This is a genomic window from Bacteroides bouchesdurhonensis (assembly GCF_900155865.1).
GTDB lineage: Bacteria > Bacteroidota > Bacteroidia > Bacteroidales > Bacteroidaceae > Bacteroides > Bacteroides bouchesdurhonensis.
Window position 1 is genome coordinate 115,343 of sequence record NZ_LT707006.1, and the last position, 57,671, is coordinate 173,013.

At 37.8% G+C, this 57,671-nt stretch carries 54 protein-coding genes and 1 pseudogene (2 of these 55 running past the window's edge); 11 read left to right on the top strand and 44 right to left on the bottom strand.

Annotated features, from left to right (window positions below; translation table 11 throughout):
• A protein-coding gene (locus tag CZ225_RS00410; protein ID WP_077152575.1) for a DUF3828 domain-containing protein crosses the window boundary here: on the top strand, positions 1 to 546 show its 3' portion. 507 nt of this gene lie to the left of the window's left edge; only the last 546 of its 1,053 coding nucleotides appear in the window; its start codon lies beyond the left edge, outside the window; it ends in the stop codon at positions 544 to 546.
• 190 nt (positions 547 to 736) lie between these two features.
• Here the strand turns inward: CZ225_RS00410 and CZ225_RS00415 are convergent, their stop codons facing one another.
• From CZ225_RS00415 to rimP, 8 genes are all read right to left on the bottom strand, one after another.
• Complete coding sequence (locus tag CZ225_RS00415) at positions 737 to 1,948, bottom strand: aminotransferase class V-fold PLP-dependent enzyme (protein ID WP_077152576.1); 1,212 nt, start codon at positions 1,946 to 1,948, stop codon at positions 737 to 739.
• A 38-nt stretch (positions 1,949 to 1,986) separates the two neighbouring features.
• Positions 1,987 to 3,330: a Fe-S cluster assembly protein SufD gene (gene sufD, locus CZ225_RS00420; RefSeq protein WP_077152577.1), complete on the bottom strand. Its 1,344-nt coding sequence runs from the start codon at positions 3,328 to 3,330 to the stop codon at positions 1,987 to 1,989.
• 2 nt (positions 3,331 to 3,332) lie between these two features.
• On the bottom strand, positions 3,333 to 4,085 hold the full coding sequence (gene sufC / locus CZ225_RS00425) for a Fe-S cluster assembly ATPase SufC (RefSeq protein ID WP_077152578.1): 753 nt from the start codon (positions 4,083 to 4,085) through the stop codon (positions 3,333 to 3,335).
• 20 nt (positions 4,086 to 4,105) lie between these two features.
• The gene (gene sufB / locus CZ225_RS00430; protein WP_077152579.1) at positions 4,106 to 5,608 is read right to left on the bottom strand and encodes a Fe-S cluster assembly protein SufB; all 1,503 of its coding nucleotides are present in this window, start codon (positions 5,606 to 5,608) and stop codon (positions 4,106 to 4,108) included.
• Positions 5,589 to 6,116 carry a CvpA family protein gene (locus CZ225_RS00435; protein WP_077152580.1) on the bottom strand — a complete coding sequence of 176 codons (528 nt, stop codon included), beginning with the start codon at positions 6,114 to 6,116 and terminating at the stop codon, positions 5,589 to 5,591. Before CZ225_RS00435 ends, sufB begins: the two co-directional genes overlap by 20 nt.
• Before the next feature lie 165 nt (positions 6,117 to 6,281).
• Positions 6,282 to 9,362 carry a translation initiation factor IF-2 gene (gene infB, locus CZ225_RS00440; RefSeq protein ID WP_077152581.1) on the bottom strand — a complete coding sequence of 1,027 codons (3,081 nt, stop codon included), beginning with the start codon at positions 9,360 to 9,362 and terminating at the stop codon, positions 6,282 to 6,284.
• A 58-nt stretch (positions 9,363 to 9,420) separates the two neighbouring features.
• Entirely contained in the window at positions 9,421 to 10,695 is a 1,275-nt protein-coding gene (gene nusA / locus CZ225_RS00445; RefSeq protein ID WP_077152582.1) for a transcription termination factor NusA, read from the bottom strand.
• A gap of 2 nt (positions 10,696 to 10,697) precedes the next feature.
• Positions 10,698 to 11,165 (bottom strand): ribosome assembly cofactor RimP, encoded by a 468-nt coding sequence (gene rimP / locus CZ225_RS00450; protein WP_077152583.1) that lies wholly within the window; start codon positions 11,163 to 11,165, stop codon positions 10,698 to 10,700.
• 173 nt (positions 11,166 to 11,338) lie between these two features.
• Here rimP and CZ225_RS00455 point away from each other — a divergent pair, with 173 nt between their 5' ends.
• Positions 11,339 to 11,734: a hypothetical protein gene (locus CZ225_RS00455; RefSeq protein WP_077152584.1), complete on the top strand. Its 396-nt coding sequence runs from the start codon at positions 11,339 to 11,341 to the stop codon at positions 11,732 to 11,734.
• Between the two features lie 116 nt (positions 11,735 to 11,850).
• On the opposite strand, the gene CZ225_RS00460 is transcribed toward CZ225_RS00455, so the two are convergent.
• The 6 genes and pseudogenes from CZ225_RS00460 to CZ225_RS00495 all read right to left on the bottom strand — a co-directional run bounded on the left by CZ225_RS00460 (position 11,851) and on the right by CZ225_RS00495 (position 16,997).
• Positions 11,851 to 12,753 carry a HEPN domain-containing protein gene (locus CZ225_RS00460; protein WP_077152585.1) on the bottom strand — a complete coding sequence of 301 codons (903 nt, stop codon included), beginning with the start codon at positions 12,751 to 12,753 and terminating at the stop codon, positions 11,851 to 11,853.
• Between the two features lie 150 nt (positions 12,754 to 12,903).
• Positions 12,904 to 13,602 (bottom strand): YgjP family zinc-dependent metalloprotease, encoded by a 699-nt coding sequence (locus CZ225_RS00465; RefSeq protein ID WP_077155620.1) that lies wholly within the window; start codon positions 13,600 to 13,602, stop codon positions 12,904 to 12,906.
• A gap of 722 nt (positions 13,603 to 14,324) precedes the next feature.
• The gene (locus tag CZ225_RS23995) at positions 14,325 to 14,645 is read right to left on the bottom strand and encodes a hypothetical protein (RefSeq protein WP_077152586.1); all 321 of its coding nucleotides are present in this window, start codon (positions 14,643 to 14,645) and stop codon (positions 14,325 to 14,327) included.
• A 26-nt stretch (positions 14,646 to 14,671) separates the two neighbouring features.
• A complete protein-coding gene (locus tag CZ225_RS00475) occupies positions 14,672 to 15,652 on the bottom strand; it encodes a virulence RhuM family protein (RefSeq protein ID WP_077152587.1) in 981 nt (326 codons plus the stop codon).
• A 184-nt stretch (positions 15,653 to 15,836) separates the two neighbouring features.
• A pseudogene (locus tag CZ225_RS24760) lies at positions 15,837 to 15,932 on the bottom strand (helix-turn-helix domain-containing protein); the annotation flags it as partial.
• A gap of 471 nt (positions 15,933 to 16,403) precedes the next feature.
• Positions 16,404 to 16,997: an ISAs1 family transposase gene (locus CZ225_RS00495; RefSeq protein WP_234982966.1), complete on the bottom strand. Its 594-nt coding sequence runs from the start codon at positions 16,995 to 16,997 to the stop codon at positions 16,404 to 16,406.
• A gap of 5 nt (positions 16,998 to 17,002) precedes the next feature.
• On the opposite strand from CZ225_RS00495, the gene CZ225_RS00500 reads away from it, so the two are divergent.
• Positions 17,003 to 17,659 carry a GIN domain-containing protein gene (locus CZ225_RS00500; RefSeq protein ID WP_077152590.1) on the top strand — a complete coding sequence of 219 codons (657 nt, stop codon included), beginning with the start codon at positions 17,003 to 17,005 and terminating at the stop codon, positions 17,657 to 17,659.
• A gap of 162 nt (positions 17,660 to 17,821) precedes the next feature.
• Here the strand turns inward: CZ225_RS00500 and CZ225_RS00505 are convergent, their stop codons facing one another.
• The 7 genes from CZ225_RS00505 to CZ225_RS00530 form a co-directional block, all read right to left on the bottom strand.
• Positions 17,822 to 18,298, bottom strand: coding sequence for a hypothetical protein (locus CZ225_RS00505; protein WP_077152591.1), 477 nt, complete (start codon positions 18,296 to 18,298; stop codon positions 17,822 to 17,824).
• Positions 18,288 to 18,797: an RNA polymerase sigma factor gene (locus CZ225_RS00510; protein ID WP_025074700.1), complete on the bottom strand. Its 510-nt coding sequence runs from the start codon at positions 18,795 to 18,797 to the stop codon at positions 18,288 to 18,290. Before CZ225_RS00510 ends, CZ225_RS00505 begins: the two co-directional genes overlap by 11 nt.
• 61 nt (positions 18,798 to 18,858) lie before the next feature.
• Entirely contained in the window at positions 18,859 to 19,632 is a 774-nt protein-coding gene (gene argB, locus CZ225_RS00515; RefSeq protein ID WP_077152592.1) for an acetylglutamate kinase, read from the bottom strand.
• A 12-nt stretch (positions 19,633 to 19,644) separates the two neighbouring features.
• On the bottom strand, positions 19,645 to 21,537 hold the full coding sequence (gene speA / locus CZ225_RS00520) for a biosynthetic arginine decarboxylase (RefSeq protein ID WP_077152593.1): 1,893 nt from the start codon (positions 21,535 to 21,537) through the stop codon (positions 19,645 to 19,647).
• A gap of 70 nt (positions 21,538 to 21,607) precedes the next feature.
• A complete protein-coding gene (locus tag CZ225_RS23555; protein WP_159441738.1) occupies positions 21,608 to 21,748 on the bottom strand; it encodes a hypothetical protein in 141 nt (46 codons plus the stop codon).
• Between the two features lie 155 nt (positions 21,749 to 21,903).
• On the bottom strand, positions 21,904 to 22,431 hold the full coding sequence (locus CZ225_RS00525; protein WP_077152594.1) for a shikimate kinase: 528 nt from the start codon (positions 22,429 to 22,431) through the stop codon (positions 21,904 to 21,906).
• A gap of 846 nt (positions 22,432 to 23,277) precedes the next feature.
• Positions 23,278 to 23,880 (bottom strand): nitroreductase family protein, encoded by a 603-nt coding sequence (locus tag CZ225_RS00530; protein WP_077155622.1) that lies wholly within the window; start codon positions 23,878 to 23,880, stop codon positions 23,278 to 23,280.
• A 143-nt stretch (positions 23,881 to 24,023) separates the two neighbouring features.
• Here CZ225_RS00530 and CZ225_RS00535 point away from each other — a divergent pair, with 143 nt between their 5' ends.
• Entirely contained in the window at positions 24,024 to 24,659 is a 636-nt protein-coding gene (locus tag CZ225_RS00535; protein WP_077155623.1) for a ribonuclease H1 domain-containing protein, read from the top strand.
• Positions 24,660 to 24,661: 2 nt separating this feature from the next.
• On the opposite strand, the gene CZ225_RS00540 is transcribed toward CZ225_RS00535, so the two are convergent.
• The 10 genes from CZ225_RS00540 to CZ225_RS00585 all read right to left on the bottom strand — a co-directional run bounded on the left by CZ225_RS00540 (position 24,662) and on the right by CZ225_RS00585 (position 36,490).
• Positions 24,662 to 25,072: a GtrA family protein gene (locus CZ225_RS00540; protein WP_077152595.1), complete on the bottom strand. Its 411-nt coding sequence runs from the start codon at positions 25,070 to 25,072 to the stop codon at positions 24,662 to 24,664.
• A 3-nt stretch (positions 25,073 to 25,075) separates the two neighbouring features.
• Positions 25,076 to 26,269 carry a glycosyltransferase family 87 protein gene (locus CZ225_RS00545; protein WP_077152596.1) on the bottom strand — a complete coding sequence of 398 codons (1,194 nt, stop codon included), beginning with the start codon at positions 26,267 to 26,269 and terminating at the stop codon, positions 25,076 to 25,078.
• Positions 26,254 to 28,155 (bottom strand): glycosyltransferase 87 family protein, encoded by a 1,902-nt coding sequence (locus CZ225_RS00550; RefSeq protein ID WP_083714530.1) that lies wholly within the window; start codon positions 28,153 to 28,155, stop codon positions 26,254 to 26,256. Before CZ225_RS00550 ends, CZ225_RS00545 begins: the two co-directional genes overlap by 16 nt.
• Entirely contained in the window at positions 28,152 to 28,943 is a 792-nt protein-coding gene (locus tag CZ225_RS00555; RefSeq protein ID WP_077152597.1) for a polysaccharide deacetylase family protein, read from the bottom strand. Before CZ225_RS00555 ends, CZ225_RS00550 begins: the two co-directional genes overlap by 4 nt.
• A 76-nt stretch (positions 28,944 to 29,019) precedes the next feature.
• Entirely contained in the window at positions 29,020 to 30,855 is a 1,836-nt protein-coding gene (locus tag CZ225_RS00560) for an ABC transporter ATP-binding protein (protein WP_077152598.1), read from the bottom strand.
• Positions 30,856 to 30,941: 86 nt separating this feature from the next.
• Positions 30,942 to 31,892 (bottom strand): glycosyltransferase family 10 domain-containing protein, encoded by a 951-nt coding sequence (locus CZ225_RS00565; protein ID WP_077152599.1) that lies wholly within the window; start codon positions 31,890 to 31,892, stop codon positions 30,942 to 30,944.
• Between the two features lie 95 nt (positions 31,893 to 31,987).
• Positions 31,988 to 33,301: a hypothetical protein gene (locus CZ225_RS00570; RefSeq protein ID WP_077152600.1), complete on the bottom strand. Its 1,314-nt coding sequence runs from the start codon at positions 33,299 to 33,301 to the stop codon at positions 31,988 to 31,990.
• A complete protein-coding gene (locus CZ225_RS00575) occupies positions 33,288 to 34,859 on the bottom strand; it encodes an NAD(P)/FAD-dependent oxidoreductase (RefSeq protein ID WP_077152601.1) in 1,572 nt (523 codons plus the stop codon). The genes CZ225_RS00570 and CZ225_RS00575 overlap by 14 nt, the downstream gene beginning before the upstream one ends.
• Positions 34,859 to 35,287 carry a GtrA family protein gene (locus tag CZ225_RS00580; RefSeq protein WP_077152602.1) on the bottom strand — a complete coding sequence of 143 codons (429 nt, stop codon included), beginning with the start codon at positions 35,285 to 35,287 and terminating at the stop codon, positions 34,859 to 34,861. The genes CZ225_RS00575 and CZ225_RS00580 overlap by 1 nt, the downstream gene beginning before the upstream one ends.
• Before the next feature lie 228 nt (positions 35,288 to 35,515).
• Positions 35,516 to 36,490: a polysaccharide pyruvyl transferase family protein gene (locus tag CZ225_RS00585; protein WP_077152603.1), complete on the bottom strand. Its 975-nt coding sequence runs from the start codon at positions 36,488 to 36,490 to the stop codon at positions 35,516 to 35,518.
• Between the two features lie 224 nt (positions 36,491 to 36,714).
• Here CZ225_RS00585 and CZ225_RS00590 point away from each other — a divergent pair, with 224 nt between their 5' ends.
• Positions 36,715 to 37,716: a glycosyltransferase family 2 protein gene (locus CZ225_RS00590; protein ID WP_077152604.1), complete on the top strand. Its 1,002-nt coding sequence runs from the start codon at positions 36,715 to 36,717 to the stop codon at positions 37,714 to 37,716.
• A gap of 50 nt (positions 37,717 to 37,766) precedes the next feature.
• Here the strand turns inward: CZ225_RS00590 and CZ225_RS00595 are convergent, their stop codons facing one another.
• The 4 genes from CZ225_RS00595 to CZ225_RS00610 all read right to left on the bottom strand — a co-directional run bounded on the left by CZ225_RS00595 (position 37,767) and on the right by CZ225_RS00610 (position 41,985).
• Positions 37,767 to 38,744 carry a glycosyltransferase family 2 protein gene (locus CZ225_RS00595; RefSeq protein WP_077152605.1) on the bottom strand — a complete coding sequence of 326 codons (978 nt, stop codon included), beginning with the start codon at positions 38,742 to 38,744 and terminating at the stop codon, positions 37,767 to 37,769.
• Positions 38,745 to 38,823: 79 nt separating this feature from the next.
• Positions 38,824 to 39,756, bottom strand: a complete 933-nt coding sequence (locus tag CZ225_RS00600; RefSeq protein ID WP_077152606.1) for a glycosyltransferase family 2 protein — start codon at positions 39,754 to 39,756, stop codon at positions 38,824 to 38,826.
• Between the two features lie 10 nt (positions 39,757 to 39,766).
• Positions 39,767 to 40,897, bottom strand: a complete 1,131-nt coding sequence (locus CZ225_RS00605; protein WP_083714532.1) for a glycosyltransferase — start codon at positions 40,895 to 40,897, stop codon at positions 39,767 to 39,769.
• A gap of 92 nt (positions 40,898 to 40,989) precedes the next feature.
• Positions 40,990 to 41,985: a glycosyltransferase family 2 protein gene (locus CZ225_RS00610; protein ID WP_077152607.1), complete on the bottom strand. Its 996-nt coding sequence runs from the start codon at positions 41,983 to 41,985 to the stop codon at positions 40,990 to 40,992.
• 146 nt (positions 41,986 to 42,131) lie between these two features.
• Here CZ225_RS00610 and CZ225_RS00615 point away from each other — a divergent pair, with 146 nt between their 5' ends.
• Complete coding sequence (locus tag CZ225_RS00615) at positions 42,132 to 43,373, top strand: glycosyltransferase family 4 protein (RefSeq protein WP_077155626.1); 1,242 nt, start codon at positions 42,132 to 42,134, stop codon at positions 43,371 to 43,373.
• Positions 43,374 to 43,384: 11 nt separating this feature from the next.
• Here CZ225_RS00615 and CZ225_RS00620 read toward each other — a convergent pair whose 3' ends face one another.
• From CZ225_RS00620 to CZ225_RS00650, 7 genes are all read right to left on the bottom strand, one after another.
• Positions 43,385 to 44,347: a glycosyltransferase gene (locus CZ225_RS00620; RefSeq protein WP_083714533.1), complete on the bottom strand. Its 963-nt coding sequence runs from the start codon at positions 44,345 to 44,347 to the stop codon at positions 43,385 to 43,387.
• A gap of 5 nt (positions 44,348 to 44,352) precedes the next feature.
• A complete protein-coding gene (locus CZ225_RS00625) occupies positions 44,353 to 45,363 on the bottom strand; it encodes a glycosyltransferase family 2 protein (RefSeq protein ID WP_077152608.1) in 1,011 nt (336 codons plus the stop codon).
• Between the two features lie 160 nt (positions 45,364 to 45,523).
• A complete protein-coding gene (locus tag CZ225_RS00630; protein WP_234982967.1) occupies positions 45,524 to 47,569 on the bottom strand; it encodes a glycosyltransferase family 2 protein in 2,046 nt (681 codons plus the stop codon).
• A 16-nt stretch (positions 47,570 to 47,585) separates the two neighbouring features.
• Positions 47,586 to 48,329 (bottom strand): lipopolysaccharide kinase InaA family protein, encoded by a 744-nt coding sequence (locus tag CZ225_RS00635; RefSeq protein WP_077152610.1) that lies wholly within the window; start codon positions 48,327 to 48,329, stop codon positions 47,586 to 47,588.
• 40 nt (positions 48,330 to 48,369) lie between these two features.
• The gene (locus tag CZ225_RS00640; RefSeq protein ID WP_077152611.1) at positions 48,370 to 49,350 is read right to left on the bottom strand and encodes a glycosyl transferase family 90; all 981 of its coding nucleotides are present in this window, start codon (positions 49,348 to 49,350) and stop codon (positions 48,370 to 48,372) included.
• Positions 49,351 to 49,378: 28 nt separating this feature from the next.
• On the bottom strand, positions 49,379 to 50,410 hold the full coding sequence (locus CZ225_RS00645; protein ID WP_077152612.1) for a glycosyltransferase family 9 protein: 1,032 nt from the start codon (positions 50,408 to 50,410) through the stop codon (positions 49,379 to 49,381).
• Positions 50,411 to 50,413: 3 nt separating this feature from the next.
• Positions 50,414 to 51,019 (bottom strand): DUF4254 domain-containing protein, encoded by a 606-nt coding sequence (locus CZ225_RS00650; protein WP_077152613.1) that lies wholly within the window; start codon positions 51,017 to 51,019, stop codon positions 50,414 to 50,416.
• A gap of 117 nt (positions 51,020 to 51,136) precedes the next feature.
• On the opposite strand from CZ225_RS00650, the gene pdxB reads away from it, so the two are divergent.
• Entirely contained in the window at positions 51,137 to 52,183 is a 1,047-nt protein-coding gene (gene pdxB / locus CZ225_RS00655) for a 4-phosphoerythronate dehydrogenase PdxB (protein ID WP_077152614.1), read from the top strand.
• 206 nt (positions 52,184 to 52,389) lie between these two features.
• On the opposite strand, the gene purN is transcribed toward pdxB, so the two are convergent.
• Positions 52,390 to 52,959: a phosphoribosylglycinamide formyltransferase gene (gene purN / locus CZ225_RS00660; RefSeq protein ID WP_077152615.1), complete on the bottom strand. Its 570-nt coding sequence runs from the start codon at positions 52,957 to 52,959 to the stop codon at positions 52,390 to 52,392.
• 149 nt (positions 52,960 to 53,108) lie between these two features.
• Here purN and CZ225_RS00665 point away from each other — a divergent pair, with 149 nt between their 5' ends.
• Genes CZ225_RS00665 through rnc form a run of 3 tightly spaced genes read left to right on the top strand, consistent with a single transcriptional unit; the run spans position 53,109 to position 55,547 of the window.
• A complete protein-coding gene (locus tag CZ225_RS00665; protein WP_025074670.1) occupies positions 53,109 to 53,345 on the top strand; it encodes an acyl carrier protein in 237 nt (78 codons plus the stop codon).
• An 18-nt stretch (positions 53,346 to 53,363) separates the two neighbouring features.
• On the top strand, positions 53,364 to 54,626 hold the full coding sequence (fabF, locus tag CZ225_RS00670) for a beta-ketoacyl-ACP synthase II (RefSeq protein WP_077152616.1): 1,263 nt from the start codon (positions 53,364 to 53,366) through the stop codon (positions 54,624 to 54,626).
• A gap of 3 nt (positions 54,627 to 54,629) precedes the next feature.
• The gene (gene rnc, locus CZ225_RS00675) at positions 54,630 to 55,547 is read left to right on the top strand and encodes a ribonuclease III (protein ID WP_077152617.1); all 918 of its coding nucleotides are present in this window, start codon (positions 54,630 to 54,632) and stop codon (positions 55,545 to 55,547) included.
• On the opposite strand, the gene CZ225_RS00680 is transcribed toward rnc, so the two are convergent.
• On the bottom strand, positions 55,489 to 56,499 hold the full coding sequence (locus tag CZ225_RS00680; protein ID WP_077152618.1) for an ATP-dependent 6-phosphofructokinase: 1,011 nt from the start codon (positions 56,497 to 56,499) through the stop codon (positions 55,489 to 55,491). The genes rnc and CZ225_RS00680 overlap by 59 nt on opposite strands.
• 136 nt (positions 56,500 to 56,635) lie before the next feature.
• Between CZ225_RS00680 and CZ225_RS00685 the strand changes: the two genes are divergently transcribed.
• On the top strand, positions 56,636 to 57,671 hold the 5' portion of the coding sequence (locus tag CZ225_RS00685) for a GH3 auxin-responsive promoter family protein (protein ID WP_077152619.1). The gene runs 476 nt beyond the window's last position; only the first 1,036 of its 1,512 coding nucleotides appear in the window; it begins with the start codon at positions 56,636 to 56,638; its stop codon lies off the right edge, out of view.

Below are 57,671 nucleotides of genomic sequence, written 5' to 3' on the forward strand. Positions count from 1 at the left end.
GGGAAAGGTGGACCATATGAGCATCGATATAATATTCCTGTGAAGGTGGTCGAGGAGAATGGCCGATGCCTGATAGCTTATATCACGCCACAAGATGAAGGTCAAATATACGGCGACAGTCTATGGTGTCATACAGATACCTTTCCGACAGTGGACCGTACCGAGCCTCTCGCTTTCGTGAAGAGTTTCTACGAACTTTACACGACCAAGTACGGTTGCCTGATTCCGAATCTGCAACAGGAGCTGGCAAGTATACGCAGAGAGAACCTTACTCTGAAAGCCCAAGAGCAATTTAACAAAGCGGAAGAGTCGAATAGGCTGGACGGATACAAAGAGTATGATCTGTTGATAAGAGGCTTTGATTTTGAATATCTATGGCGTCCATCTCTCAAGGTGACGCCTGCGGATAAAGCAAATACGTATCGTATCAGTTACAAGACTTCTCAATATTCGAAAATGAGAGAAATAGCGGTTGAAGTTATCGAAAAAGACGGAAAATACTACATTGACGACATACAAAATGAGGATAGCAAATATTTTCCTTAAAGAGCCATCAATATATATATATATATATATATTTACGGTGTAAAATATATATAGCTAAAAGAGGATATTCAGCAAATGTTCTAAAATAGAAGATGGCATGTATAAATGAGGATTGGTATCTCATTTGTATATGCCATCTTTTAGTGATTATTCTAAAGAATTCGTATAAAACCTCTTCTTACAAATATTCTTAAAACATCCTACGGACACGATCGATACTTGCCACCAATGCATCTATCTCACTTTTTGTATTATATAAAGCAAAAGAAGCCCGCACTGTTCCTTCAATACCAAGACGTTGCATCAACGGTTGTGCACAATGGTGTCCTGTACGAACAGCAATCCCCAAACGATCCAATAGAGTTCCCAAATCGAAATGGTGAATATCACCTACAAGGAATGAAATAACAGCTCCTCTATCAGCAGCTTCCCCCAAAATACGCATATCAGGAATCTCTTTCAATCGTTTCAGAGCATACGTAGTCAATTCATGCTCATGAGCTGCAATCTGCTCGATACCGATACCATTTACATAGTCTAGTGCTTTCGCCAATCCGGTAGTACCGATATAATCCGGAGTACCGGCTTCAAACTTAAAAGGAAGTTCATTGAAAGTCGTCTTTTCAAAGGAGACATGCTGAATCATCTCTCCTCCTCCTTGATATGGCGGTAAACGGTCTAACCACTGCTCTTTCCCATAGAGTACTCCCACTCCCGTCGGACCATAGATTTTATGACCGGAGAACACAAGAAAATCTGCATCCAGTTCCTGTACGTCTACCTTCATATGAGGGATAGATTGAGCAGCGTCCACCAAGAATGGTACACCATGCTCATGTGCTATCTTAATCATCTCCTTCACCGGATTTACAGTGCCAAGTACATTTGAGACTTGCATCACACTGACAATCTTAGTACGCTCAGAGAATAGCTTTTCATATTCATCCAGCAACAATTCACCCTTATCATTCATTGGGATTACTTTAATAGCAATTCCCTTGCGAGCAGCCAATAACTGCCAAGGTACAATATTACTATGATGTTCCATCACCGAGAGAATCACTTCATCTCCTTCTTGCATAAACTCGTCACCAAAACTAGAGACCAACAAGTTAATGCTTTCTGTCGTTCCCCGTGTAAAAATGACCTCATTCGTACTATGCGCATTGATAAATTGACGTACAGTTTCGCGGGAAGATTCATGTAATTCCGTAGCCTGTTGGGATAAGTAATGCACACCGCGATGTACATTAGCATTAACGGAATAATATTCATCCACCAACGAGTCAATCACCAAGCGAGGCTTCTGAGTAGTCGCAGCATTATCTAAGTAGACCAACGGCTTACCATAAATTGTACGACTCAATATCGGAAAGTCTTCGCGTATCTTTTGAATATCCATGAATTTCAATTATTAAAGATTAGTGTTCCGTACAAGCTCTATTTACAGATCGCACAGCCCTGACACTTATTCAGTTCACCCCGGAAGCGTTTCTCAACTAACATATGCAAACGATCTTTAAGTGCATCCAAGCGAATTGTATCAATGACCTCATTGACAAATGCAAACATTAATAACAACCGCGCTTCTTTCTCGGCAATTCCACGTGTACGCATATAGAACAAAGCGTTCTCATCCAACTGCCCAACCGTCGCACCATGTGAACACTTTACATCATCTGCATAAATTTCAAGTTGCGGCTGAGTGTACATGCGCGCATTACGCGTAGCACACAAATTACGGTTGGTTTGCTGTGAATTTGTATGCTGAGCATCCGGACGTACTAGTACCAATCCTGCAAAAGCACCGACTGCCTGATCATCTAATACATATTTAAATAGCTCATTGCTGGTACAATTAGGTACAGCATGATCGATAGATGTATTATTATCCACCTGTTGATTCTTATCAGCGATTGCCATGCCGCAAAGATTGATTTCAGCACCTTCACCTGCTAATATTACTTCAGTTGTATTACGGGTAGTCCCGTTGTGAAGAGTCATTCCATTCAGCAAAACATTACTATTTGCCTCTTGTTTTACATATAAATTACTGATACGAACCGTACTTGTATGCGTCTCTTCCAACTCATACAGATCAAATACCGAATTTTCTCCGGCAAACACCTCAATTACCTGAGTTGCCAGGAAGTTTACATTATCCATCGCATGGTCACAGATCAACAAACGAGCTTGTGCACCCTCTTCCAAGATAATTAGTACCCGGCGATTTACCATAAAGTTCACATCCGCACGAAGGATATTTACGAGTTGGATAGGCTTCTCCACCACTACATTCTTAGGCACATAGAGAACAGCACCATCTTGTGCAAAAGTAGTATTGAATGCAGTTACACCATCTTTGGAAGTATCTGCCAACTTACCATAATATTTCCTTATCAGATCAGGCTGTTGTTCTGCTATTTCTTTCAAACTACCGAATATTACACCTTCAGGCAAATTTATTTTAGGAAGAGCCTTATTATAGAACGCGTCGTTCACCACAAAATACAAAGCAGTACTCATGTTAGGCACATCGCACTTAAACACTTCATACGGATTTACCGGAATAGACAAACGATTTAGGTTCAAACCGAAATCCGGTTCAAAATACTTGCTTACATCCGTATATTTATATTTCTCTACCTTACGGTTCGGAAATCCGAGTCGCTCAAAGTCTGCAAAAGCTCCAGCACGAGGTGCATTTAGCACTTCAGCACTATGTTTGCAAATCATCGCTTCCGTTTGTGAGAATAGATCTATGTATTGTTGTTCAGCATTCATCATTATTCTCCTAATTCTTTCTTAATCCAATCATACCCCTTGTCTTCCAATTCCAGTGCAAGTTCCGGTCCGGCGGTTTTTACGATACGGCCTTTATAAAGCACATGGACAACATCAGGTTTAATGTAATCAAGCAAACGTTGATAGTGGGTAATGACGATAGTACTAGTTTCGGGAGTCTTCAGTTTATTTACTCCTTCTGCTACGATACGGAGAGCATCAATATCCAATCCGGAATCTGTTTCATCGAGAATACTCAAACGCGGTTCCAGCATTGCCATTTGAAATATCTCATTCCGTTTCTTTTCTCCACCCGAGAAACCTTCATTCACTGAACGGTTAGCCAATTTATTATCCAATTCCACTACAGCACGTTTCTCACGCATCAGTTTCAAGAACTCGCTGGCAGTCAATGCCGGCAGCCCTTTATATTTACGCTGTTCATTTACAGCCGCACGCATAAAGTTTACCATACTTACCCCCGGGATCTCTACGGGATATTGGAAACTAAGAAAAATACCCTCATGACTACGGTCTTCCGGACTCAACTCCAGCAGATTCTTACCATCAAAAGTAATGGAACCTTTCGTCACCTCAAAAGCGGGATTTCCTACCAAAACGGAAGAAAGAGTACTTTTACCTGAACCATTCGGTCCCATAATTGCATGTATCTCGCCCGGTCTTACCGTCAAGTTAATGCCTTTCAATATTTCTTTGCCATTAATGCTGGCATGCAGGTCTTTTATCTCTAACATAATCTTTAAAATTAACTCATTTACCCTACACTTCCTTCCAACGAAATAGTAAGCAACTTCTGTGCTTCTACAGCAAACTCCATCGGAAGCTTATTCAATACTTCTTTCGCATATCCGTTTACAATCAGCCCTATCGCATCTTCAGTCGGAATACCGCGTTGATTGCAATAGAATATCTGGTCTTCACTAATTTTGCTGGTAGTAGCTTCGTGCTCTACCACAGCAGTTTCATTATGAATATCCATATACGGAAATGTATGTGCTCCACACTTATCGCCCAATAATAAAGAGTCGCACTGACTATAATTACGGGCATTATCAGCTTTTTCCGCCACTCGGACCAAGCCACGGTAAGAGTTCTCACTCCGTCCCGCAGAGATTCCCTTACTTACTATTGTACTACGGGTATTCTTACCCAAATGAATCATCTTCGTACCGGTATCAGCCTGTTGGTAGTTATTGGTCACCGCTACAGAATAGAATTCTGCAGTCGAATTATCACCCGTCAGAATGCATGAGGGATATTTCCAAGTGATTGCCGAACCGGTTTCCACTTGTGTCCAGGATAATTTACTGTCCACTCCTTTACAGTTTCCACGTTTAGTCACAAAGTTATAAACGCCACCCTTACCTTGTGCATCTCCCGGATACCAGTTTTGAACAGTACTATACTTCACTTCAGCACGGTCGTGCACTACAATTTCGACAATAGCAGCATGCAGTTGATTCTCATCTCTCATTGGTGCTGTACAGCCTTCCAGATAAGAAACATACGAATCATCATCCGCCACGATCAGTGTACGTTCAAACTGTCCGGTATTGGCAGCATTGATACGGAAATAAGTAGAAAGCTCCATCGGGCAACGAACCCCTTTGGGAATATAAACAAACGATCCGTCTGAGAATACGGCAGAATTTAATGCCGCAAAGAAATTATCCCGATAGCCAACTACCGAGCCAAGGTATTTCTTTACCAAATCGGGGTGTTCGCGTACAGCCTCACTGAAAGAACAGAAGATAATTCCTTTTTCCATCAGGGTTTCCTTAAATGTAGTCTTTACGGAAACTGAGTCCATCACAGCATCCACTGCCATTCCACTCAACGCCATCTGTTCTTCCAAAGGAATTCCGAGCTTATTGAATGTCTTTACCAGTTCAGGATCCACCTCATCCATACTCTTCGGTCCGTCTTTTTTCTTTGTCGGATCCGCATAATAAGAGATAGCCTGATAATCAATTTCAGGAATACGGAGATGTGCCCATGTAGGCATCTCCAGTGTCAGCCAATGCTGATATGCTTTCAGCCGGAATTCCAGCAACCACTCCGGTTCATTCTTCTTCGATGAAATCAGACGAATCACATCCTCATTGAGTCCACGCTCAATAATGTCTGTGTGCACCTCCGTGGTGAAACCATATTTGTACTTTTCTTCCGCAAACTTACGAACAAACTCATTATCGGTTTTATTCTTTTCGAGTTCGTCCTTTTCTTTGGGGTTTTTCTTATTGGATTCTTGTTGCATCTTTATTCTCTAATATATATTGTTGCGTCATATTCTTAGCAGCAGGAAAAAAAATTCCTGCAAACGTTTCCATTGGATAATATAACAACGATTCTCTCTTTTTTGTTGCACTAATTAACTTATTATCGCTATCGATAAACTCTATCACACAGATCACCAAACTTGTCAGCAACAGAAACTTAATTGCTCCTAAGCCGCTTCCTAACCAACGGTTCAGCCAACCTAATGATATTGCCTCCATTGCCTTGGTCAGCAAAGTTGCTACCAATGTAAATATCAATGGGACCGCAATCCATATCATTATAAAAGCCAACACCTGTGCAACTGTCATCGAGTCTGTCAGTGACGGACAAAGCTTTTCCGCCAACGTTGTATACAACGCTTTAGCAGCCAACAAACCAACAATCAATCCCAAGATAGAAGCCAATTGACGGATAAAGCCTTTCATAAAGCCAGCCACTACACCAGCACCCATTATAATAAGGATAATAATATCAATTGTTGTCACGTCTATAAAAATTAAAAGTGAAAAATTATAAGCCTGTAAACAATGGAATGATAACCGCTAATAAAGTAATAAGGTGGTAAGGTGGTGTCCTACAAACAGTACCACATTACCACCTTTTTTATTTTCACAGCGTCTGTTATATTATAACATTCACTTATAACATTCTTACAGTGTCTGTTTCACTTCTATTTCTTCAAATGTTTCGATCATATCACCCACTTTCATGTCATTGCAATTCACTAGGCTAATACCACACTCAAAGTTTGTACCTACTTCTTTCACATCGTCTTTGAAACGTTTCAGCGCATTGATATTTCCGGTAAAGATAACAATACCATCGCGAATCAAACGAGCCTTGTCGCTTCTCTTCACCTTTCCGGTCTTCACCATCGCACCGGCAACCAATCCCACTTTCGTGATATTGAACACCTCGCGGATTTCGATCGTAGCAGTTATTTGTTCTTTCAATTCCGGAGCTAACATACCTTCCATAGCCGACTTCACTTCTTCGATTGCATCGTAGATGACAGAATACTTACGGATATCAACCCCTTCCTGTTCAGCCATCTTAGCTGCAGCACCTGAAGGACGTACCTGGAATCCGACAATAATCGCATCTGAAGCAGCAGCTAATGATACATCCGATTCGGAGATTGCTCCCACACCTTTATGGATTACATTTACCTGGATCTGTTCGGTAGACAATTTAATCAATGAGTCGCTCAATGCTTCCACTGAACCGTCCACATCACCCTTAACGATGATATTCAATTCCTGGAAGTTACCCAGAGCAATACGGCGACCCAACTCATCCAAAGTAAGAATCTTCTGAGTACGCAAACCTTGTTCACGTGCCAATTGTTCACGCTTATTCGTAATCTCACGAGCTTCCTGGTCAGTATTGACTACATGGAATGTATCACCAGCTGCAGGAGCACCGTTTAATCCCAAAATCAATGCCGGTTCAGAAGGTCCTGCTTCTTTAATACGTTGATTACGCTCGTTGAACATAGCCTTCACACGACCGTAGCTAGTTCCTGCCAACACAATATCACCAACTTTCAATGTACCGTTGGATACCAAGACTGTAGCTACATAACCACGTCCCTTATCCAATGAAGATTCGATGATAGAACCTGTAGCATTCCGGTTCGGGTTTGCCTTCAAATCAAGCATTTCAGCTTCCAGCAATACTTTCTCCATCAGATCTTCCACACCTATACCTTTCTTGGCTGAGATATCCTGAGACTGGTATTTACCTCCCCATTCTTCCACAAGGTAGTTCATAGCAGCCAGTTCTTCTTTAATCTTATCCGGATTTGCAGTAGGTTTATCCACCTTATTGATTGCAAATACAATCGGTACACCTGCAGCCATCGCATGATTGATTGCCTCTTTTGTTTGTGGCATCACATTATCGTCGGCAGCTACAATGATGATTGCAATATCCGTTACTTTCGCACCACGTGCACGCATTGCAGTAAATGCCTCGTGCCCCGGAGTATCCAGGAACGTGATACGGCGTCCGTCTTCTAATTTCACATTATATGCACCGATATGCTGTGTAATACCTCCGGCTTCACCGGCAATTACATTCGCTTTACGGATATAGTCAAGCAATGAAGTCTTACCATGGTCTACGTGTCCCATCACTGTCACAATCGGAGCACGTGGCAACAAATCTTCCGGTGCATCTTCTTCTTCTACAACAGCCTGTGCAACTTCTGCACTGATGTATTCAGTCTTGAAACCAAACTCTTCTGCTACAAGGTTAATAGTTTCTGCATCCAGACGTTGGTTAATAGAAACCATCATACCAATACTCATACAAGTAGCAATAACCTGGTTCACAGAGATATCCATCATCGTTGCCAACTCATTAGCAGTAACGAATTCAGTCAGCTTCAATACCTTGCTTTCTGCCATTTCCTGATCTTCCAACTCTTGCATACGGTTGGAAACCATTTCACGTTTTTCTTTACGGTACTTAGCGGTCTTATTCTTACCTTTGGTTGTCAGACGAGCCAGTGTCTCTTTCACCTGTTTTGCTACATCTTCTTCGCTGACCTCCTGCTTGATGACCGGCTTCTTGAAGCGTTCTTTATTATTGTTCTTCTTATTATTGCCTTGGGCATTTGCATTACCTCCATTGTTTCCTCTGCCACCTTGAGTATTCGGCCGCGGACTTGCAAAATTAGAAGTAACTACGTTATTTACATCAACCTTTTCCTTGTTGATACGATTCCGTTTCTTCTTATTTGCTGAGTTCTCTGCATTATCTTTTGAACCTCCACTTCCTTTCGATTGCGGTTTATTATCATCTTTACGAATTTCCTTGATGATAGCTTCCTTCATCAACTTCTTCTGATCCTGACGGATCTTCTCTTTCTCCTCCCTTTCGCGACGTTTTTCTTCCTTCGATTTTTTCTTAGGACGAGTAGACTGATTTAATGCAGCCAAGTCAATCTGGCCGATTACATTGATCTTCGCACCCAGTTCCGGTTGGCGAATCTTGAAGACTTCATCTTCTTTCGGAGCTTCTGTTTCAGTTTGCTCTTCTTTCACCGGAGCTACATCAACCGCTTTTTCTTCTTTACGTTCTTCCGCCTTCACAGGTGCAACTTCAACCTTCGGCTCTTCTTTTTTCACTTCTTCCACGACTTTCTTCTCTTCAACTTCTGCCGGTTTCGGTTCCACTACAGATTCTGGTACAGCCACCGGTTCAACGGGAGTCGGTATAACTTCTACCTTCGGTTCCTCCTTTTTTACTTCAGGCTTCACTACAGGCTGCTCTACGACTTTAGGTTCCACTACAGGTTGTTCTACCACTTTAGGTTCCACTTTCTTAGGTTCGACCTTCTTTTCGGGTTCTTTTTCTACCTTCCGACCGCTTAAATTATTTAAATCAATTTTTCCGACAGGTTTAAACTTCGGACGTGCATCCTCAGGTACGACTGTCTTGATCACATCTTCTGACTTCGGTTTCTCCTGATGCTTTTCAAAGCCGTCAATCGATACCGACGCTTTATTACGCTCCTTATTCTGACGTTCCTGAATGAAACGCTCCGATTCAAGTCTAAGGTTCTTATCTGTACTAAACTCCTTCACGAGTATAGCGTATTGCTCCTCGCTAATTTTTGTATTAGGATTAGCCTCAACGGTATACCCTTTTTTCTGCAAGAACTCAACTACCGTCGCGATTCCTACATTCAAATCTCTTGTAACTTTGTTTAACCTTATCGTCATATTATAAATTTAATGAATAAATGGAGCGAAGAATTCCCAATTGGAGTAATTCATAAAATTACTCATGCAATGGTTCTTCTTCTTCAAACTCCGATTTCAAAATGCGTATTACCTCGTCCACCGTCTCTTCTTCCAAATCCGTTTTTTCAATCAACATCTCACGAGGTGCATTCAATACAGCCTTTGCTGTATCAATGCCAATCGCTTTGATTGCATCGATCACCCATCCGTCAATTTCGTCTCTAAACTCATCCAGATAGATGTCTTCATCCTGCACATTTTCATCCAACTCACGGAACACATCGATAGTGTACTCAGTTAACATACTGGCCAGTTTGATATTCAAACCGCCTTTACCAATAGCCAACGATACCTCTTCCGGCTTAAGGAATACTTCTGCTTTCCTCTCTTCCTCATTCAGCCGGATAGAAGAAATCTTTGCCGGGCTTAAAGCACGCTGAATAAACAATGAAATATTCGAAGTATAGTTAATTACATCGATATTTTCATTGCGAAGCTCACGAACAATGCCATGAATACGACTACCCTTTACACCTACGCAAGCTCCTACGGGATCGATTCTGTCATCGTAAGATTCTACCGCGATCTTGGCACGTTCACCAGGTATACGGGCAATCTTCTTGATAGTAATCAAACCATCATTGATTTCGGGTACCTCCATTTCAAACAGACGCTGCAAGAAAACAGGAGAAGTACGTGACAAGATAATCTTCGGATTATTGTTCTTGTTATCTACACGGGCAACTACTGCACGGGCTGTTTCTCCTTTACGATAAAAATCGCTCGGGATCTGTTCTGTTTTAGGCAATAGCAGTTCGTTTCCTTCATCGTCAAGAAGCAACATTTCTTTTTTCCAGATCTGATAAACTTCTGCATTGATGATAGTACCAACTTTATCAATATATTTGTTATAAATACTGTCTTTCTCTAGCTCCAGAATCTTAGAAGCCAATGTCTGGCGGAGATTCAGAATAGCACGACGACCGAACTTAGCAAAGATAACTTCATCAGTTACCTCTTCACCCACTTCGTAAGAAGCATCAATTTTCTGTGCTTCAGTCAAAGGAATCTGCATATTTGGGTTTGTCAGGTCTTCATCGGCCACAACTTCACGGTTACGCCATATCTCAAAGTCCCCTTTGTCAGGGTTCACGATCACGTCGTAATTCTCATCGGTGCCAAACATTTTCGCGATCACACTACGGAACGACTCTTCAAGGACGCTGACCATCGTGGTTCTATCAATATTCTTCAGTTCTTTAAATTCCGAAAATGTATCAATCAAGCTGATTGTTTCTTCTTTTTTGGCCATAACTATTTAAAGCTAATTAAGTATTTAGTATATTTTATTTGCTCATAAGTGAAGGTTTCATCCTCTTCTACCAGTTTGGGACGTTTGGTTCCTTCCAGTTTTACTTTCTTCTGTACGGCTATCGTAAATTTCTCTTCATCGGCGTCTTTCAGTATGCCGACAAGTTTACGTCCGTCTTTTGTCATTACTTCCACTTCTTGCCCGATGTGAATGTAATACTGTTGCAGAACTTTAAAGGGTTGTCCGATACCGGCTGAACCTACTTCCAGTTCATAATCCTCCTCTTCACGGTTCAGTTTCGATTCGATAAAGCGGCTAAGCTCTACGCAATCTTCAATCCAAACACCTTCTGCATGGTCGATCTCGACCACGATCTTGTCATCAGGGCTCACAGTTACCTCTACTAAAAAGTAGTCTTTTCCTTTCAGCCACTCATCAACAATCTGACAAACAGTTTTCTTTTCTATCATTTATTCGCTATTAAGAACAAAAAAAGGAGCTTAATTGCCCCTCCACCTTTCATCCGTTTCCGGTTGCAAAGATATAAATAATATGTTCGACTACAAAACATTAAAGAAAAAAAATATGAATTAACTATACGAACTTCGTATCTTTACGCCGCAATTATAAAAAAACAGTAATTATGGCACATCATTTAAACACTAATAAGCAATTTATGATAGGTAACGGGATCTTGGCTTTTGCTGTCATCTTTGTCGTTGTTATCTTCATTTATATGAGTATGAGACTCCAACATAAGAAAGAGGGTGAACGTCATTTCATTGAGACTTATTCAATCAGCTTAGTGAAAGGATTTGCTGGCGATTCCATTTCTTTGCTTATCAATGATAGTTTGATTTCATGCAAAGCAATAACGGACGAGCCTTATACAGTTGAAGTGGGCCGTTTTGCTGAACAGAGTGCTTTGATGATTGTAGACAATCAGACAGAATTGGTTTCAGTATTCGATCTTAGTGAAAACGGAGGTACTTATCGATTTGAAAAAGAGGAGGATGGTATTAAACAATTAGCTAAATAAAAATAAGAATGGATTCACACGATCAATACATGTGTGTATCAAAACTCAGAAAAGTATATTATTTTATCATTCAAAAGAGCTCATAACGAAGAGCTCCTTTCCTTATTTTGTTTTAGCTAAGCTTCTTCCTGTGCGATTAACTCATCATAAGAGGCTATTTTTTCGGTACAAATACGAAATGATATCTCTTTGAGTATTTCGATTCGTTCAAGCATATAGGCATATTCTTCTTTGTTTACAACAAAATCTTTATTGTAACGAGCCTCAATATATGCACGACAAAGCAAATCAAAACATCGCTTTTCAAAATCGGTATTCAAAGGAAATACTACTGCCAATTCTCTTGAATACTCTTTGGTAAAGCTACTCAATTCATTCAATTTATGGCTCTTAGAACGGTAGTTTGTAAAGACAAGACTGATAGCGTTATAAAAACGTTCACATGCTTGATGAAGTAAAAATGAGCCTCCAATATATTGTCCCTTATTATTAAAATAGTACCCAGCATCTAAATATTCATTTCCACGCGGATAGTGCGTTTCAAACTCATCAATAGCAAACTTTTTAATCTCTTTAAACGACAGTTCACGAGGTTTAGCCAATTTAAACTCTTTGTTGTCATATATCTTAATACCCTCTTTCACTATATCCGTAAAGAAATACTGACTACGTTCGAGGGCTTTATTAAGTGTATCAGCATACTCTACAATGAATTGGGGAGAAGCATGACGACGATAAGCAAAAGTTTTATGATATTTGGGCGTAACTTTATCTCTCAGCCTATCTTCGACATGCTTTACGTTTGGCTTTGAAATGACCACCATAATATCTAAGTCACTCTGGTATGAGGTATGTACACCAAACTCAACTCTCTCATCCCACAAAACATAACCGCCACGAGCATAACTACCATATAATATAATCATATCACACCACGACACATGGCGCTTAATAAGCTCCCGTAAGGTGTTTAACTCCTCTTGGGTTCGTTTTGGTAAATGCTTTATTGACCACTTCATACGTTCTTATATCTATTTGATCACAAAGTTAATACAAATATTTGGCATTTATTGAGATATACATTATTTCTATCTTTTTTACCCCTTTATTTTGTTCCTCCCGTAGTTTCACTCCGATGAATGGTCTGTATGGTACTTATATTTCAATGTTTATATACCTGTCCGATATCCCTTAAGTTCATTCCGCAAAGCCGTTGCATTACCATTAGTGAATCGATTCAGCAATCCCCAGAAACGTTCGCTATGATTCATTTCACGCGTATGACACAATTCATGCAAAAGCACATAATCAATCAAATGAGAAGGCAATAAAACTAGATAGTATGACAGATTAATATCCTTTCGTGCCGAGCAACTTCCCCATCGCCCTTGGCTTGAGTTTATCTTCACACTCTTATAAGACAAGCCGCTTTGTTTAGATAAATGCTCTAAACGAGAAGGAAGAATTACTTTCGCGTTTTTTCTTAATGATTCTTCAATCACTTTGCGCAACCAATTCTGCAACCCTTCATCTGCAAAGACTGCTTGTGGAGGACAAACAATCTGCATATGCCCTAATTTAGAATTAGCCATAAACTGTTCCTTCTCACCAGTAACCAAAGAGAGTTTGAAAAACTCGGCATCAATACGATAATTTAAGTCTATTAACGGACGCATCAACTTTTGGCGAGAAAACCGCAACTTGCTACGTAAATCTTCAATGGCACGTTTGACTTCCTTTATTGTCGTACCGGGAGGAACCGACACATAAATAGCATCACTTTTTGTACGGAATACCAAGCTTCTAGCACGTGGATTAGCACGTATCACCAAGATACCCAATTCATCATCTTCTATAATCGTCTCCATCATAAATCTCTGAACAACGATGCAAAAATAGAAAGAACTCACGTAAAAACGGCAGATTTGGACAAAATAAAGTAACTAGCTGATATTTAGGAGGGGAAACGTTATTTCTCTCAAGCTGTACAATTCGCTAAAAAGCAGGATATTGGGGAGAAAAAAGAAAGAATTTCTACTTATCCGTTACTTTTTTCCGAACGAATAATCTCGTGGAAAACACGTCCCTGTATCTGCCACCACGCCCTTCATAACCGCAAAGAACGCTCCTATCTTTGATTACTTACCATGAAGATAGCCATTTTTTCGATAATCGGGAAAAGACGGGTTTTATTATCCGAAACGGGATTTTGTTTTGCAGTTCCGCCATATTTATTATAGTTGTAAATAACTCAATATTAAGTAATTTTACAACATTGAAGAATAGAGTTATAGAACAGACGGATGTCAAGGTTTCGTTCTAGCTAAAAGGAGCGAGATAAACGCTGAGGGTTGCTTCCCCGTCATGACGGAACTTATCGTCTGAAGCTATCCTAGAATGTCTTTCAGTGCGAAAATGTCGATTCCTGCCTCGTTGTGGGAGTCAGGCCGTGCCAAAGTTAAAAACGTCGCCGCACAGAAAATTAACCGACGGCTGGTTTTCCCAAATATAAATCACATCTTTTGCCTCACTCTGTTCATTAATATTGTTTGTTCAATTTGAATTTATGAAAAGTATAAATATCCATTAATCATGAGGTAATTGAACTGATTGTTTTGGGTTTTATCCAAAAACATAACATTGGAACTTTTTGAAATTTTGTCAAGCACATTTCCGCATCATTTAATAACAGAACTCTACTCCAATTATCTGCTTTAATTTGAGAAAAGTCCATTTCCTCATATTTAATATCAGTAGTATCCTGCTGAAGATCATGCAAATGAGCATCTGAATAAAAGAAAATAAATTCGTCCTTATGAGACAATATTTTCTCACGCAAAACGGAGTATTTCTTCTCTTCCGCTTTAAACAGATGGCTAAAAAGCTGTTTATCAAGATATATAGTAACCATTGTTTGTATTCTAATAAAGAAAATTACTATTTATCTTTCAGTTTCTTGATTTCTCTATCAAAATCGCTTTCAAGCAAATTCATTTCACGTTTACGATAGATCTCGAATTCTTTTTCAGCTTTCTCAATCGCTTGTTTATGCGAAACATTCCCTTTGCCAATCAATACTTTTCGTTTATGAGCGACAATCTGATTGTCAAGTGCCTCTATCCAGTCTTTCATCGTCATTGGATTCATTTCCAATGCCTGAAATTCGGCAAAGTCTAAGAAACCGGAGACAAGCAAATTCAAACGTTGGAGTTCTATTTCCGACAAGTAGTTTTTGGCAATCTTCACATCATCCTTGGTTACATAGTTACCTTTAAAGTTAGTCATTCCCACAAACGGCTTTTCATTATCTACCCGATGATATATTACTTCAGCTGCCGTATTCTCGTGAACAGCATAGTGTAGTTTATTTTGCACAGTTGCAAAAAATGCTTTGGTCATTTCGCTACGGGGATCATAATCAGTTGCAGTGGCATAAATATCTGTAACTTGCTGATAAAAGTTACGTTCGCTGCTACGAATGTCCCTGATGCGCTGCAATAACTCGCGGAAATAACGGTTGCTGCCTTGCTTTAAACGCTCATCATCCATAGTAAACCCTTTCTGAATATACTCATGCAAACGTTGGGTTGCCCAACGACGGAAGCGTGTAGCCACTTGCGACTGAACACGATATCCTAAGGCAATTACCATATCAAGGTTATAGTGTACGATACTACGCTGTACCCGACGGTTACCTTCTTGGCGAACTGTCAAGAATTCCTTTACAGTTCGTTTAATATCCAACTCACCATCGTTTAGGATATTCTCTATATGTTGGCTGATATTCTGTTTTGTTGTATCATATATCTCTGCCAACTGTGCCTGTGTCAGCCATAAATCCTCATCAGCAAAGCGCACCGATACCCGAGTTATTTCGTTATCGTCTTGATACAATATTATCTTGTTCTCTTCGTTCATTATCTTTATTTCTTTTCTATAAATGAGAATTTCTCATAATCTAAACACATAGGTTTATTATCCTTGATATAGAATAAATCACCTTGATAACTCGCATCAGTTTCATCGGAATATTTGTTGGAATTTTCTCTACCTACTCTCATTATTACTACAAAAATACTCAATTTAAGCGAATTGCTGGCCATTATTGCTGCAATTTATACTCTAATCCATATTCTTCCAGTTTACTGTACAGTGTTGTTCTGCCTATTCCAAGCAGTTTGGCGGCAACTTTGCGGTTCTAACTCGTAAATGTCGTATGCGTAAGTCCCCTCTTTCCCTATTCCCATTCTGGATGAAGTGAAAAGAGGAGAACGCATCATGATGATTCCCCTCGCATCGAGATCATTGGGATTCTTCTGCACTACATCAAATATACGAAATAAAAGACGGAGATTGATAAAAAAACTCTCGAAAGTCTCCATTCTTAAAAAAGAATACTATAAACAGATCTTTCATTCATTCTCTTCACCGAAAAGCAACTTCCTTTTATTCAGGAAATTGCGGTGAATCCATGATTCTTTTTCACCTTTCAGCCTACTTCACCTTCTTCACCAGATAAACATTCCCTTATTTTGTGTGACGGCGAGTCAATGCCGGGCACCAGCCTATAGTTCAGATTTCAGTTGGGCAAAAATTTGTGTGTGCTCAATATCGGTGCAGTCGATATCATGTTCCACCTCAACACAGATAAAACGCCAGGGCAGACGCATTAAAATATAGCGTTTAGCAAAAGTTTTTCCAGATAGTTTTCATCCCATCCCGCTTTTAGTCTTTTCAAGTTCATACTACCCTTTGTTTCCTTATCATTCTTTAAAATAGAGAGTGCCATTTTCGTTACTGCCGAAAAATTTCTAGCCGCATTCTTGACCTTCTTGCTATCGTCTTCCCTAAAGGTAACATCCAACTGCCAATGTAGATTATTTTCAATAGACCAGTGTTGCCTGATAGCCGAAGAGATTTCTTCCGGGGTTGTATTATCCAATGAAGTTATATAATACCTGTTTTCTTGAGTACGTTCTCCCGTCGACATTATTATTCTTTCAGATTTCACACCTACAATTGACTTCAATCCTACAAATTTATTTTTGAACATGCTCTCCATGATAGAACCGTAAGTGACTACAGTACATATTCTTTTTTCAAGCCTACCATGTCCTGTACTTTCGGAGATATGCCGGGTAACTCTATTAAAGATAACATCTCTGTTTTCATAACCATCAATGATTTCCTTTGCTAACTTATAACTCTTTTTCTGATTTTTCTTTAAGGCGATAATGTAGTTTAATACAATAATAGAAATCAAAACACTTGAAAAATGGTAAATTATTTAATGCGTATGCCCTGCATCTGATTAAATTTATATATCTTAAAAACAGGATTGAGATTAGGAGTGTGAAAGCTGGTCCTACACAAGAGCATATGGGATGTTGTATAGAACCTTACCATATAAGTGCTTTTGATACTTTCTATCACAATGGAAAGAAACTTAGCCCAAAAAAATTTACTGTAGCCCGTGTAGATGGGGATTGTATAGAAATCAGCCCATTCAACGCAATTACGCTGTCGGGGAGTGCAGATATTATCTATCAACAAGACGCAAATACCCATTTCGAAATTTACGGTTCTGACAATATAATCTCAATACTGAAAATCTATGTCGATAAAAACACGCTATTTATAAAGTATCCCAATAACATCAATATAAGAGATAGAGGAACATTAGAAATCAGAGTTTCTTCTCCCGAACTGAATAGTATGGGAATCAATGGTTCGGGAAATATACAGCTTACCAATAGCATACAAACGAAAAAGAATGTAGAAGTAAACATCAATGGCTCCGGAGACATCAGTTGCAATGTAAGCGAAAAACTATCCGCACAGTTTACCGGTGGAGGTAGCCTTTCCTACAAAGGTAACCCGCAAGAAGTAAACGGTCCCCAGAAAAAGTTACATAAGCTCGACTAAAAACAGGAAACATAAAAGGGCTACTGCATCACGCGGTAGCCCATTTATTTAGTTAGTTTTATTATAAAAATTTGAGAGAATTGAAAACTTCACAGTTTCGCTTTCGTTTTTGTTTTAATTAAGCACACTAACTATATTATATGTTAAAGCAAATGAAAATGTCTATTCTTGCATAACTTTCACCTTATTGATCTTGGCAAGGCTATCCGCCAACGCCTGATCTGCTTTCGCATCATTTGAAAATGCGACTGAAGGAGCAGTTACTTGTTTACCAATGGTATCCGTTGCCAACACTCTACCATCATCACCGGAGAATGAATGCTGTGCCACATTTCCTAAAGAAAGAATGATTGCAACCACAGCAGCAGCCTTAAATAGTGGAACAAAACGACTAACCAACGTCAAGCGTTTAGCCTTCACTACCGGAGTTTCCACTTGTGACAGAATACGTGCATCAAAGTCTTCGCCCAGCCCTTCTTCCTGCTGAACCTGCTGATAAACAAACAAGTTCTTATAGCGAAGCAAATGAGCAGGTACTTCTCCTTTTGAGAAGAAGTCACGCAATTGAGATTCTTCTTCTAAGGAAGTTTCGCATTGCCAATATCGCTCTAAAAGCTGTTCTATATTCTTATAATCCATATTCGTCAATTTCTAAATATCTTTGTTTTACCTTTTGTCTGGCTCTGAAAAGGTTTACTTTTACCTGTTCTTCAGTCAGATTCAGTAAGATTGCTATTTTTTTATAGCTTTCACCTTCAATATCCCTCAGTTGCATGATAAGCCGCTGTTTTTCGGGAAGTTCGTTTACCAGTCGATTTATAATGTTCATTTTCTCATCATGAACCAACTGATCATACGGACCGTTTGCATCAGGTTCTTCCTCCATCTCCGGGGTGAGTCCAACATTCTGAGCTTCTCTCTTTTGACTACGGTCTATTGCCAAGTTCTTTGCCACTATCAGGCAATAGGCTTCAACCGATTCAAACTGAGACCACTCATCACGCTTGTTCCACACTCTTATCATGGTGTCCTGAACGATATCTTCGGCTTCTGCCCTATCCAGAGTTATTCTGAGAGCCAATCGAAAGAGTTTATCCTTCAACGGCAAAATATCGTTTCGGAAGCTGATTTCTTGCATCTCTATAAGAATGACGGGCTAGGATTCGAAAAGTTACAGTCGCCCACTACATTTTTTTGAATTATTTTTTGATCCTGGTTCCTCCGTTTTCATTAATCGCTGATGCTAAGGTGATTATCACCTCTGACACCCCTGCATTAATTGCCTCAAAAGAATTCTCTAACTTAGGAATCATACCACCTTGGATAACGCCATCAGCAACGTATTGTTCAAATTCTCCACGAGTAATCTGTGGAATCACACTATCATCATCATTCTCGTCACGCAGCACTCCTTTTTTCTCAAAACAATAAACCAATGTCACATCAAACAAAGTTGATAAGGCCTTAGCTGTCTCTCCGGCAATCGTGTCTGCATTGGTATTCAACATATTACCTTGACCATCATGCGTCAGTGGTGCCATCACAGGAACTACCCCCTTATGAATTAAATCTGATAATAAAGAAGCATCTACCTTCTCAACATCCCCCACAAATCCGTAATCAACATCTTTTACGGGACGTTTTACCGAACGGATCACGTTCATATCTGCTCCGGTCAATCCAAGAGCATTGACACCACGAGCTTGCAGACCTGCTACAATATTCTTATTTACCAATCCGCCATATACCATTGTCACCACTTTGAGTGTTTCCTCATCTGTGATTCGGCGGCCATTCACCATTTTACTCTCAATTCCCAGTAGCGTGGCAATCTTCGTAGCCGAACGTCCTCCACCATGAACCAATACTTTGTGCCCCTCAACGCCGGCAAAATCGTCCAACAACTGACGAAGGGTGGCTTCCTCTTCTACGATTTTGCCACCCACTTTAATGACTGTTAGTTTTTCTCTCATTTTTTATTATTCCTATTCCAAATAAGTATAACCATAAAGTCCCGAACGATAATTAGAAAGAAACTCTTTTCCCTCTTCCAAAGAAATTCGTCCTTCTTTGACTGATTTTGTAACCCACGTTTCAAGAGTACGAACCAACTTCTTCGGATTATATTGCACATAGTCTAAGACTTCTGCTACGGTTTCTCCATCAATTATCTGTTCAATATTATATCCCTTTTCATTCACAGAAACATGCACTGCATTCGTATCACCAAACAAATTGTGCATATCTCCCAAAATCTCCTGATAAGCTCCGACTAAAAAGACAGCAACATAATAAGGCTCCGACTTCTTCAGACTATGAACCGGCATATAATGCGCCACATTCCGGGTAGAAATAAAATTAGCGATCTTACCGTCAGAGTCACAAGTTATATCTTGCAATGTAGCCGAGCGATCCGGTTTCTCATCCAACCGCTGAATCGGCATGATCGGGAATATCTGATCGATTGCCCAAGAGTCAGGAAGTGACTGGAACAAGGAGAAGTTACAGAAATATTTATCGGCCAACAACTTAGACAATCCACGAAATTCGTCGGGTGCATGTTTCAAACCTTCGGCAATCTGGTTGATCTCTCGTGTAATGGACCAATACAAGCGTTCAATCTGCGCACGTGTTTTTAGATCCACAATTCCATGACTGAACAAGTCAAGTGCTTCTTCACGAATTTGCTGAGCGTCATGCCATGCTTCCAACATTTTATTTTGATTCAATGTATCCCAGATGCTATACAATTCTTGCACCAATTCATGAGCATCTTCAGTAATCACTTCTTCATCGTCCCATTCGGGTAAAGTGGCAGTTTCCAACACCTCAAAGATAAGCACAGAGTGATGAGCAGTCAATGCGCGTCCACTCTCAGTAATTATATTCGGATGTGGGATACCATTTTTATCGCTGACATCTACCAAGGTAGAAATAGAGTCATTCACATATTCCTGAATCGAATAATTTACACTACCACCGTTATCAGAAGAACGAGTGCCGTCATAATCAACTCCAAGTCCACCGCCAATATCCACAAATTCTACCTTAAAGCCCATTGCATGAAGTTGTACATAGAATTGAGATGCTTCACGCAAAGCAGTTTTGATACGACGAATCTTAGTGATCTGGCTACCAATATGAAAATGAATCAGTTTAAGACAATCTTTCAGTCCTTTACTTTCCATATAGTCGAGTGCTTCAAGAAGCTCACTGGAAGTTAATCCGAATTTGCTGGCATCCCCTCCGGATTCTTCCCATTTTCCACTGCCGGAAGAAGCCAGTTTAATACGAATGCCTATATTGGGTTGAACATTCAGCTGTTTCGCCATCTTAGCAATCAACTTTAATTCATTCATTTTCTCCACCACCAAGAAGATTCGTTTTCCCATCTTCTGAGCAAGTAAAGCTAACTCAATATAGCTCTCGTCTTTATAACCGTTGCAAACAATCAATGAGTCAGAATCCGTATTAACAGCAATTACAGCATGTAGTTCCGGCTTAGAACCAGCTTCCAATCCGAGATTGAATTTCTTACCGTGACTAATGATTTCCTCTACCACGGGGCGCATCTGGTTTACTTTAATCGGATAGATAATAAAGTTCTCGGCTTTATAACCGTATTCTTCTGCTGCTTGTTTAAAGCAGGAAGACATCTTTTCAATACGGTTGTCCAATATATCCGGAAAACGCACCAGCATAGGGGTGGTTACATCACGCAACTGCAGTTCATCGACCAATTCTTTCAGATCGACGGCCACTCCATCTTTACACGGTGTAACAACGACATGACCATTGTCATTAATACTAAAGTACGAAGTACCCCAACCTGTAATGTTGTAGAGTTCTTCAGAATCTTCAATACGCCACTTTCTCATTTTTCTGTTATTCAGTGTTTTTAGTAAATAATTAGTTGACAAAAATACAGATTTATCTACAGGTTGCCAACTAATTGGATATTATTTCTTTCAATCGGTCCATATCCTGCAAAAAAGTAGCTGTATATTTAGGAAACCATTCTGCCGCAGGTTTCCCGGATATTTTTATCCGATCGGATAGTTCCTCGAATCTCTCTTGTAAAGTTCTCATGATTATAGTTTTATCCCACTTTGTTAGTAATAACATACAACGAGCAATGAAGCCGTATTGCAAGTGCAATTTACTAATATTGACTGAATGAACAACAAAGAGAACCCCAAAAGGACATGGACAACCCAAAATGTTCTTAGTTATCCCCTTATAGTCTATAATCCCAGCAATTCCTGCAAACGTTTCACCGAAGCTTCAATTTGGTGACGATCTTCCAATTCTTCAGCATTGAAAACATACTGCGCTTGTGTATAAAATGAGGACCTTCTTTCAAGTGCCTGAACAATAAACGCTTTCAGTTCATCATCCTGTTTTCCTTGAAGGATAGGACGTTGTTGTTTGGCAATACGCAAGCGACGAAAAAGAATATCCGGATGAACATCCAGAAAAACAGTCTTTCCTGCTCGATTCATAAACTCCATGTTATCAAAAAAACAAGGGGCACCTCCTCCTGTAGAAATAACCACATTCTCAAACTCGGCTACCTCATGAAGCATATTTCTTTCTAACTCCCGGAAACCAACTTCACCACGTTCTTTGAACAACTCTCCTACAGTTTTATGAAAACGTTCTTCAATATACCAATCCAAATCAATGAATGGTATATTGAGTTTACGGGCAAATGCTTTACCTAAGGTTGTTTTACCGGCACCCATATAACCGGTCAGGAATATACGAACCATAAATGACTAATTTTGCTCACAAAATTAATCATTTAATGGATAATGGATAATGAATAATGAATAATTCTCAACTGAGATATAAGAAAAAGGCGGAACGAATGAAAATCAAAAATTTGAGCCCAGGAACTTAGAGAAAATAAAGTGGCTATTTATTGTCATTTGTCACTTTCCGGAATTAAACCTCTGATAATCAACAACAATTTGGTGACAATAGATAGGTGACAATAGAGTGACAATAAAAGTTCAAGACATGTCTATTGTCACTGTTATCTTGCTATTTAATCGCTTAACAATCTAATATCCAGCACATAAGCGCATAATTCCATCATAATTTTCCGAGTCATAAGATACAACTTAAAAGACCTCAAGTTGAGAGTTTGCCACTCCATTCTCATCGGGTTTGCTCATAAAACCATCATGTGCAACCATTGCATTACTTGTTTTTTATAATTTAGTAGGAATGCTACCCCAACCGATAAGGCATGGAGTAGAACAAATACTGCTAACTTTAACATACAGACAAGGCTCGACTAGCGTCTTTCGCAAGGAACATATTCTCGTTTCACGTACATGAACCATTCGGATGACGTACGAAAGCCCAAAGGCCCACGTACGTGGAACCATGGGACCATGTACGTAAAACGATACTTTATCTTCTCAAAAGAGATTAACTGAAGCTTCAAAACAACTAAGCAAACGGTTTATTGTCCTTTATATATAGGAGATTACGCAATTATACACGCATCTATTTAACTGAAATATAAAGATAAGTACTACGCTATAATTAGTTGATATTATAAATCAAGTCTATCTATTATCCGGAACGAAGCGAAATTTCTTAGATATTTATCTAAAAATCTTCACCCGGTCTTCCAATGGCAAATATTCTTTTTCACCCGGTCCTTGGACAGGAGTGCCGAATGGCATTTCCGCAATCAAATGCCAATGTTCAGGTAAATGCCAAGTACGTCGTACTTCGTCATCAATCAACGGATTATAATGCTGCAAGGATGCTCCCAAACCAGCATCTTCGAGCATTGTCCAGATAACAAATTGATGCATCCCCGAAGTCTGCAATGACCATTCCGGGAATTTATCCTGATAAGCAGGAAAAGCCTTCTGTAACTCTTTTACGATGAGTTGATCTTCAAAGAAAAGTACTGTACCATATCCGCAAGCAAACGAATGGTCTATTTTCTCTTCCGTTTTCACAAAAGCTTCCTCCGGTACAATCTTCTTCAATGTATCTTTTACTATTTGCCATAATTTCTTATGCGACTTACCTAACAATAGTACGACGCGGGTAGTCTGAGAATTAAAAGCAGATGGTACATTTCGTACTGCTGTATTAACGATACACTCTATTTCTTCATCCGAAATAGGTGACTGGTTGGTGATAGAATAGTAAGTCCGGCGATGTTTCACGGCTTCGCTAAAAGTTCTTTCCATTATAGCTCCTTTCTTTATATGGTTTATTCTGATATTCATAAACTATTGTCTTTTTATAACAAGTATCTTCTACAACTTGTTCGATTTTAGAATATATTTGTACCTTCGCAGAAATAATGTGCGGAATTGATCAATTATTATCTATGGGCAAGCAGAAATTCTATGTAGTATGGGAAGGCGTTACACCCGGGATTTATACATCCTGGACAGAATGCCAGCTTCAAATAAAAGGGTATGATGGTGCAAAATACAAATCATTTGATACCCGAGAAGAGGCAGAACATGCCATAGCAACATCACCATACGTTTATATCGGAAAGAATGCCAAGAAAAAATCTGAAAACGAAAAGAAAAATCCAGAGATTTTACCTGCTGCAGTAATCGATAATAGCTTAGCTGTTGATGCAGCTTGCAGTGGTAATCCCGGTCCTATGGAATATCGTGGAGTACACATAGCAAGCAGACAGGAAATTTTTCACTTTGGCCCAATGAAAGGGACTAATAATATCGGTGAATTTCTAGCAATCGTACACGGTCTGGCTTTATTGAAACAAAAAGGATTTGATATGCCAATTTATAGCGATAGCGTAAATGCTATCAGTTGGGTACGACAGAAGAAATGTAAAACCAAACTTCCCCGGACAGAAGAAACTGAACAATTGTTCCTATTGATAGAACGGGCAGAAAAGTGGCTTAAAGAAAACACTTACACTACCCGTATTATGAAATGGGAGACCAAAGAATGGGGAGAGATTCCCGCAGACTTTGGCAGAAAATAGGATTAATTTTCTACTGTCTTTTTGTGCTTAAACACAAAGCGAAGCATTAGGAAATTTATAGGAACTACTAAAGCAAGTACAAACAAAGGGGCTATTTCCTGAGATATGTTCAAATACAGGAATAGATTAAACAACCCCATATGCAACAGATAATTGATTAGATGACTACCTCCAAATCCCAAAGCTCTTTTCAAAGATGGAGCACTACGGAAAGTGAAATAAGAAGTCAGGAAGAAGTTACATATAAAGCTGGTTGCATAGCCAATTGTATAAGCAATATTTACATTTATATGACGTTGAAATAAATAATAGACACCATAATGTATTCCGGCAGCAATCGTTCCTACCGTGCAATAACGAATAAACTGATAACGTTTACTCTTTGAGTGAAAAATAGACTCAACAATTTTCATAAATCATTCTTTTAGTTGTTTGGGTTGTACATTCTTCGGGGTTACAAGCGAGCTGGAAAAATCCTGAGTCAGTTGCTCCCATACGATCTTTAACCATATCAATGTACATGGCAATGCCTTCAAAGCGTAAGGTCTCACATAGCCCATTTTTACACTCTTCGGGAAAATATCTGTCGTAGATAAAGAAGTCAATATAATACAGAATATCAATAAAACCAAATTCAATATAGGTGTTGTATTTCGCGTAGGTGTATTCACATACCAGATTCCAGCCGCTATCATGGCTGTCAAATATCCATATGTTTCCGTGCCTGTACTGAACAAGACCATAAACATCAGCGCAGAAGACAAATAAAGAAAACGGAAGGATTCATTTTTATACTGACTGACTCGCAAATAAGGGGCAGCAAAAAGAAGCATTCCCGGTAGAATCACCCATAAATCACTAAACGTAGCTCCTGTTATTCGATGCAGCATCCCCAACAATGAAATGTTTTGGTTGATATGAAATTGATTTAAACTATTTTTATATACCAATATATCAAACCATTCTTTGTAAGAGTGAATGACATATTCGGGAGAAGCATACAACATCGGTAATAAAAAAAGTACAATGCTCCAAACAAATACTCCTACTATAAATTTCATTTTATGTTTCGAGAAAAGAAAAAAAGCCAAACCGACAATACCATACAGTTTCGTCATCGTGCCTAATACAATCATCAAAGCCGACCAAAAGTCTTTTTCCTTCTCAATCAGTATATAGGAGAAAATGATCATTGCAGTAATGCCTATGCTGTATTGTTGAGAAAGAACCGCTGTAAAGACATCATTCACTGAAACTAATACTACTACTGCCAATTGCCATTTCTTTAGATTCAATTTCGTAATTGCATAATAAAGCATTCCACAATTAGTTAAGCACCAAAGTACCATCCCTAAAGGTTCGGGAAGAAAAGCGAAAGGAGCAATCAAGGCTGTGAACGGAATTCCATATAGAAAGAGATCACGTTGTATAGGATACTCTATATATAATGGCGAGGAAGATATGGAATGCCAGAAAGATTGATAGAAAGTAATATAATTGCTATATGTTCCTTTAAACATCAATGCCAAACTGCACACTAAAGCAACTCCCATCCACAAAGCGACCAAGAAATAGCGATTTTGCAAAAGCTCTTTTACCCTCTCCAGCATATTAAAAATAAGTTTTTAAGTTCATTCATAAATACCCCTTTTTTCATGTTGGGCAACATTACTTCACTCCGCAAATCCACAGGTACTTCTTTAATGAAAGTAGTATCATCTAATGAAGCCTTATAGATAAATTCCGTATCAAACAAGAATTGCTTGGTTCTTGTAGAAGCAAGAAAAGCCTTTCCTTTTTGATTGAAACCCTTTAATCCACCTTGTGTATCCGTATGAGTTAAACCTAGCAACATAAAATTCAAAAAACGAGAAGAGTAGCTAGCTAGTTTTCTTCTTTTCGATAACTGTGAATAATAGGTATGATTTCGGTTAGCTACCACCACATCGTATCCTTCCTCAAGATGATGAATCACCTGACAAACCGAATCTATCTGATAAGGAAAATCATAATCTGTATAAAGAGCCAACTTGGAATCAGAGTGTGCAATACCATCACGAACGGCTCCCCCCTTTCCTTGATTTATCTTATTATCTACAATAACTGTATTGGGAAGAGCAGTTCTCAAACTCTGAACAGCGTTTTCCGTAAATCCATGTTTCGAGCCGTCATTCACCACAATAAAGCGAATGTCACGTCCTTTCAACATACCTTCCAACTCTGTATGTTTCTCGATTAACTGCTTCTCCCAGCCTTCGTGAGGATTATAACAGGGCAAAATAACATCAATCCGGCTCTCTTTGTCTGACTGAGATATAGGCTGTGGACAATCAGTTACATAGTTCTGGGTGAGTTGCTCCCATATTATTTTTAACCAGATAATAGTACATGGAAGGGCTTTGAGTGCAAAAGCTATAATGTATTCTCCACGGACACGTCTTGAAAAAAACATTCCATTAGAAGATAATGCTGTTAATATAAGGCAGAAAATCAATAAACACAAATTCAGAACGAAGGTCTTATTACGTGTAGGAGTACTAACATACCATATACCAACAGCAACCAAAGCTGCTACATATCCACTTTCTTCTGTTCCTGTACTAAAAAGAATCATAAACAATAAAGCCGAAGCCAAAAATGAAAGCCTAAAAGACCTACTATTGTATTGATTGATACGGAAATACGGTAAAACAAACAGTATCAGTGCAGGAACTGTAATCCACCAATCGCTAAATTCTGTGGCATGAGTGAATCTTCTAACCATTCCTAACAAAGATATATTCTGATAAATACTAGACTGATTCAAATCATTTTTCATGATAAGAACATTCAGCCATTCTCCATAAGAGTCAATGACATAATTTGGTGAAGTATAAATCATAGGAACTACAAAAAATATCATTCCCCAAAATAAAAGTCCACTTAAAAGCTGTAACCTTCTCTTCGAAAATAGGAAAAAAGCTAATCCTACGATTCCGTAAATTTTAGTCAACGTTCCCAAAACTATCACCAATGCAGCCCAAAAATCCTTTTTCTTCTCTATCAGAATAAAAGAAAAGATGATAAAAGCTGTAATCGCAACATTATATTGTTGGAATAAAAGAGACAAATATAGCCCATTGTAGGAAAGCCAAATAATAAGTGCAAACTTCCATTTTTCGAATCCCAGTTTTTTAACAGCAATATAAAGTAAATAGGCATTAAAGAAGCACCATAATGCCGACCCTACCATTGGCGGCAAAATCGAGAAGGGAGCGATTAGTAGAGTAAAAGGTATACCATATAAAAACAAATCAAAATATTCCTTAGGATATTCGATATACAATGGAGTCTGTTCTAAAGCATGATAAAACGATTGTGAAAAAATAATATAGTTATTTGAGAACCCTTCCAACCAGCTTTTCCAACAACCCCTCATAGCCATTCCAAACCAAAGAATACATAGTATAATAGGGTTCTGTACTAGAGATGTTATATATTTTAGTATGTTTTTCATCTTGTTTCAGGCTTCACATTTAATTTTATATAGTCAATAAAGGTAGAAAAAGCAATATCCTGTTTCTTAAAATATCGGATGAAGTCATCCAGCCTTTTTTCCATCCCTTTACCGGCATGATTACGAATAATAAAAGGTAACTTCCATTCTGGATGTTCATTTAAAGGATAAAATTCCCAGGGATGAAAGTATGTAACAAAATATCCATCATGATTATGAGTATATTTACATAAGTAACGATAAAGTCCTGCAGGCAAGTTATGACATGAGAGCCAAAATAAAGGGAAACGTAGCAAAGGAGTTACGGAAGTTGGAATCTGAAGTACATTCTCTTTCATAAAATAAGTTCGAGGAGTAGAAAGTCTCATATACCTTCCGGGAATAAAAGTTGGATTCAAAGAAGAATTGTAAGTATACCCAGCCTCGTATATTGCTTTTTCCGAAACAGGCATCATTCTTGCCTGTCGATAACCAAAAACTTTCAATCCTGTCATTTCTTCTAGCTGTTCTTTCGATTTCTTGAGATCTTCTATATTGAAAGTCCAATGATAAAAGCCATGAGAAGCTATCTCATGACCTTCCATTTGAATTCGTCTGATGATCTCAGGAGCATGTAAAGCAAAATTCGCCGTACAAAAGAAAGTAGCCTTCACCTGGTTACGCTTCAAGCAATCCAAGATTCTTGAGGTCCCTTCAGAAGAAACCCGAATTTGTTCTTCCAATGATATATCAACCTGATGTTCCTTAGGTACATCAAATTCTTCGATGTCAAAACTCAGTAAAATCATTAATATCAGTAGTCTAATTTTGTTTCTCGTCTGTTGATACAGGCTATGTTACATATATACATGCAATTTACAATTATTACAATGCTTGCATATCATTCAGTCGCTTATAATAGCCATTCAGTTCCAATAATTCTTCATGTCGCCCGCGCTCTACAATCTCTCCCTCATAGAGAACACAAATTTCATCTGCATTCTTAATGGTAGACAGTCGATGAGCGATCGCAATGGTAGTACGTGTCTTCATCAGCCTTTCCAAAGCTTCCTGAACCAAACGTTCCGATTCCGTATCCAAGGCAGAAGTAGCCTCATCCAGAATCAAAATCGGAGGATTCTTCAATATAGCACGTGCAATACTGATACGTTGGCGTTGCCCCCCGGAAAGTTTTCCACCCCGATCACCAATATTGGTATTATATCCTTCCGGTTTTTCCATGATGAAATCATGTGCATTAGCAATCTTTGCTGCCTCAACAACTTGCTCCATCGTCGCATGTTCTACACCGAATGCAATATTATTATAGAATGTATCATTAAACAGAATTGCCTCTTGATTCACATTACCAATCAGACTTCTTAAGTCAGCAATACGAACATCCTTGATACTTACACCATCAATCATTATTTCTCCTTGCTGAACATCGTGGTAGCGTGGCAACAAATCGACTAAAGTAGATTTACCAGAACCAGACTGACCAACCAAAGCTACCGTTTTACCTTTTGGGACAGTCAGATTAACATGTTTCAATACTTCTTTCCTACCATCATAGCTAAAAGAAATATCTTTAAACTCTATCTTATCGTTCAATCCTTTTAAAGGTTTTGGATTAGGTATTTCCTTAATATTATTCTCTGCTTTCAGAATTTTGTCTACGCGTTCCATAGAAGCCAATCCTTTCGGTATGTTGTAACCAGCTTTAGCAAAGTCCTTCAATGGATTAATCACACTATATAAAACCACCATATAGTAGATAAATTTTGAAGCTGTTAATGTAGAGTTTTGTCCCAGAATCAGTGACCCGCCGAACCACAATACAGCCACAATCAGAATAGTACCCAAAAATTCACTTAAGGGGTGAGCCAATGTCTGTCTCATAGCTACTCTGTTATTCGCATCACGAAGCTCATTGCTACATTTTGTGAAACGATCAATCATTCTATCTTCTGCAATAAATGCCTTAATTATACGTAAACCACCCAAAGTCTCTTCCAATTGAGACATTGAATCACTCCACTTACTCTGTGCTTCCAACGACTGACGCTTTAATTTCCGACCGACTTTACCCATCAGCCAACCCATTCCCGGCAAAACCAATACTGTGAAAAGGGTTAGTCGCCAGCTCAATATGATCAATGTAGTGAAATATATAATAATCATTATCGGATTTTTCAGCAACATATCCAACGAACTAGTTATTGAGTTTTCCACTTCTCCTACATCACCACTCATACGTGCAATAATATCCCCTTTCCTCTCTTCCGAGAAAAATCCTAATGGTAAACGCATCACCTTCGAATAAACCATAATACGAATATCACGGACGACTCCTGTACGTAAAGGAATCATTACCGCCGAAGAAGCAAAATAACAAGCTGTTTTTAAAAGTGTCATTACTGTCAGTCCCACTCCTAAAAGAAGCAATACTTTAGTAGCCCCACCTGTTTCAATCATATTGGTCACATAATAATAGAAATTATTTTTCAATATCTTGTCAAAATTTTCCGTTCCCCATTCCATAAAATGGTAAACCTCATGATTATTCCCTGTCATGAATAGAATATCCAATATTGGAATCAACAAAGAGAATGAAAACACATTAAAGACAGCAGACAAGATATTCAATACAATAGCCCATCCAATATACTTTTTATATGGCGACACAAAACGCCGCATTAACTGCAGAAATTCCTTCATTACTAATGATTAAGTGAGTTAAGGTCACAAAGATACAACAAAACCACATAACAGATAAAACAAAACTAGAAAATATTCCGCCTAAGCTATTTAAACCAATACTTAGGTTTATAGATATTCTTTAGTTTTTCCTTACTTTTATAAGCCCTCAACATACGTCGCAATCTCATTCGATAATTATTACCATAACCATAAGGGGACAAATACTTTTGTTCTTCACGAGGCTTATCAATGATCCGGTCGAAGAATGCCACTAACCTTTCCTTCCAATCCAAATAGTTATCCTGATTAAGCCACGGTTCTGATAGAATGGATAAGTATTCTTCGTCATTCGTATCCAATTGCACAATGCGCTCAACAAGTGCTTCTAAAGAAGGATAATCGGAAGCGTCAATGAAGGAAGAAGGATTAAAATCTAATCCTACTTTTCTATTTCCCCCAAATATAGGCAAAGAATTCACAAGCATAGGTTCCATTATTTTCTCTGTAGTATACCCGTCACGCATACTGTTTTCAAAAGCAATATTAAATTTATACTGACTTATGAATTCTCTTTTATTCTCTACAGGACCACCGACATTGTTTTCAAACCTGCCTCCGGAATCAACCTTCTTATACTCTGAGAGCAAATGGAAAAAACGGTTTCTTTCAGGCGAAGCATTAGCATTTGAAACAACAAAACTGCAAAATTTACGATTTAATACAGCTTCCGCATCAATTATTTTAGGGGTTGCCAGCTTCTCTATATCATAAAGAACGTAGTAAGGCAAACGCATGTAGCGATCTCCAAATTCCATCAAATCAAAGCCAATGGCATAATCGCAAAGATTAAAATCCGGAGTTATGTTCTCACCGACATAGAATATTTTCACACAACTATCATACTGCAGGTTCTCATAACCGAATATAGAATAGATCAAATAATCAGGATCCTCACAGACTTCAACCTCATATTTCTGTGACAGTAAATCAATAAAGAAATTACAGTGACTATCGAAAGTCGGCCAAAAGTCTGCAAAATTAATTTTCAGTTTCATCGTTCATACTATTAAAATAACCAATCAATAAAAAGGCTCAAATACAAAATTAGATTCATATTACACTTAAAATAGGACTATACACAATAGGCATTCTATCTTAGTTGGAATTTGTCCTTTTTTCTCTTTATTATTATTTCCAGGTTCAAAGCACTTAATAATTGACTAAACATTAAAAGGAATAAAGGGACGGAGGGAACAAGCAAACGAGTCCATTCCTCCTGAGCTCCTACAAAAACAAGAATCAGGCTACTACACGATGCAGTATATATCAAAACAGACAAATAAGGTACTTCTCTTCTTCTCCAAACATTTACAGCCAGAAAAAGAGTATATACAGCAAATAAAAGATAAAGAATATTCAATTTCATCTTAACTATTGGCTTAGCTACATACGAATCAAATACATTTCTATTGCCTGCATAAGCTGCAATTTCGACAGTTTCTTTTATAAATTTACTCAAATTACTTGTAATAGAAGCAGATACTACACGATGCACATCTAATAAAGAATATTTCTGATTCAAATAACTAAATTCCTTATAATACGGATCTACAGTTTCAGCTCTTCCCGACTCTAAGATCTTCTCAATGTCCACTTTAAGATCGGATCTTGTCACTACTTCTGGATTGAGTAAGTCCCTTTGTCGAACAATACAATACTGATTGAGCATACCAATGCCGGAAGGGGTAAACACCCCATACGTTTTTTGAAAGGCAAAACTATAACATAGAACTACTCCTACCACTAAAACTACCCCACCTAGCCCCCAGCAAGCACTTTTCTTTCTTCCTTTCAAAAAGAAAGCTACAAGCCAAAAACAGAAAAATACAGGTAGCAAATACAAGAAAGAAGGCCGCAACATACAAAGCAAACATAAACAAGCAGCAAATCCGACAAAATAACTCTTTTTGAATTGTGTCCATCCACCAATTACAAAATAAAACAGAAAAACACTCCCTGTTATGGCCAAGGATTCTGTCAAAATAACATTATTCCAACTTGTAATACCCGGAACTAAGCAATAGAATATGGTCATCCAAAATGAAATGACAGTTCTATTACAAAAGAATTTCACTAGTCTATAAAAGTAACGAACAGACAACAGAAAGAGAGCAGATTGAACGCAAACAACTGCCCAATACAATAAGTTCTTACCAACTAATGTTCGCAATATTCCCAACAATATTGGATAAACAGGAGTTCTCGACCAGTCTATCTTACCCGAAACAAATACATCCCAAGCATTAACATATCCAATAGAATCTGGGAAATCTTTCCAGCCAATATAAAACAGATTAAGAAAGACACTAATAATCGCTATGGCATAAATCCATCGCAATTGTATTTTTTCTTCGCTCTGACTGACAACTTCTCTAATAAACAGATAAAGTTTACTTGCTTTCATGATATTCCTCCTCTGTATTCACTGCCCAAACATTTTCTTTATCATTACGGTTACTCCGAATATTATCCACCACTTCCATTGCAGTAAGCATGGAATGATCCATATTATTATAGCGATGTTGCCCGTTACGACCAATACAGTATAAATTAGGAATAGTATCTAGAAAAGCTTTTACTTTATCCAATTCATAGTAACTTCCAAAATAAGAGGGGTAAGCTTTCTTTACTTTAATTCGCACACTATCCAACACATCCTGCGAGTCAATTATACCGATATGATCCAGTTCTTTAATAGCCATTTGTATAAATGCCCTTTCATCCATTTCCCATAATGAATCTCCTTCTGAGCAGAAATATTCCAGCCCTATCCATACAGTATTCTTATAATCAGCGACCAGATATGGTGACCAATTATTAAAAATCTGCAAGCGACCAATTTTGACATCACGTTCCTGAATATAAATCCAAGTATCAGGAATGCGATTTCTATAAGTTTTAATGCTTGTCCGATTACTTATTTTCAGGTTCTTCATCAATAAGCCTACTGTAATAAAATCTCTATAAGGCAGTTCTGCTGCTATTTTCAATACATCCTGTGGTAATTGAATGCCTTTAATAGCTGGGATCAACTCTTTTAGAGGCATAGAGGACAAGAAATAGTCGCAGCAAATATTGTGTACACCGTCTTTGTCCAGTACATCTACTGACACGACCTTTTGGTTACGAATATGTACAGCCTGAACAGTCCGATTCTTATGAACTTCTCCCCCCATAGCCTCAATATCGGTAGCCACTGTTTCCCACAATTGTCCAGGTCCATATTTAGGATAAATAAACTCTTCAATAAGAGAAGTCTCCACCTCTTTTTTATTGATAGAAGATGAAAACTGTTTTCTGAACATATCTTTCAATATTGTCAGAATAGATAATCCTTTAACTCTTTGTGAGCCCCAATCTGCTCCCAGAAGGGAAGGATGTATTCCCCATACTTTTTCTGTATAGTCTTCAAAAAACATCGAATAAAGAGGCTTTCCAAAACGATTAATATAAAAATTCTCTAATGAGTTTTCCTCCCTCTTTCTCACACATGAATATAAATAACCACTTCCTGCAGCGATTGTACGCCCCAATCCCATATTAGTAAATGTCTGTATTTTAAGAGAAATAGGATAGTCAAAAAACTTGCGTAGATAAAAGATACGAGAAACTCTCTCTCTTAATAAACTAACTCTATCTACACATTCAGGATCAGGTCCTCCTTTTAATAGCTCTTTCTCTTTTTCCAAAAGCAGATCATCTAATGCTGGCGCACCCTGCAGAGGCATGATCTGGCTCCACCAATCCATGACCTTCTGGTTCTTACTAAAAAAACGATGTCCCCCAATATCTATCCTGTTGCCATGGTAACAAATAGTTCTTGATATACCACCAATTTCATCCGACTGCTCAAAAACAATGGGGTGAACTCCTATATTCTGACGCAGAAATTCATAGGCACTAGTTAAACCTGCAGGACCAGCTCCCGCAATTACAGCAATTTTCTTTTGTTTATCTGTCATTACATCTTACTTTTAGCATTAAAAAGGAAATAACGTCTACCTAAAAAATTCCACATATATACTATTATAGCAGTTACTAATTTAGATAACATATAATACAGCCCTACAACATCCGTAAACAGATATATAAGGACATTATTCAATATTAGCCCTATAACACCAATTAATCCAAATAATATAAACTCTACCTTTTTGTTCTTAATCTTTGAGTCACGAAAAATCCATTGAGTACTAATGACATAATTAACCAATAAACCAGCAAGAAAAGATATTGTAGCAGAAATCAAATAATGCAGACGAACATACTCAGTTAGAAAAAATAATAATCCAAAATCTACAACAAAAGCTAATCCACCAACTAGAGTATAACGAAATAACTGTATAAATAGATTTGTAGTATTCTCAAACAATATTTTTCTATATAGCATAATCGTTATTTCATTTATACTCTTACAAGTTAGCCAAACAAATATGACTTTATTTGTTTAAAGTGCAAAGATTGTCTTTTTTATCATAATATGCAATACATCTATCTAAAATTTTAAAGATCATTGAATGACTATAATAGCCTGAAAATATTAATAATACCAACTATAAAAAAGCGTTTAGGCAAATAACTTATCCCTCTAAAAGTTACTATATCAAAAACTTTAAAATCATACCCCCTTATCCGAGGGTCTATTAAAGAAAAAGCCCACTTCCTCTTTCGTAAACCATGTATCCAAAAAATTCATTGTTTTCGCATAATTATTATCCAAGACACACGATTTTTTCTCAAGTAAGATAGATAGTATCGACACATGCAATCGAGTCGAATACACAACAGAATAATCACATAGAAATTGTATAGCCGTTTTCACATTATGAGGGCGAATAATATTTTTCCAATAAAAATCAATCACTTTATAAGTTATTTGAACGGAGAAAAGATGATCTACCTTCTCTGTACATCTATGTAACTTTTCCAATCTTTTATAATATTTAGGGCAAATATCTAATGTAGGCCAGTCATGGATTTCTGCTCGACTTGGAATAATATTAAGTTCCAGTTCTTCGCTCAATTCTTTATCAGCCCTTTTTGCAAATAATATTTTATTTGTTTCAACTGTTCTTCTATATCTAGAAATATCTACAAAAAAAGCCATATCTGGAACCAAAAGAAGCTTATTAGGAAAATGCTTGTTCAAAATCTCATAAGATTTATAATCGCGAAGACAGATAATGACGTTAGGATGAGCATTATAAAAACTAGCATCTTCCAATAAATTCTTTTGCTCCTGATAATATACACTCTGTGGAAATACAATGACTCGATTTTCAGGAAAGTCCTCTATTACTTTTTTCCTAAATTGATGATGAGCTGGCCATAGATCTCCCCAATTTCCACCACCATGCAAAATAATAATAGTATCTTTTGAAATTACAGGTTTAGAGTAATAATCAATATTTGTGGAATATACACATTTATATGGCAATTGCTCTAAAAAACGAAGGGTACCCTCCCATATCAAAGTATCTCCCAAATTTGAATGATAAGGCAAATCTAAGTATATATAATCATTATCAATAAAAGGAATTAATCGATTATTTATGACATTTCTCAACTCTTTTATTTTATCCTTATATCTCATCTCTTATAGATCATTACAATTATCACGATAAAATTACATAAATAATATATTAGTCACATTCTATTTCAATTTGTTTAATATCATTTATACATAATAATTGCAGAAATAAAAACGTCCCTCATTTGCATAAACAGTTCTCATTATAAGCTCAATATAATTTCATACAATTTGTAATCACTTATATAAAAGTATTTATATCTTTGCCACACAACTAATATTTTTTTATGAAAATTTCCATAATAATACCTGTGTACAATGTTTCACAATATATTGAACGATGCCTAAATTCTGTATTGACACAAAATTACTCGGGAGCATTGGAGTGCATTCTGATAAATGACTGTACTCCAGATAACAGTATAGAAATAGTTCAGCAAATTATAAAAAGATATGGTGGTCCCATCCATATACAACTCGTCCATCATATCCAAAACAAAGGATTGTCAGTTGCAAGAAATACGGGCATCCAACATGCAACTGGAGATTATTTATACTTTTTAGATAGCGATGATCAAATTACTCCTAATTGTATTTCAGAGCTAGCAGAACTAGTATGTAAATACAATGATGTAGATATTGTACAGGGAAACATAGTAGTAACAGATAAGCGTTTTGAGTGGTTAGAAATTTCTCAATATAAATTTCCCGAATATACAACAGATACCGTATGGATAAGAAGCAATATGCTCACATTTATTCCACCAACAGCATGGAACAAGTTAATTAAAAGGAGTTTCATATTGGAACATAAGCTTTGGTTTAAAGAAGGTATCATACATGAAGATGAGCATTGGAAGTATTTTGCACACAAATTGATTCGTTCCATAGCTTTTTGTAATATCCCAACTTATTATTATTACATCAATGAAAGCTCTATTATGAATTCAAAATTCAAAGACAGAAGTTTTCAATCCTGGATGTGTATTTTTGAAGAGTATTTGCCTACCATAACAAAAAAAAATGAGTATAAAGATATTATACTTCGTATTGCTACTTTCCAGAAAAATCTGCATTTACTCGAAAATCCTTCTGTCTATACAGAAAGTTATAATAAGTTCCTAAAAAAACAAATACATTCGAAAACAATCCCGTTATCCATAAAATTTTCTTTTTTATATATGCTCTATCCATCACTCAGCATTAAAATACTAAGTAAGCTCTTTTTCCGTAGATCATACAAAATAATACGCCAGCTCGAAAAGCTACAAACGGAGAAACATGGATAATCAGTGAACATCTACTTCTCCAACTATAATAGAAAAAATAGCTTATAACATTATCTACTGCTACGATAATGGGTCAAATAATAAAAGATCCAAAAGCGAGTTATTTTTCTGGCTCTTCTATGATACTTTGACTCAATAGCTCCACTTGGCAATGCAGCTATTTCTTTAATTTTCAACCTCATATCTTTAACAGGATCTTTAAAATCTTGTATTTTCACCATCAACATTATCTCTTTAAAAATCAAGAGACAAGTTCCTATAATTTTAGACCTAATTTCATATAGTTCTTTCCCTTCAAAAATTGAATGCTTAACCATGAATTGTACACGAGTATATTCTGCCAAAAAATAATGATAGAGGTTCATAGGAGACTTTGTATGACAGATACTTGTCTGTCGCTCTACATAATGATAGAATGGTTTATCCACCCAAACGATATTCTCACAAATAGCTGTCCATTCATACATCACAAGTCTATCTTCATAATTTTTCCCCTCTGGAAATTTTAAAGATGCAAGAAAATCTCTTTTATAAAGTCGAGTACATGCCGAACAACTTACTTTCTCCAAGAACATATCTTTCAAAACCTCTTTAGAGGTACGGATAAAAACAGCACCGGAATTCTGATAGGGAGACTCAGAAGGTTTAGACTCATATTCGAGCAAAAAGTTACAGTATGCGATATTCACATCATTCTGCAAAAGTGCATCCAACATTTCTTGAAACATGACGGAATCTATATAATCATCACTATCAATAAAGCCAATATAAGGAGCAGTAGCTACTTGCATACCGGCATTACGAGCTATAGATAAACCTGCAATTGGAAGATGAAGAACTTTAATTCGAGAATCAATCAACGCATATTCATCACAAAGGTCAGATGAACCATCTACTGACAAATTATCAACTAATATAATTTCAATTTGCTTCAAAGTTTGGTTACGGATAGATTCCACACATTTATGCAAATACGAAACCGTATTATGAACTGGTATTATAATGCTCACTAAAGGCTCTTCTTTCATAACATCTCAACAATTATTAATTTACAACAATTTTTCTTCAGTCTTAAAAACAGTATGTCTCAATATACAGTAACATAAACTACCAAGGTCGGTCGTATTCGCGCTCCAATAGATTAGCCAAAGGGACGAATCCATACGATGCTAACAGAAGTAATATTTTTACTCGAAATTTTCTGTGAGATTTAAAGACTGCAAACCTCTTATAAGGTAATAATTGACGTAACTCTCTTGAAGTAAATAACCTACTATAATATGCATCTGCTCTAACAAACACACAATTCAAAGCTATTGCTTTATGAAATTTCTTGTTTACAAGTAGTTTTTTCAACCCATAAACGAATCTTTCTCTTTGATAAAACACTTCTTTCGTCAATTTATGAGTAATTGAATTGGGATTCATTACATAATGATAGTAAGCTTCTGGCAAATATGCAACAGAATTTGTATTCAACAAAATATTTATCATCGTATATGCATCTTCACAGTAATTAATATTCTCCGGGAAGTGAATATCGAATTTATGGTACAAATGATGCTTTATCAATTTATTCCATGTACTTCCTATCATTTTTCCTAATAATATATCACGAATTATAGAAATATGATTTACCAAAGAAGGTTTTTGTTTGGTATAAACTGAAGATTCACCATCTACATAAAAATCACATATTACAATATCCGCTTTTGAAGACAATGCTTCAGAATAAAGTGCCTCCAACATCCCTTTCTCCATCCAATCATCACTATCTGCATGAATAGAGTATTCTCCTTTAGCCATCTGAACCCCAAACTCTCTAGATGCACTTACACCCAAGTTTTCTCGATGATAAACCATTATACGCTTATCTATCTGAGCATACCTGTCACAGACTACTTCGGTTCCATCTGTACTACCATCATCTATAATTAGCAACTCGAAATCTTCAAAGGATTGCGTCAAGACACTATCGAGGCACTTTTCTATAGTTAAAACCGCATTATGCACCACCACAATAACAGATATTTTAGGCATAATCTTATTTTTAATCAATTATGTTATAAACCTTTTGCATTGTTTGCTCCACTTCAAATAACTTTATTCGCGACCTGGCTTTTCCACGATAATAATCTCTCAATTCACTATCATCAATTAATTTCTTTATCGCCTCATAAAGAGAATCATCATCCTGTTCCGCTAATATGCCATAATTTCCATTATCTAACAATTCCATAGAACCAGCAGTCTTCGTCGCAACCACGGGTACACCCAAAGCCAATGCCTCGCAAATCACCAAGGATAACCCTTCAGACAAAGAACTACTCACAAATATATCTGATTGCTTTAAATAAGGATAGGGATTCTTTTGAAAACTCAAAAAAGAAACTTCCTCTTGTACCCCCATCTCATTCTTCAATTGAGTCAATGCTTCTAGCTCCTCTCCATTGCCCAGGATTTGAAATCTAAATGAATAGCCATCATCCTTAAGCATTTTTGCAACTCGAATAACCCGATCATAGCCTTTCACTTTATACAAACTGCCTATTAGGGTAATTGTCAAGCGATCATAAGTAATATTAAACTCTTCTGCAAGTTCACGTATCCTTTCAACATCAACAACATTATAAATACATTCTTTGGGAATTGAAATATCATATAGACATTCAAAAGCTTTCATCGCATTTGAAGATACAAATACAAGTTCATCCATTTTTTCATAACATTGTCGTTCATATTTTAAATCGCGAAAAAAGTTCTTCGTCCAATGATAAGTACTCAGATCACAATGTATCCAACTGATATTCTTTGACGACCATTTACAAATTAAACTATGGAAAATCACCGGGTAACCCTCCATAAAAGATATTATCACATCATACTTCTTGTTTCTAATTTTTGTCCCTATTAAGTATTTCATCAACCATGTACTACCACGTTTTCTATAATACTTTAATGCTCTTTTCTTTAGCGAAACCTGAAAAGCAGAATCCTTATCAGTAAAAATATTGATTAGTTGTATTTGTGGAGGAATTTTAGTCATATAAACTCCACTCCCAAAAATGACACATAGCGTTACCGAGTATTTAGTATAATCAAAGCTATTGAGTAATTCAACTAAGGCCCTCTCAGCCCCTCCCCCTGCTAAGCTTTCCATTATAAACATTAGTTTCTTCATCTTCAACAACTGTATTTTCAAGTTACAATTTATCAGCTATTCCTTCTCTTTATAAAATTAAGAATATATCTACATCTCTTCTGCATCACAGATTAGTGACGAGACATTATTTTCTTTTTCATTTTAAAATGAATCAGGTAATAGAGTGACCAAAAATGAACTATTTTTCTCAGACGCTTATAGCACTTAACATCCAGTTCGTTTTTAGACAAAACAAGTAATTTCTTAAAATGCTGTCTCATATCAGCAATAAACATTTGCGCATCGCTATCATTGAGAAATTCTCTCATCTCCTTAAAAGTAGACAAACAACTTCTCACAAGATAATTCCGCATTTGATACAATTCCTCAGCATTGAACAACTGGCAATTACCTATAAACTCTAGTCGGTAAAATTGAGCCAAAAAGAAATGATGCCGACGTGAGGGAGAAATAACATGGCATATACTATTATTTCTTTCTACATAATGATAAAAAGCTTTATCAATCCACACGATTTCACCACAAGCCAATATCCATCGATGTAACACAAACCGATCTTCATATACATTATGAGTCGGAAATTTTAAAGAATCAAAGAGTGTTTTGTTAAATAGTTTGGTACAACATGAACTATTTAACCGATCACACATCATTTCATATACCACATCTCGTGAAGACCTCTTATAAGCTACTCCACTATTAGGTTCAAACAGTTCCGTACGACCATCGGTATGCTCTATACAAAAATTGGAATACACAGCATCCACTTCATACAAGCGAATTGCTGCAAGTAATTCTTCATACATATTGGGCTCAATATAATCATCACTATCTATAAATCCGATATATGGAGAAGAAGCTATTTCGATGCCGGCATTACGCGCAACGGAAGCATTAGCCTCCTGAAGATGCAATACTTTTACACGAGAATCGGTCTTAAGATAATTATCGCATATTTCAGCAGAACCGTCTGTTGACAAATTATCAACCAATATTATTTCAATCTCCTTCAAAGACTGATTACATATTGAGTCCACACACTTACGAAGATATGCGGCAGTATTATGTACAGGTACAATTACACTTACTAAAGATTTTCCTTCCATGCAGTTTAGGTCTGACAATTTATAAAATTACAAATATACATCTTTTCCTGCAGACCGATCAATTATTGACAAATAAAAACCATATTTTAAGTTTTCAACTTTTAATTAATAGTCGTATCTTTGTCGGAAAGCTTATAAATTTCAATATGACCAAAGAGAAAATAGCGTTCGTCGTAGCACGATACGGATTAAACATTAACGGAGGTGCAGAATATCACTGCAGAATGCTAGCCGAAAGACTAGTCGATGATTATGATGTTGAAGTTCTAACCACCTGTGTCGAAAACTACAGAACCGGAGGGAACATTGAAGCTAAAGAAGAAGAAACTATCAATAATGTTCATGTAAAAAGGTTCAAAGCTGATCCTATTCATCCTGAATTGGAAGAATGCTATAAAAAAGAAGCTAAGCCAGCTTACAAATTAAGAAAGTTCCTATACAAATGTCGTCTTCTGGCACCTATTTCTTTTTTCTGCCCCATTTGGCATTATAAAGAGAAAGAAGAACTAAAGCTGTTGAATAGCCAAGTTTTCTATTCTTCCACCCTTTTTGACTATATCAAAAAAAATAAAGATAACTATAAGGCAATTATTCCCATTACTTTAGATTATCCTCATGTATATTATACTACTTTATATGCACCGGAAAAAACAATCATCATTCCGACAATGCATTATCATAAAGTAGCTTTTCGATCCATTCTGACAAAGGCTTTTACAAAGGCTGCATACATAGGATTCAACACAACCGCTGAACAGAAACTAGCGGAACGGATATTTGGTATGCATATGTCACCACACAATATCATTAGTGTGGGAATAGAAATTGCTACCCCTACCGACTGGGAGATAACTAAACAAAAATACAATCTCCCCAATGAGTACCTGCTATACGTAGGAAGGGTGGATCAAGGAAAACTGAATAACATATTCAGTTATTTCATGGAATATAAAAAAAAGAATCCTACATCTAAGTTAAAGTTCGTACTTGTTGGCAAGCAATACAGTGAACCATTCATCCATCCGGATATTATTTATACAAATTTTGTAGAGGAAGGAGAAAAGATTGCTATTATACAACATGCCAAGATCGTGATTAATCCCTCACAATGTGAAAGTTTATCTCTCATCTTATTAGAAGCTATGACACTAAAAAAGGCTATGTTAGTCAATGGGAATTGTAATGTTTTAAAAGAACACTGCCTAAAAAGTAACCATGCAGCACTTTACTACACTAACCAACATAATTTCATCAAACAACTCCAGAAGCTTGACTTTTCTGACGCATTAAGGGATGAGATGAGTAAAAAAGGAGTTACCTATATAGCTAAAAATTACAACTGGGATGTTATTATGAACAGACTGAAAAAGGTTATCGAGAATATCTGAAAACCACATTCTCAGACCTTTTTCAACTTTATACGATAATACCAAATAAACAGCGTAGGAGAAAGAAAATACAAACAGGTATAGAAAAAAGACTTTCCTTTAGGCAGGGGAGTCAATCCTTTCTTTTTCATTTCAGAAACCATCTCAAGCTGAATAGTTATCGGTGCACTCCACTGTATGCTACGTTTCAATGCTTTTAATAAATTTCGTGCAATCAGATTCTGAAAGAAAATATTCATTTTGTCCTCTTTCACATATTTCAATCTGAAATTCTCAAGGCTCTCCATCGCTCGAAGCATATAAATACAAGAATGCTCATCATAATTCATCATAAATGAATCTTGATTCTGATAATAGTTATAAAAATCTATAGGCAGAAAAGCAACTCTTGAAGCAAAATAAAATACGCGTGGAACCAGTTCCTCATCTTCGTGACGAATAGGCAGAAAATGAAAATCATGTTCTTTCCAGAAGGTCGAACGATATACAATACCCCAGACAACAGGCGGCAGACACCTTTGCATAAATTCAGTACCTACGCACACATCCATCCCCTGTTTACACTTATCTGAAAAGTGGAGGGCTTTTGGTAGCTCACCATGCGAGTTCCAAAAACGATAATCCGTAACCAGCAAATCCAGCCAATCCTCTTCCATCCTATCATATAATAGTGACAATGTATTGGGCTTTATCCAATCATCTGCGTCCACAAATACAAAATACTTACCAACAGATTGGGTACATCCATAATTACGCGCTTCACTTACCCCACGATTTTCCGTCGTGAAACTTTTAATATTAGGAGCTTTTTGAGAATATGCATCCAATAATTCTGTCGTCTTATCAACAGAACCATCATTCACTACTACAATTTCATACTCCTCCGCTGGCAAATCCTGGCACAACAATGAATCCAAGCATCTAGGCAGATATTTCTCTGCATTATAAGCAGGCACAATAATTGAGAACTTCATACTTATCAATCAATCAACAATTTATGCTTTCTTTTAAAAATAGCACGATATGCCCGATATAAATTACGATAAAACTTGAAATGGCGACATAAGAAGTACCGCTTTATTGACATTGTGATTCCCAACTGACACGTAGTAATATGATTATACTCGTGCATCTTTATCATTGTTTCCTCAATAATATCTTCAAATGCAGGTGACGGAGAACATAATAAGGTGTGATTGATTAAATGTATTCCTCTTTTTAAAACACTGACTGAAGATTCATCTCCAAGTTCTGCATTTTGAATAAACTTATCTTGCTCATAAAGACTCAAGAAATAATGATACTCTTTCATCGGATCATACCCCCCACGAGTAATACTCTCATTTTTGTGAATCATATAGTGATATTTGGAAACGCAACTCAATACCACTTTCTGAGAACTATAAAAAACCCTGTATAATACAGCAACATCCTCATAAACGCGACCAACAGGGAATGAAAGATGGTCAAACAAACTCCGCTTAAACAGTTTTGCCCACAGGTAGTTCTTTACCATGTCATTCTTCACCAAAGCATGCATAATCTCTTTTCTTGAGAAAATGTGTAATTCCCCCGTATTGTTTATTATTTTAGAAGGTCTCCCTTCTTGTTCTAAAAGATAGGTACAAGCTGAAACATCTGCATCATACTCTACTAAAAGTTTATACAGATATTCGTACATGTCAAGATCAATAAAATCATCACTGTCCACAAATCCCAATAGTTCTCCTGTAGCGGCTTCCAAACCCGCATTACGAGCCGCACTTACTCCACTATGGGATAAGTATATCACCTTAACACGATGATCTGTACGTGCGTATTCTTCACAAATACCGGATGATCCATCGTCAGAGCCATCATCAACTAAGATAATCTCAAGGTTGCTATAGGTCTGCTCTACAATAGATTGCAAACAAGTCCTCAAATAGTCCTTAACATTGTAAACAGGTACTATCAGACTTATTAATGGTCCAGAGATATTAGTATTCATATTTTTCAAATTGTCACCTTTTACATTTTACTACAACCCCTTCTATATAGAATGCTTTATAAAAGGAATTACTGCAAACCCACTTCCATATTTAAATAAAATTCACATTACATGCAAATCTCCCCAAAGCATAAGCACCCTGTTAAGAAGCACTTATCTTTCATTCACCCATTTTCAGGTATAGTTCGTCTAGTTTCCAAAGTTCATTCAGGGAACTCCATTGTCTATCATTAAGATTTACTTTTCCATTGTTCTGTTTTTGTAGACTATAATGCTGAGTACTGGGTAACTCTATCGGACGGGGATAAAATCCTCCACCACCCGTTACTTTTATATGCTCCTTCAACTCATTTGCTTTCAACCACAAATCATCGGCAGAAGGACAATATTCTCTAAAAAGTTTACTGTCAAAAAGTGAATCTCCGTACCAATAGGGAGGATAATAGACTCCTCCACAGCCAATAGCTACATTCTGATAGGAACTACTTACAGGCATAACATTTATTTTAGTCCATTTTTTATAAGCTGAAAATAAATTTCCTTCAGTTTGAATCTTCCTTATTATGTTTCCACAAACCGTATGTGGATATTGATAAGATAAAGCCAATAATCTGGCAATAGTGTCTCGCGGATAAATCAAATCATCATCTACAGTTATCACATTTGCATCCGGATATTCTCTAAAAACATAATAGTACTTCTTATGAGAACGAAAGTTACCAGAAACAAAGCGGAAAGTAACCCCATTAGCAGCCAGATCTCTAAGTTCCGCCGGCATATCATCAAGTTTACCCGGAAATTCTTCCTCAGACAACCACACTATTATCTTTTCCGGCGGATAAGTCTGCCACAAAATAGATTTTAACATTAAATGAAGTTGAGGAATTCGGGGAGGATATGTTGTTAGAGAGACAATAACTCCTGAATGATTCATTAAAACCGGTGCCTCCTCCATTTGCTGATAATTCCTAATTATTTTATTTATAAGGCAAGCTCTTCTTCGGCGACAAAGTAACGAAAACAAATGACGGTAAAGCCCTCCCTTTTGTTTATAAAAAGCTAATTTTTCTTCCTCTCGGGCATATTGATCATACCAGCTATTCACTTTCACTGTTTTACCAGCCAAATCATCCTTTACGATTCCATACGAAGACCATTGCACATTTGTGTCACGCGTATGCTTTCTTATATTCCGGTTCTTCCGGATAGAATCCTGAGTCTTATATCCTCTGGCATGATCCAGATGAAGGCATACGGTAGAATAACGAATTTGCATTCCATGCACACCATAATTCTCCAGACGTTCACCAAACTCACGGTCCTGGCCTCCATATTGCATACGTTCATCAAAGCCATTTACAGATAGAATATCACTCAGCCAACCGGAAGCATTATGTCCGTTCCAACTAGCTTTAGTCGGAGTAAACGTATTTAACGCCCATCTTTTGAATCCTGTTGCTGTCAGCTTATTGTTCTTGAAAGAAGCAGGCATACCCTTTTCCCTCATCCATTGCAAATTGAAACAACGTCCGGACAAGATATCGTCCTTCGAAAGATCTTTTGATAGGTCCATACTAAGCTTATGGTATCCTCCTGACAAAAATCGCCCTTTACGACGAAGTTTTAGATGAGTCGATACAAAATCCCTACGTGGGATGCAATCGCCATCACTAAACAACAAATAATCTGTTTGTGCTGCTAATATCCCTTTATTTAAAATATCACATTTGCGAAAACCTTTGTCTTCATGCCATACATGTTTCACCAGAAACGATAGTTGCGGAGTTACCTTCTGCAACATATCATAAGTTTCTTTCCGGGAACCATCATCAGCAATAATTAACTCAAAGTTTTTAGTATCTTGAGCTTCATACCCCCACAATACCTTTTCCAACCAAGCTACTTGATTACAAGTAGATAAAACGATCGAAATCTGTAAAGAAGTCTGTTTCCGAGTAAAATAGATAATAGAATAGTTACAATCCATAGGTCCGGAAGCCCAGTAAAGTTCCCTGGAAAGTTCTTTCCATCCCATCAAATCTACCTGTTCGGCACCTTCCACACCTTCCTCTTTATGTAAACGGATTAAGCATAGGGTATCTATCCCGTCCTGCACTTCCTTTAGTCCTACATGACAAGCCAGTAAATAATCCCGCACATTTTCGTCCGGGCAAATAACATTATTTTCAAAAGTTACTATCATCATACCCCTTCTTTAGCCATTATATATCCAATTCAAACCAAACTTGATGTCTACGACGATATCTATCCCAGAATTTTTTCCTATATTGAAGTACCAAACGTACACACTCTTTCTCATCCATTCCCCGAGCACGAGCATATTCCTGTGCCAATAAAACAAAAAAAGGAGTCTGTCCCCACAAACGGGCAAAATTAGCACATCCCGACTTCATATCTATCTCTCCAAAATGCATTCTATTGATATCTACTAATGAAAAATGATAACCATCCTCCAACTTATCATACAAAATATTCCCAGGCGAATAATCCAAATGCAACACTCCGATTTCGTGCAACCGCGCTGTAAACTTAGCAAAAGCACTGACAACCTCTTCACAGCTCTTCACATCAACATTACCAAATTTACAAAAGTTATATCTGTAAGGTGATTGTACACTCAAAAAATATGAATAACCAATCAATCCCATCTTTTTCTCTTCAATATAAGCAATAGGATAAGGTGTTTCAACCCCTTTCTCTAATAACTTCTCCGGATATACGAATGCCCTCTTTCCTTTCGAAAGTCGAAAAAAAGAATAAGCGATTCTATTTATAAGAGGAGGTATGGCATAACGTTTTATGTTAATGTCCAGCCCATCCACAGTTATCATCTTTATCAAGTTCCGCCCAGAGTGAATTACCGTTTCAATTGTTTCAAAATCTTTAGGAATACGTTCCACAAACTCGCGCAAATATTCGTATTTGGGGTTAATCATTATTTTCATCTTATGCAAAAACAAGAGTTGTCATACTTTTCTTCATCTCTCAATTTCTTTCCTTTTGTCCTGTAACTCTAAAATATTTATCTAATACAAGCAATGATATCAAATTTTCTCTTTTTTTATCTTTGAATTGTTCTACAAATTCATGTGCATGTTTTATAATCTCTAATGATTTATCTACATGCTCTATATAGTAGTTTAACCGCCCCTCCAAATCCGAAAAGTCCGGTTTTATTTCAATATAATGATAATCAGGAATAAGAGTACCTTCCATAAACCATGTCTCACAAGTAGGTCTGGGCATTACAGCAATCGAATTGGATGACATTATCCACTTCAGATTACTGGCTACATCTATCCCTTCAAGAGCCATTATGAACTTATAATCTAAATGCTCATTTATTGTCTTTTTCTCCGTTCGCCACTCCACAGGATCCTTTGTATTCTGGCTCACATCTCCGAGATCGCACATCGGATGGCTGAAATACATCTCCATAAATAGTTTACGTGAAGGTTTACCTTTCACTTTTCCACGGAAGATAACCATATTTTTCTTCTCCGTAAAAGATTTTCTATCATTGACAAAAATAAAATGACGGACCTTATCGAGCTTCATAACTACGGAGTTTTCATTATTATCTATCAATGGACGACTTTTCACAATAGAAGGATATTCCGGCACATAAGTAACATCTCCCGGCCAAAATCCCCACTGGAAAGAATCGTTAAACCATCGTGTATATTGATAAGTATCAAAAAAATACACTTTCTGCTTACTCATCTTATGCTCCGAAAGCTGAAGGGCGGAAGCTGGTAATTTCACCTCACCAAACAACTTATTATAATAGTTGACACGTTGCTCAATATACTCTTTGTCATTCCGGCGAGATAAAGAATCTAACTTTCGTTGCAAACGTATTCGAAAAAAACATTTAGGTATAATAAGCCTGAATACATTTACTGAATAATAAATGATTTTGGGATTCTTCCCACTACGCAATTTATATAAAAGTTTATTCTTCATCTCATTCAATATATTGGGGGTATTTTTTCTAGTGAATGATTCCTTCAATCTTAGCAATCACTTGTTCCGGTTTTATCTCCCTCAGACAAGCATAATCACCTCGCCAACATGGTTTCTGACCATATACAGAGCAAGGGCGGCAAGACAAATCAAGCTGCACTGTGTTGACAGGCAACTGTTTCCAGCCCATAAATCCGGCATACGGATGGGTAGCTCCCCAAATAGAAACAACTGGGATATTTACCAACGAAGCCAAATGCATATTAGCCGAATCCATTGAAAGCATTACGTCCAGATGACTCATCAGATTTAATTCCGTACGCATATTCAATTTACCGATCATAGAAACCACAGAAGGATATTTGGCTGTCCATGAATCAAAAATTTCCTGCTCATTCTTGCCACCTCCGAACAAGAATACCTGAACATCCGGGTTGGCTGCAAAATGGGCAACCACCTGTTCCTGCAACTCAATCGGATAGATCTTTCCAAGATGTTTGGCAAAAGGAGCAATGCCAATCCATTTATGATTTCCTTTTGGTCCTGTAACCGGTTCAATTTCCGAGAAATCACCCTTACCCTCTCCATAGATGGAAGAGAAATTCAACAATACCGGAAAGCCTAATTCCTCCAATACATCAGCATACCGACGGAAAGAACTCTTTTGATTCTCTAAAACTTTATGATGACGGCGAACCAATTTTCTCTTTCCTGCCCTCCCCTTCCTAATAGAAGCAACAGGAATATTAGCCAACCGAAATCTTAAACACAAATACTTGGAACGCAATACATGATGAAAATCCGCCACATAATCAATATGCAACCTTTTCAATTGAGAATAAAGTGAATTTAATCCCCATATTCCTTTATGTTTACCGGTCAAATCGGCACCAACAAAACTGACATTCGACGGTAATCCTTCAAAAAGAGGTTGCCATACCGCACGACTCAACACAGTTATTTTGTGTTGTGGGTACTGTGTGGCTAGCGAATGAATCACCGGAATGGTCATTGCCACATCACCAAGAGCAGAAAAACGGATAATCAGAATATGCGCCATTCGTTATTTCTTAGCATAAAGCACCGGGTTCAATGCCGGGTCGTTATACATCTTCATCTGTTTATATACTTTCATATATTTTCTTCCGCCCTCAATATCTCCCAGCAGCTGGTCGATAGCAGAAGAAAGATCTTTCTTCTGTTCAAGAAGAATATTTAATTTAGTACGACATTGCGCACGATGTTCTTCCGTAGTGTCAGTACGTTCCACTTCTTGTTGCATGTGATAAATTTTCAATGCAAGAATAGAAAGACGGTCAATTGCCCACGCAGGACTTTCTGTGTTGATTGTGGCATTCTCCAGAGGTGTTATACCTTTATATCTGTCCAAGAAATAGCTATCGATCAACTCTACCAGATCCGTACGGTCCTGATTAGATTTATCAATCCGCCGTTTCAGTGCCAAAGCTTCTACCGGATCAATTTGAGGATCACGAATAATATCTTCAAAATGCCATTGTACCGCATCAATCCAGTTCTTCAAATATAAATAATATTCGATAGACTTCAATTCGTAAGGATTGTTCATCGGAGCATCCACACTATCTGTCACATGATAATCGTTAGTCGATTTCCAAAAAATATCATTGCAAAGGTTACTAAATGTCATAATCTTAAGATACTAATAGGTATATAATAGGACAAAGCTATGTAATATTTTTCAGACGAGCAACCGTTTCTTACTTTTTTATTTCCTACCTTTGCTTAACTAAAAGCCCAATTGTATATGAAAATTATTGTAGACAACAAGATTCCTTATATAAAAGAAGCTGTTGAGAAAATAGCAGATAAAGTGATTTACGTACCGGGAAAAGACTTCACTCCGGAACTTGTAAGAGACGCCGACGCTCTTATCATTCGTACCCGCACACATTGCAACCGAGAGCTACTAGAAGGTAGTCAGGTTAAATTTATCGCAACAGCAACAATTGGATTCGACCATATCGATACCGCATTTTGCAAACAGGCGGGCATTGAATGGACCAATGCACCGGGATGTAATTCTGCTTCAGTAGCACAATATATACAATCGGCTCTCCTGATCGTACAATCTCGACTGCATAAAAAGCTAAGCGACCTGACTATCGGCATCGTAGGAGTAGGAAATGTAGGAAGTAAAGTAGCCAAAGTAGCCAAAGATTTCGGTATGCGGGTCCTGCTCAATGATCTGCCAAGGGAAGAAAAAGAAGAAAGCACCTCTTTTACTTCTCTACAAAAGATCGCTGAGGAATCTGACATTATCACTTTCCATGTACCTTTATATAAAGAAGGTAAGTATAAAACATTTCATTTGGCTGATGATACATTTTTCCGTTTGCTAAAACGGAAACCTGTTATCATAAATACATCCCGTGGGGAAGTTATAGAAACGAATGCGCTATTAAAAGCTCTGAAAGATCATTCTATCTCGGATGCAGTCATTGATGTATGGGAACATGAACCGGAAATTAATCGGGAATTATTAGATAAAGTATTAATAGGTACCCCGCATATTGCAGGTTATTCGGCAGATGGAAAAGCGAATGCAACAAGGATGTCCCTAGATTCAATAGGCAGATTCTTTCATATCGAAGCCGATTATGTGATCACTCCGCCGGCACCTGTTACTTCAAACATATATGCAAAGACTCATGAGGACGCCTTACTTCAAATCTATAATCCAGTTGAAGACAGTCAACGGCTAAAAAAACAACCGGAACAATTTGAGACTTTACGAGGTGATTATCCTTTAAGAAGAGAAGAAAAAGCTTACACTATTAGTATTACGCCTTAATTTTCAATCCATTTTACTTACAAACGTTTCTTACTCTATAAATATTGGAAACGTTTCTTTAAAAGCAACGACCCGTTGCACACCGAGAAACGAAGTGTTGCACACCGAGAAACACTTCGTTTCTTTTAAAGGAAAAGCATCCTCCTTTATTAAATTGACAATCAATCCATTACAAATCCAGCACAGCTCTAACTCAAAATAGTTACTTATTCCAACAAGAGCCTTTCTATCACAAGAGGAAAATGCTCATATTCCAAAACGTGCACTTTCTTTGCCACACTCTCGGGAGAGTCATCCGGCAGCACAGGGCAAGTAGCTTGAAAAATAATACTTCCTTCATCATAATGTTCATTAATATAATGTATAGTAATACCAGTTTCCTTTTCACCCGCAGCTACCACTGCTTCATGAACACGATCGCCAAACATTCCCTTTCCGCCAAACTTAGGCAGAAGAGCTGGATGTATATTTATGATTTTATTGGGATAAGCATGCAAAAGCAAGTCAGGCACGCGAACAAGGAAACCGGCAAGCACTATAAAATCAATATGCGCTTCCTGCAATACAGCCAGAATTTCATCTCCGGCTATCCAATCTTCCTTGGTAAATACACTACAAGGCACTCCTAAACGATATGCACGCTCCAAAACATAAGCATCACTTTTATTGGAAAGTACAAGTGATACCCGAATGGAATCATTTTTCTGGAAATACCGGATTATATTCTCAGCATTTGTGCCGGAACCGGAAGCGAAAATAGCGATATTTTTCCTCATAACTCACGATTTCTATGCACAAAACAGTGAAAAATGTGCAAAATCTTGCATTTATTTAATCAAATATTTGCGCAAAACGATAAATATTCATTCCTTTGCACCGCAAATTTAAAGAAATAAAACTAATTATTAATTAAAAACTTAAAGTTATGTCTGAAATTGCATCAAGAGTAAAAGGGATTATCGTTGATAAATTAGGCGTAGAAGAGTCCGAAGTTACTAACGAAGCAAGCTTTACTAACGATCTGGGAGCAGATTCTCTTGACACTGTAGAACTTATCATGGAATTCGAAAAAGAATTCGGTATCTCTATTCCTGATGACCAAGCTGAAAAAATTGGTACTGTAGGTGATGCTGTATCTTATATCGAAGAACACGCTAAGTAATCATCCGATTTCATCAATATGGAATTAAAAAGAGTGGTAGTAACAGGTCTTGGCGCCATTACTCCCGTTGGCAATAATGTTTCCGAATTCTGGGAAAACCTTGTGAACGGGGTTAGTGGAGCAGGACCTATTACTCATTTTGATGCGTCGCTGTTCAAGACTCAATTCGCATGCGAAGTAAAAAACTTCGAGGTGACGAAATATATCGACCGCAAAGAGGCAAGAAAGATGGACCTGTATACGCAGTATGCCATTGTTGTTGCCAAAGAAGCTGTTGAAGATTCCGGTCTTGACACTGAAAAAGAAGACCTGAACAGAATCGGTGTTATTTTTGGCGCCGGTATCGGTGGTATACATACATTTGAAGAAGAAGTAGGCAACTACTACACCCGTCAGGAAATGGGTCCGAAATTCAATCCGTTCTTCATCCCAAAGATGATCTCGGATATTGCAGCCGGACAAATTTCCATTATGTATGGTTTCCATGGTCCTAATTATGCGACTTGTTCAGCATGTGCAACTTCTACCAATGCCATTGCCGATGCTTTCAACCTGATTCGTCTGGGAAAAGCAAACGTAATTGTATCCGGTGGTTCCGAAGCGGCTATCTTCCCTGCCGGTGTAGGTGGCTTCAACGCTATGCACGCTCTATCAACTCGTAATGACGATGCAACGAAAGCTTCACGCCCGTTCAGTGCAAGCCGCGACGGTTTCATAATGGGCGAAGGTGGTGGTTGCTTGATCTTGGAAGAACTGGAACACGCTAAAGCTCGTGGCGCAAAGATCTATGCAGAAATTGCCGGTGTAGGTATGTCTGCTGATGCTCATCACCTGACAGCTTCTCATCCTGAAGGCCTTGGTGCCAAACTAGTAATGAGAAATGCGTTGGAAGATGCAGAAATGGACCCGAAAGAAGTGGATTATATTAATGTACACGGAACATCTACTCCGGTGGGTGATATTTCTGAAGCAATAGCTATTAAAGAAGTATTCGGTGATCATGCCTACGAACTGAACATCAGTTCTACGAAGTCTATGACAGGTCACTTGCTGGGTGCTGCCGGTGCGGTAGAATCTATTGCAAGTATCCTTGCTATCAAGAACGGTATCGTTCCTCCGACTATCAACCATGAAGAAGGTGACAACGACGAGAACATCGATTATGACCTTAATTTCACGTTCAACAAAGCTCAGAAACGCGAAGTTAATGTTGCCTTGTCCAATACATTCGGATTTGGCGGTCACAATGCATGTGTTATCTTCAAGAAATACGCAGAGTAAATCGTGTTACGTAACAAAATAGATAAGATAAGACTCTTGTTTCGTAAGAATAAAGAGTCTTATCTTTGTTTTTATCGGATACTTGGATTCTATCCACATAATATCCGTCTCTACGAACAAGCACTCTTGCACAAGTCGACTTCTCTCCGTTCGGAAAAAGGGAGACCTTTGAATAACGAACGATTGGAGTTTTTGGGTGACGCCATCCTCGACGCCATCGTAGGAGATATTGTCTATAAACGTTTCGAAGGAAAAAGAGAAGGCTTTCTCACAAATACGCGTTCTAAAATCGTACAACGGGAGACTTTGAACAAACTTGCCGTAGAAATCGGTCTGGACAAGCTTATCAAATATTCTACCCGTTCTTCTTCACACAACAGTTATATGTACGGTAATGCTTTTGAAGCATTTATCGGTGCCATTTACTTGGATCAGGGCTATGAACGTTGCAAACAGTTTATGGAGCAACGAATTATCAACCGATATATCGATCTGGATATTATCTCACGCAAAGAAGTAAATTTCAAATCGAAGCTCATCGAATGGAGCCAGAAAAATAAAATGGAGGTTTCGTTTGAGTTGATAGAACAGTTCCTCGATCACGACTGTAATCCTGTTTTCCAAACTGAGATACGCATTGAAGGACTTCCTGCAGGAACAGGAACAGGATATTCGAAAAAAGAATCTCAGCAGAATGCTGCACATATGGCCATCAGAAAGGTGAAAGACACAGCTTTCATTACGTCCGTCAATGAAGCTAAATCGCTACGGATTATGCCAGCACAAACAGAAGTAATACTGGAAACAGAAACGACTGAATCTGAAGATAAAGATAAGTTACCGGAAGAAGCTTTGACAGAGCCTATCCAAAGCAAATCCCCATGCGACGACCCTGAATCACCAGATCGTGATCCTCAGTAACTAATTTCAGTTTGCCTGCCACTTCTTCAAGAGGAACGGACGAAATCTCGTCCCCCTGTAAAGACACCATACGTCCAAATTGCCCGTTAGCAATAAGTTCCGTAGCATGACCTCCCATCCGGGTAGAAAGATTACGGTCAAAAGGAGTAGGTGAACCGCCCCGCTGAATATATCCAAGTACAGTTTCACGAGTTTCGATACCTGTCTCATATTCTATTTCCTGAGCGATAAACTCAGCAGCACGTTTGCGTCCGTCAGTCCGAATACCTTCCGCCACCACAACAATAGAATAAGGCTTTCCTTTTTTCAATCTTTCCAGAATGGTGTCTCCGATGGTTTTAATATTATAAGGAATTTCAGGCACCAGAATCACATCACCGCCACCTGCCATACCCGAATATAAAGCAATCCATCCGGCTTTATGCCCCATCACCTCAATTACCATCACTCTTTTATGCGAACTTGCGGTAGAATGCAGACGGTCGATAGCATCGGTAGCAATGCTTACAGCCGAGTCGAATCCAAAAGAAATATCCGTTCCCCAGATATCGTTGTCTATTGTTTTGGGCACAGATACGATATTTACGCCCAAAGCTGCAAACTTAGCTGCTGTTTTCTGAGTTCCGTTTCCTCCGATACAAACCACACAGTCCAAGCCCATTTCCTGGATATTATGTAAAATAAGCCCGGGTTTATCAACATCCGACACGACTCCTCCTTTCTTAAAAGGCTTTTCACGGGAAGTGCCCAGCATTGTTCCGCCGAGATTGAGCAGTCCGGACAACGACTTATCGGTAAAAGACTCCACATCTTTTGTCAGCAGTCCTTGGAAACCGCTATGAATGCCTATTACTTCCATTCCATAATAATTAATCGCTGTTTTGCAAACGCCACGGATCGTAGCATTTATACCGGGACAATCTCCTCCAGAAGTCAGGATTCCAATTCTCATTGTCGTTTTTTTTAGTCAAAAATTCGGGAATTATATGAAACACGTTAATTTTAACGATTATTTCCGTCGTAAAGATAGAAAAAAAAGATAAATAAGGTTACTTTTGCACGACTAAACATTATATGTTAAAGTAGAAATGAATATTACAAAAATCATAAGTAAGACTTTCGATTCCCGTTTAAAACAAATAGATCTTTACGCTACTCAAGCTAGTGATATACAACACCGGGTGCTGAACCGTCTGGTAACCCAGGCTGCCCAAACAGAATGGGGAAAAAAATATGATTATTCTTCTATCCGCAGTTATGAAGATTTCAGAAAGCGTATTCCAATACAAACTTACGAAGAAATCAAACCGTATGTAGAACGTTTACGCGCAGGAGAGCAAAACCTGCTTTGGCCTTCGGAAATCCGTTGGTTTGCCAAATCATCCGGAACAACCAATGATAAAAGTAAGTTTCTTCCTGTCAGCCAGGAAGCGTTGGAGGATATTCACTACAGAGGAGGGAAAGATGCTGCCGCACTTTATTTCCGTATCAACCCGAATAGTCACTTCTTCTCCGGAAAAGGATTGATTTTGGGTGGCAGTCACAGCCCAAATTTAAATTCTAACCATAGTTTAGTAGGAGACCTGTCGGCTATTCTTATTCAAAATGTTAATCCGCTGATTAATTTTATTCGTGTTCCCAGCAAGAAAATCGCATTGATGAGCGAATGGGAGACAAAGATTGAAGCGATTGCTAATAGTACAATTCCGGTGAATGTGACCAGTTTATCGGGTGTACCTTCATGGATGCTGGTACTGATTAAACGTATTCTCGAGAAAACAGGAAAACAGACATTAGAAGAGGTATGGCCTAACTTGGAGGTGTTCTTCCATGGAGGAGTATCTTTTACTCCTTATCGCGAACAATATAAGCAAGTCATTCACTCACCGAAAATGCACTATGTAGAAACTTACAATGCTTCCGAAGGGTATTTCGGTACACAAAACGATCTTTCCGATCCGGCTATGCTATTAATGATCGATTACGGAATTTTCTATGAGTTTATTCCACTGGAAGACGTCGATAAGGAAAACCCGCGTGTATATTGTCTGGAAGAGGTGGAACTCAACAAAAATTATGCATTGGTTATTTCTACTTCCTGCGGTTTATGGCGATATATGATTG

Coding starts and splice junctions, on each gene's coding strand:
- CZ225_RS00415 (WP_077152576.1), bottom strand. CDS start 1,948: ATGGATATTCAAAAGATACGCGAAGACTTTCCGATATTGAGTCGTACA.
- sufD (WP_077152577.1), bottom strand. CDS start 3,330: ATGAATGCTGAACAACAATACATAGATCTATTCTCACAAACGGAAGCG.
- sufC (WP_077152578.1), bottom strand. CDS start 4,085: ATGTTAGAGATAAAAGACCTGCATGCCAGCATTAATGGCAAAGAAATA.
- sufB (WP_077152579.1), bottom strand. CDS start 5,608: ATGCAACAAGAATCCAATAAGAAAAACCCCAAAGAAAAGGACGAACTC.
- infB (WP_077152581.1), bottom strand. CDS start 9,362: ATGACGATAAGGTTAAACAAAGTTACAAGAGATTTGAATGTAGGAATC.
- nusA (WP_077152582.1), bottom strand. CDS start 10,695: ATGGCCAAAAAAGAAGAAACAATCAGCTTGATTGATACATTTTCGGAA.
- rimP (WP_077152583.1), bottom strand. CDS start 11,165: ATGATAGAAAAGAAAACTGTTTGTCAGATTGTTGATGAGTGGCTGAAA.
- CZ225_RS00455 (WP_077152584.1), top strand. CDS start 11,339: ATGGCACATCATTTAAACACTAATAAGCAATTTATGATAGGTAACGGG.
- CZ225_RS00460 (WP_077152585.1), bottom strand. CDS start 12,753: ATGAAGTGGTCAATAAAGCATTTACCAAAACGAACCCAAGAGGAGTTA.
- CZ225_RS00465 (WP_077155620.1), bottom strand. CDS start 13,602: ATGGAGACGATTATAGAAGATGATGAATTGGGTATCTTGGTGATACGT.
- CZ225_RS23995 (WP_077152586.1), bottom strand. CDS start 14,645: ATGGTTACTATATATCTTGATAAACAGCTTTTTAGCCATCTGTTTAAA.
- CZ225_RS00475 (WP_077152587.1), bottom strand. CDS start 15,652: ATGAACGAAGAGAACAAGATAATATTGTATCAAGACGATAACGAAATA.
- CZ225_RS00505 (WP_077152591.1), bottom strand. CDS start 18,298: ATGGATTATAAGAATATAGAACAGCTTTTAGAGCGATATTGGCAATGC.
- CZ225_RS00510 (WP_025074700.1), bottom strand. CDS start 18,797: ATGCAAGAAATCAGCTTCCGAAACGATATTTTGCCGTTGAAGGATAAA.
- argB (WP_077152592.1), bottom strand. CDS start 19,632: ATGAGAGAAAAACTAACAGTCATTAAAGTGGGTGGCAAAATCGTAGAA.
- speA (WP_077152593.1), bottom strand. CDS start 21,537: ATGAGAAAGTGGCGTATTGAAGATTCTGAAGAACTCTACAACATTACA.
- CZ225_RS23555 (WP_159441738.1), bottom strand. CDS start 21,748: ATGAGAACTTTACAAGAGAGATTCGAGGAACTATCCGATCGGATAAAA.
- CZ225_RS00525 (WP_077152594.1), bottom strand. CDS start 22,431: ATGGTTCGTATATTCCTGACCGGTTATATGGGTGCCGGTAAAACAACC.
- CZ225_RS00530 (WP_077155622.1), bottom strand. CDS start 23,880: ATGGAAAGAACTTTTAGCGAAGCCGTGAAACATCGCCGGACTTACTAT.
- CZ225_RS00535 (WP_077155623.1), top strand. CDS start 24,024: ATGGGCAAGCAGAAATTCTATGTAGTATGGGAAGGCGTTACACCCGGG.
- CZ225_RS00540 (WP_077152595.1), bottom strand. CDS start 25,072: ATGAAAATTGTTGAGTCTATTTTTCACTCAAAGAGTAAACGTTATCAG.
- CZ225_RS00545 (WP_077152596.1), bottom strand. CDS start 26,269: ATGCTGGAGAGGGTAAAAGAGCTTTTGCAAAATCGCTATTTCTTGGTC.
- CZ225_RS00550 (WP_083714530.1), bottom strand. CDS start 28,155: ATGAAAAACATACTAAAATATATAACATCTCTAGTACAGAACCCTATT.
- CZ225_RS00555 (WP_077152597.1), bottom strand. CDS start 28,943: ATGATTTTACTGAGTTTTGACATCGAAGAATTTGATGTACCTAAGGAA.
- CZ225_RS00560 (WP_077152598.1), bottom strand. CDS start 30,855: ATGAAGGAATTTCTGCAGTTAATGCGGCGTTTTGTGTCGCCATATAAA.
- CZ225_RS00565 (WP_077152599.1), bottom strand. CDS start 31,892: ATGAAACTGAAAATTAATTTTGCAGACTTTTGGCCGACTTTCGATAGT.
- CZ225_RS00570 (WP_077152600.1), bottom strand. CDS start 33,301: ATGAAAGCAAGTAAACTTTATCTGTTTATTAGAGAAGTTGTCAGTCAG.
- CZ225_RS00575 (WP_077152601.1), bottom strand. CDS start 34,859: ATGACAGATAAACAAAAGAAAATTGCTGTAATTGCGGGAGCTGGTCCT.
- CZ225_RS00580 (WP_077152602.1), bottom strand. CDS start 35,287: ATGCTATATAGAAAAATATTGTTTGAGAATACTACAAATCTATTTATA.
- CZ225_RS00585 (WP_077152603.1), bottom strand. CDS start 36,490: ATGAGATATAAGGATAAAATAAAAGAGTTGAGAAATGTCATAAATAAT.
- CZ225_RS00590 (WP_077152604.1), top strand. CDS start 36,715: ATGAAAATTTCCATAATAATACCTGTGTACAATGTTTCACAATATATT.
- CZ225_RS00595 (WP_077152605.1), bottom strand. CDS start 38,744: ATGAAAGAAGAGCCTTTAGTGAGCATTATAATACCAGTTCATAATACG.
- CZ225_RS00600 (WP_077152606.1), bottom strand. CDS start 39,756: ATGCCTAAAATATCTGTTATTGTGGTGGTGCATAATGCGGTTTTAACT.
- CZ225_RS00605 (WP_083714532.1), bottom strand. CDS start 40,897: ATGAAGAAACTAATGTTTATAATGGAAAGCTTAGCAGGGGGAGGGGCT.
- CZ225_RS00610 (WP_077152607.1), bottom strand. CDS start 41,985: ATGGAAGGAAAATCTTTAGTAAGTGTAATTGTACCTGTACATAATACT.
- CZ225_RS00615 (WP_077155626.1), top strand. CDS start 42,132: ATGACCAAAGAGAAAATAGCGTTCGTCGTAGCACGATACGGATTAAAC.
- CZ225_RS00620 (WP_083714533.1), bottom strand. CDS start 44,347: ATGAAGTTCTCAATTATTGTGCCTGCTTATAATGCAGAGAAATATCTG.
- CZ225_RS00625 (WP_077152608.1), bottom strand. CDS start 45,363: ATGAATACTAATATCTCTGGACCATTAATAAGTCTGATAGTACCTGTT.
- CZ225_RS00630 (WP_234982967.1), bottom strand. CDS start 47,569: ATGATGATAGTAACTTTTGAAAATAATGTTATTTGCCCGGACGAAAAT.
- CZ225_RS00635 (WP_077152610.1), bottom strand. CDS start 48,329: ATGAAAATAATGATTAACCCCAAATACGAATATTTGCGCGAGTTTGTG.
- CZ225_RS00640 (WP_077152611.1), bottom strand. CDS start 49,350: ATGAAGAATAAACTTTTATATAAATTGCGTAGTGGGAAGAATCCCAAA.
- CZ225_RS00645 (WP_077152612.1), bottom strand. CDS start 50,410: ATGGCGCATATTCTGATTATCCGTTTTTCTGCTCTTGGTGATGTGGCA.
- CZ225_RS00650 (WP_077152613.1), bottom strand. CDS start 51,019: ATGACATTTAGTAACCTTTGCAATGATATTTTTTGGAAATCGACTAAC.
- pdxB (WP_077152614.1), top strand. CDS start 51,137: ATGAAAATTATTGTAGACAACAAGATTCCTTATATAAAAGAAGCTGTT.
- purN (WP_077152615.1), bottom strand. CDS start 52,959: ATGAGGAAAAATATCGCTATTTTCGCTTCCGGTTCCGGCACAAATGCT.
- CZ225_RS00665 (WP_025074670.1), top strand. CDS start 53,109: ATGTCTGAAATTGCATCAAGAGTAAAAGGGATTATCGTTGATAAATTA.
- fabF (WP_077152616.1), top strand. CDS start 53,364: ATGGAATTAAAAAGAGTGGTAGTAACAGGTCTTGGCGCCATTACTCCC.
- CZ225_RS00680 (WP_077152618.1), bottom strand. CDS start 56,499: ATGAGAATTGGAATCCTGACTTCTGGAGGAGATTGTCCCGGTATAAAT.